This is a genomic window from Winogradskyella epiphytica (genome assembly GCF_003217215.1).
GTDB lineage: Bacteria > Bacteroidota > Bacteroidia > Flavobacteriales > Flavobacteriaceae > Winogradskyella > Winogradskyella epiphytica.
The window spans coordinates 1,095,757-1,153,427 of record NZ_QJTD01000001.1 but is presented as its reverse complement, the minus strand read 5'-3'; the positions used below and the strand labels follow the sequence as shown (position 1 = coordinate 1,153,427).

The following is a 57,671-nucleotide window of genomic DNA, read 5'->3' as shown; positions in this document are numbered from 1 at the left end:
CAACAAGGATAAACCTTATTTTCTCATTCTAGACGAAATGAACTTAAGTCATGTAGAACGTTATTTTGCAGACTTTTTAAGCGTCATGGAATCTAAAAATGAATTTAAATTACATAGTACAAAAACTAATTTAAATAGTAATGACATTGAAGGCTTTGAAAACGCAATTGAAGTACCAAATGCACTTACTTGGCCTAAGAACTTATATGTAATTGGCACTGTAAATATAGACGAAACTACGTATATGTTTAGCCCAAAGGTTTTAGATAGAGCAAATGTGATTGAGTTTAGAGTTAGCGATACAGATTTGAATGATTATTTTGAATCTGTGATTCCGCTAGACATGAAGAAGCTTTTAGATGATGAAACAAAAATAGGTTTAGGAGCTCAATTTGGAAAAGATTTTGTTTTGAAATCTAATGAAGAAATAGACGAAGAGACAAAGAAAACAAGAAATAAAAATCTTGAAAAATTAAATACGGAATTAAAAGAATTTTTTAGTGCACTACAAGATGTAGGAGCTGAATTTGGTTATAGAACAGTTAGTGAAATACAAACATTGTTTGAGCAGATAGAAAGCATTAATCCTAATTTAAAGAAAATAGATCTCTTTTCTAATGTTTACCCAATAAATGACAACTTTAAAATTGACGTAGCAATTATGCAAAAATTACTTCCAAAATTGCATGGTAGCAGAAATAAATTAGTAGGCGTTTTAAAGGTATTAGCCACTTTATGTTATGATCGAGATTTATCAAAAGCATTTAATGATGAACAAAAAAGAGACATATTTACTAATACCGATAAAATAGAAGCAAAAGTAATTTATCCTATTTCTCTTAATAAAATAACACGTATGTACAACAATGTTATAGCCAATGGCTTTACTAGTTATGCAGAAGCATAGTAATCAATGAAAGAAAGTTTTCCTTCCATAAAAGTTGAATTTAAAAAAGGTGTATTCCTAACTATATATACTATTGGAAAGAATGCTCAAATTTTTGAAATTGAACCTCAAGAAGCCGAAGAATTTGGAGAAGCAACAATACAAATACTAGAATCTAAACGCTACGAATATGAGTTTTCAGATAAAGCATATCAATTAGTTCCTTCGAAGGAATTTATACCTTCAAATAGCGAAACTACAAGTAGAGGTATAATTGCTCCAGGTAATTATGTAGGCACATTAGAACTTAATATTATTAATAAAAGTGAAAATGAAACTCTAAAATATCATTTAGAAGTATTAGCTACCAAGTTCGATTCTGAAAATAACTTTGACAAAAGCTATAGAGAGAATTATCGCTCTATGGTTGAAGATATTACAGAGAAATGTACCGAGTTATTAATGCAATCTAACTCACCTGTTAACCAATATTTTGAGCCAGATTTTACAAAAGGCAATAAAATCATTTATCAAAAATTTAGTTTTGTGAAGTCAGTAATTGGCAATGATGAATTTGAAGCCTCAATAATGCGAATTTTTTCTGGTCCTAAAACAAATTGGATTAATAGAAATGAAAATGTGGATATTAGGAGTATTAAAAAATTTACTAATAAAAATGTAAAAGAACTTATAAAAGGAACTAATAGAATGCCTTTACCTAAGCAGCATAGTTTGTATAATGAAGATAAACTTACTAGTGTTCCTATAAAAATAAACAGCTATAAACAAGAACCTTCTCTCGATACTCCAGAAAACAGATTTATAAAACATGCTTTAGAAACCTATTTACAATTTTGTGAAAATTGTAGTAGTGCTTTCGAACCAGATTCTAAAGACCAAAAAGAGGCAGACTATTTAGCAAATACATTAGAAAATTACCTAAATCATTCTTTTTTTAAAGAAGTGTCTAGACCAACAACTTTAAAATTAAACTCGCCAACTTTACAAAGAAAAAGTGGCTATAGGCAGATATTAAAATCTTGGTTAATGTTTGACTTGGCATCTAAACTAACATGGACTGGAGCACAAGACGACGACTATATAGCTGGCAAAAGAGATATTGCTACTTTATATGAGTATTGGTTATTCTTTGTGTTGTATGATTTGTTTAAAAGCAAATTCAATCTATCGCATTTAGAACATGAAGGCAAACCTTATGAGCATTTATTTGAAACAACAAAATCTGGATTAAATTTAATTATAAAATCTGGAAGACACACTGCGTTGAGAGGAAGTAGCATAATTAAAAATAGAGCCTTAAATATTAAATTCTCCTTTAATAGAACTTTCTCAGGAAACAAAGATAGTTTTCCAAAAGCTGGTAGTTGGACTACAGCAATGCGACCAGATTATACTCTAACTATTTGGCCAAAAAAACTGACTGAAACTAAAGCTGAAATTGAAGAACAAATAGTTCATATTCATTTTGATGCCAAGTATAAAGTCAATCATTTTAATGTTAAAACAAATGATACCGACTTAGAATTGTCAAAAGAAGAGGAAGAAGAAGTATTAAATAAAATTAAAAAAGAAGAGCGCGCTGGGAAATATAAAAATGCAGATTTACTTAAAATGCATGCCTACAAAGATGCCATTAGACGAACTGGAGGAGCCTATATATTATATCCAGGAACTAAACAAACAAGATTCAAAGGATTTCATGAGCTCATTCCTGGTCTAGGTGCTTTTGCTATTAATCCGAATAATGAAAAAGAAAACATAGAGGATTTGTCTAATTTTATTGACAAAGTAATTAATCATCTTGTAAATAGAGCTTCTCAAAGAGAGAATATTGCATCAAAAACTTATGAAATCACAAAAGATGGAAAATCTAAACCTTTGAATGAACCACTTCCTGAATATGTAAATAATAAAAAATTAATTCCTGACGAAACCTATGTTTTAGTTGGTTACGCTAAAAGTGAATTAAGAAAAGAACGAATGGAATGGTTCCACAAAGAAGGTAAATATAACTTTAGAATGAATGATGAAGATGGAGCACTTCATTTTACAGAAAAAGAAGCTAAAGCAGAGTTTTTATTAATTAGAGAATCTAAAGATGGTATAGCAACTAATCTATACAAACTTAAAAAAGGAATAAAAGTTTACACTGGAAGCAAACTTGAAGCAGATTTACATCCTGACGCAAAGAAAGATGCCTATTTGGTTGTGGAATTTGAAAGTGATATAATATCTGAGTTTAAAGGGGCAAGGTTTGATTGTAATGATACAAAAGAGTACAAAGAGTTAGAAAAAAAATATAAAAATCCTAGAATAAGAGCAGGAATCCCTTTTACAACAACCTTAACTGAATTAATGAACGTTAAAATTCCATAAACATAATAAAATATCCTATTATATTAAAAACGCTTAACATCGTTTCTTATTAACTCCAGCACCCCCTATTTCATCCATAAAACACACTTAAAACCCCATCCTTTTATTTAACTAAAAAAATAAAAATGCTTGGGTTTATTATTCTACCTTCAAAATAAAAATGTCGATAGAAAAAAAAGTGCAATTAGTAGAAATGTTATTTTACGAATTGGAGCAAGAAGCTAGCAAGTTTAAAAAAGCATCTGGCTTGGCTTGTGTTTCCGGTTGCGGAAAATGTTGTACTTATCCAGATATAGAAGCTTCCCCCTTAGAGTTTTTACCTTGGGCCTTTCATTTATTCTTGCATGGAGAAGCAGAAAAAACACTACGTAAGCTTAAAGAAACTAAAAATCCAAGCTGTTTTATTTATAAGCCATTAACTCTTGCGGGTCAAGGACGTTGTAGCAATTATAAAACCGTGGTTTAATTTGCCGTTTGTTTGGTTTTGGAGCTAGTAAAGACAAGTACGGAGAACTGAGATTAGCCACTTGTAAAATAATTAAAGAAGGACAGGCTGCAAATTATAAATCTACCGTTGCAGCTATTTCTGAAGGAATGTATGTTCCTATATTTACCGATTACTATATGCAATTGAACCAAATAGATTACCAATTGGGCTCTAAGATATTGCCCGTAAATAAAGCACTTAAAATGGCTTTGGAGGAGGTATTGCAGTATTATTCGTATCGTCCAGACACTAATTTGGGGGTAGATTGTGGTTAATTAAAAAGTTACAGTTTGTAGTTTTATGATTTGTTGCCTTTTTGTTATTAGATTGGGACTGTAGTGGAGTGAATAATTTAGCCGATGGATTTTAAAGTAAGACGCATACTTTTGCGAAACACCCCTAAGAGCTGCGCTCGGTAATTTTAAAACAAAATCTTATTATCTTTAAAAAAACACCCCTAAGAGCTGCGCTCGGTAATTTCACAACACCCCTAAAGTCCCCTCGAGGGGACATCTCTAACTATGAGTCATTTAGGTTAGCATTGTAATGGATGATACTTTTCCTTAAGTTCAATTATTAGCAGGATTTTGAGGTTACTGTTGTCCCCTTGAGGGGACCTGAGGGGTTTATTGCTAAAGCTACTATTATGTAAAAAAACAGCCTCAATCATGTTGATTTGAGGCTGTTTTGATATGGTCTTATACTTAACGTTTTTTCTTCTTTCCTGTGTATTTAACCTTATTCTTTCTTCTGTTAAACGGAACAGCATCATCAAAAGTATGCTTTGCATCTCCTTTTGGTTTGTTTTTACGCCATCTTTCGGTTTTCTCTGGAAGTAAGACACTAAGTAAATCTTGACGACCTAATTTGTTTAGAGTCTTTTTTATCCACGCCTTGTTTTCATCTTTATACCAGAAGAAAAAACGATGTTGTTCTTCTTTTTCCTTTTGCGAAATTGGTGTTTTCACCTTTTTCAAAGTGTACGGATGATAGCCACTGTAATAAATTACCGTAGCCACCGTCATTGGTGTTGGCGTAAAACCTTGTACTTGCTCTAACTGAAAGCCCATGTCTTTGGTTTCGGCAGCAAGGTTGGCCATATCTTCCACTTCACAAGCTGGATGGTTGGAAATGAAATACGGAATTAGTTGTAGCTTTAAGTTCTTCTTGATATTAATCTTATCAAAACGCTCTTTAAACTTGTGGAAGTATTGAAACGATGGTTTACGCATCAGTTTTAATACCGGATCACTAGTATGCTCTGGCGCTACTTTTAGTCGGCCAGAAACGTGCTTAGTCATTACTTCCTCAGTATACGCATCTAATTCTTTAGGATCGGCATTCTTATTGAATTCTGGCACTAACATATCGTGACGAATTCCAGAGCCAATAAAGGATTTTTTTACTTTCGGGTGACTATCCACCGCCTGGTATAATTCGGTTAATGGCTTATGAGAAGTATCTAAATTACTACAAATTACTGGCGAAATACAACTAGGCGCCACACATTTGTCGCAGATAGATTGTACTTTCCCTTTCATTTTATACATGTTGGCAGAAGGTCCACCAATATCCGACAAATAGCCTTTAAAATCTGGCATATTTGCCACAAGATCTACTTCTTTTAAAATAGACTCCTGACTACGAGAGGCAATAAATTTTCCTTGGTGTGCCGAAATGGTACAGAAGCTACAACCACCAAAACATCCACGGTGAATGTTGATGGAGAACTTAATCATTTCGAAAGCAGGAATTGGCCCTCGCTTATTATATTTTGGATGTGGTAATCTTGTATATGGTAAATCGAAAGACGCATCAATCTCCTCTTCGGTCATGGTAGGATATGGCGGATTAATCATCAGCGTCTTCTCTCCTACTTTCTGGAAAATTCGTCTTGCTCTTAATTTATTCGATTCCTGCTCTATGACTTTAAAGTTGGAAGCAAATTTCTTTTTATCGACCAAACACACCTCATGCGGAACGATTTCTACATCTTCCCAATTACTGTTTTTAGGAATTTTGTCTTCCTTTCCTAAAAGTACTGCGGTTTGATTAATGGTCGTTAAGCTACTAAACGGAACCCCTCTTTGCATCAATCTTACTACCTCACGAAGTGGCTGTTCTCCCATTCCGTACACCAACATATCTGCTTTAGAAGTTTCTAAAATGGTTGGTTTTAGCTCATCACTCCAATAATCGTAATGGGTTACACGACGTAAAGAAGCTTCAATTCCACCAATTAACACTGGAACATCTGGCCATTTTTCTTTTAAAATATTTGAATATACAGAAGTTGCATAATCTGGACGAAAACCAATATCCCCATTTGGTGTATAGGCATCCTTATCCCTTTTTCTTTTGTTCGCATTATAATTGCTCACCATCGGGTCCATACAACCACCGGTCACCCCAAAAAACATTTTAGGACGCCCTAGTTTCACAAAATCCTGAAGATTATCATGAACATTAGGTTGCGGAACAATGGCCACACGCAAGCCAAAACTTTCTAGCAAACGCCCAATTACTGCCGCCCCAAAAGTTGGGTGGTCAATATAAGCATCGCCACTAAATAGGATGACATCTAGTTCTTCCCATCCGCGTATTTTTACCTCTTTGTTTGTGGTAGGTAACCAATCTGATAATTGTAACTCTCGCATAATAGTGCAAAAATACTTAAAAATTAATGGGTTATGATTTAAAAGCGAAAGGCTCTCTACAAATTAATGGCTTTTAAACTCTCAATTCGGTTTCTTGCTAGGAAGTCGTCTATAGTTTCAAAGTGCTCTATCACACGTTGATCTTTAAACTCGAACACCTTATTTGAAAGCCCTTGAAGGAAATCTCTATCGTGAGACACTAAGATTAAGGTGCCATCAAAATTCTTTAAGGCTTCTTTTAAAACGTCTTTTGATTTTAAATCGAGATGGTTGGTAGGCTCATCTAGAATCAATAGGTTGACTGGCTCTAACAGTAGTTTTACCATGGCTAATCTGGTTTTTTCACCACCTGATAATACCCCTACTTTCTTATCGATATCGTCACCTTTAAACATAAATGCCCCTAAGATGTTTTTGATTTGTGTTCTGATATCGCCTTTCGCTACGTCATCGACTGTTTGAAACACGGTTAAGTCCTCATCTAATAAAGCCGCTTGGTTTTGAGCAAAATATCCCACTTGGACATTATGACCTAAAGCGCAAGTACCTTCTACGTCGATTTCACCTAAGATCGCTTTAATCATAGTGGACTTTCCTTCACCATTTCGACCTACAAAACAAACTTTTTCGCCACGAGCGATGGACATGTTTGCATTTTTAAATACCACATGATCGTCGTAAGACTTCGATACATCTTTTACGGTGACTGGATAATCTCCCGAACGTTGCGTTGCTGGGAATCTTAATTTTAATGCTGAAGTATCGATATCATCTACCTCAATAATTTCTAACTTCTCCAGCATGCGCTCTCTTGAAGTCACCTGATTGGTTTTAGAGTAGGTGCCTTTAAAACGTTCTATAAAAGCTATATTGTCTGCGATAAATTTTTGTTGTTCTTGATACGCTTTAAGTTGATGCGCTCTCCTTTCTTCACGCAATTGTAAATAATGCGTGTAATTGGCTTTATAGTCGTAAATACGTCCCATAGTGACTTCGATAGTACGATTGGTAATATTATCTACGAACGCTCTATCGTGTGAAATTACAAGTACCGCTTTGGCTTTATTCACTAAGAAATCTTCTAACCAAATAACCGATTCAATATCTATATGGTTGGTAGGCTCATCTAATAAAATTAAATCTGGCTTTTGAAGTAAAATTTTAGCCAATTCAATTCGCATTCTATAACCTCCCGAAAACTCATTGGTTTGCCTTGTGAAATCTTCTTGTTTGAAGCCTAATCCTTTTAGTGCTTTTTCAACTTCGGCATCATAATTTACATCTTCTAAGGCATAGTACTTCTCCCCTAAATCTGAGACACGCTCAATAATTTTCATGTACTCGTCCGACTCGTAATCGGTTCGTGTTTCTAGCTGCTTATTTAACTCGTCCATTTCAGCCTTCATCTTAAACACATGAGAGAACGCTTTTGAAGCTTCGTCAAAAACGGTAGTATTATCTTCCGTTAATAAATGCTGAGGAAGGTAAGCAATCACGGTATCTTTAGGTGAACGCACATGGCCACGAGTGGCTTTTTGGACTCCAGCGATAATCTTCATCATGGTCGACTTCCCAGCCCCATTTTTTCCCATGAGTGCTATCTTATCGTTTTCATTAATCGTAAAAGACACCTCACTAAACAGGGTATGTCCACTAAACTCTACAGCTAAATTATCTACTGAAATCATTTTTTGAATTTTAAGACTGCAAAATTACTAAATGGACCGACATAAAAATGCTATGCTTAAAAATTAAAATTAGAAAAGAAAAGCGCTTGTTTATTCAGTTAAATCTTGGTGTATATAAGTCAACCAAACGCTAATCAAATCCCTACCTTGAGGTTTCATCTTAAATTATAAACTCCAGAACTATGATTATTACAAAAGTATTAGGATTGACCGGTGCTTTAACCGGAAGTAAGAAAGCCAAATTGGCCATTTTAGGTATTGAAATGGCGATTTTAGGTTATGCACTTTATAAGCAAAATCAAGAAAAGAAAGCGAAACGTTTAAATTCTTAGATTCTAAAAATAGTAAGTCGGCTACATATTTTTCATCATATTTTGATATTTTGAAGTAATATTGCAGTCTATTTAAGACGATGAGTATTATTTCTAAAGACATATCCAAAGCGATTGAACTTCTAAGTGCTGAAGACATTATTGCTATTCCGACAGAAACTGTTTACGGATTAGCAGGAAATATCTATAGCGAAAAAGCGATCACTTCTATTTTTGAAACTAAGAAGCGCCCGTTTTTTAATCCGCTTATTGTTCATATATCGTCTATAGATGAGCTATCTGATATTGCAGCTTATGTACCTAAAAAAGCACGATTACTCGCTGAAGCGTTTTGGCCAGGACCTATTACCTTAGTTCTTAAAAAGAAGGCTAGTATTCCCGATTTGATTACTGCCGGAAAAGATACGGTTGCGGTGAGAGTTCCAAATCATCCTACCACTTTAGAGTTATTAAGACGATTAGATTTTCCTTTAGCCGCACCAAGTGCTAATCCTTTTAGCAGTATTAGTCCGACGACAGCACAACATGTTGAGAGCTATTTTAAAGATCAGATTAAAATGGTCTTAGATGGTGGTGCCTGTACTAGTGGCATAGAATCTACTATTATAGGATTTGAAAATGACGAGCCTATTATTTATAGATTAGGATCGACCTCCTTAGAAGATATTGAAGCTGTTGTTGGCTCCATTACATTGATGACTAAAAATGATGTGGCTCCACAAGCCCCAGGAATGTTAGATCGTCATTATGCGCCTAAAACTAAAACGATCTTAACTGATAATGTTTCCGAGGAACTTAAAGGTTTTCCTGATAAGCGTGTTGGTGTTTTAGTTTTTACATCTGAAATAGAACACCCTTCCATTAACACACAAATTGTATTATCTCGAACAGGTGATATGAAAGAAGCAGCTTCACATTTATATGATGCGCTTCACCAATTAGATGTGCACGACTTAGATATTATTATTGCCGAACGATTCCCTGATCACGGTTTAGGTAAATCTATTAACGATAGATTGCAACGCGCCACGGCCTCTTAGTTGTTAAGACTAGTTTTCACCTTTTATTATTTCTTAGATTTATTGCATTGGCTTAGTCCCTATAATTCATTATCTTATACGGACAAACGATAGAGCCATGAAAAATATATTAGTCGCAATAGATTTAAAAGGTAATGATCAAGTCTTAATAGATAAAGCTACTTCTTTTGCCGAAAAGTTCAACTCTAAGGTTTGGATAATTCACATTGCGGCACCCGATCCCGATTTTGTAGGCTTCAGTGTTGGTCCACAATATATAAGAGACAGTCGAGCTTCAGAATTAAAACAAGAACATCGCCAGCTTGAACGTTTTTCCGAAGCTTTGGAAAAACAAGGAATTGCTTCTGAAGGTTTATTAGTTCAAGGTGCTACCATAGAAATGATATTAAAGGAAGCCGAAAAGTTGAAAATTGATTTAATTATTTCGGGTTATCAAGATCACGGCTTTTTTTACAAAGCCTTATATGGAAGTGTTTCCAATTCTTTAATTAAGGCCTCAAAAATTCCAGTTTTAATTGTTCCAATAGATTAATTATCTTATTAATACTTAAGGCTTTCCAATTTGATATTTTGTTGACGAAGCCTATAAAGTTGTACTATTTTTCTTCAATAATTGAAATAAAGTACAACATACTTGTTTTCAGCTAAAAAAAAGTTAGTCAAGGTTTGGTTATCCAATAGTTTATCGTAAATTTGCAAACTCTTTTTTCGAAGAGGAATGTTTAATCTATTGTGCTTAGCGGCACAGTTATAAATCAAATTAGTGTGGATACATTAAGCTACAAAACAGTTTCAGCAAACAAAGCTACCGTTAATAAGGAGTGGGTTTTAGTTGACGCTGAAGGACAAACTTTGGGTCGCTTAGCTTCAAGAGTAGCAATACTTTTAAGAGGTAAGCACAAACCTAATTTTACGCCACACGTTGATTGCGGTGATAACGTAATTGTTATTAATGCTGAAAAAATCAACTTAACTGGTAACAAATGGACGGAAAAAAGTTACATCCGTCACACAGGTTATCCAGGTGGACAAAAAAGTCTGACGGCTACTGAATTGTTTGAGAAAGACCCAAGCAGATTAGTAGAGAAGTCAGTAAAAGGAATGTTGCCTAAAAACAAATTAGGTGCAACTTTATTCCGTAATCTAACTGTTGTTTCTGGTACAGAGCACGCTCACGCAGCTCAAAAGCCAAAGACAATGAAATTAAACGAAATTAACTAATGGAAGTAATTCACAAAATTGGCCGTAGAAAGACGGCTGTTGCTCGTGTGTACGTTGCTGAAGGAAGCGGCAAGATCACAGTGAACAAAAAAGACATGGCGGATTATTTTACTACTGCAACATTGCAGTATAAAGTAAACCAACCTTTAGCCTTGACTAACAATGATGGCAACTTTGATATTACTGTTAACGTATATGGAGGTGGTATCACCGGCCAGGCAGAAGCAATACGTTTAGGCCTTTCTCGTGCAATGTGCGAGTTAGACCCAGAAAACAGACTAGTATTAAAGCCAGAAGGTCTATTAACTAGAGATCCACGTATGGTGGAGAGAAAGAAATTCGGTCAGAAGAAAGCCCGTAAGAAATTCCAATTCTCGAAACGTTAATATCCAAACAACACTTAATTCAGAATCTGTTTATTCAGGTTCTGAATTATTTTATTTTATTGAAACGATTCTAAATCACTTTTGGAATCCTTTAAAAAGATCTCGGAATCAATTCGAGACAATGAGTTTAGCATCTAAATGGTTAAGGCGAGCAATTGCAACCACTTAATCATTGCTAATTTAACAGAACGTAAACTATTACAACATGGAAAAAGTAGAAGTAAAAGAATTACTTGAAGCAGGTGTACACTTTGGTCACCTTACACGTAAGTGGAACCCAAACATGGCCCCTTACATTTATATGGAGCGTAACGGTATCCATATTATCAACCTTTACAAAACAGCAGCAAAAATCGAAGAAACTTCTGAAGCATTAGCTAAAATAGCAGCATCAGGAAAGAAGATTTTATTCGTTGCTACAAAAAAACAAGCTAAAGACATCGTTGCTGAAAAAGCTGGTGCTGTAAACCAACCTTATATTACTGAGCGTTGGCCAGGTGGAATGTTAACTAACTTTGTTACTATCAGAAAAGCGGTTAAGAAAATGGCTTCTATTGATAGAATGAAGAAAGATGGTACATTCAACTCTTTATCTAAAAAAGAACGTTTACAAGTAGATCGTTTACGTGCAAAATTAGAAAAGAACTTAGGTTCTATTTCTGATATGACGCGTTTACCAGGTGCTTTATTCGTAGTAGATATTATGCGTGAGCATATTGCAATTAGAGAAGCTCAAAAATTGAATATTCCAATTTTTGCTATGGTTGATACTAACTCTGATCCACGTGAAGTTGATTATGTTATCCCAGCAAATGACGATGCTTCTAAATCTATCGACAAAGTTTTATCTATCGTAACTTCTGCTATTGCTGATGGTTTAAACGAAAGAAAAGCTGAGAAGGCTGATAAAGAAGGTAAATCTCAAAAAGCAGAAGCTAAAGCTAAGCCAGCTAAAAAAGCTGAAAAAGCAGCATCTGAAGAAGAAGAATAAATCACATTTATATCATATTTAAAAGTCATTTAGTTCTTTTCATTATTGAAAATTAATTGAATGACTTTTTTTAAATTCAAAAAACTATGGAAAATACTGTAAAAATTACAGCTGCAGAAGTTAACAAGTTAAGACAAGCTACTGGAGCTGGTATGATGGATTGTAAAAAAGCACTAGTTGAGGCTGGTGGTGATTTTGACAAAGCCATTGAAGTATTACGTAAAAAAGGACAAAAAGTAGCAGAAAAGAGAGCTGACAGAGAATCTTCTGAAGGTGCTGCTATTGCAAAAATTAATGCAGATAACACTTCTGGTGTTGCTATCGTATTAGGTTGTGAAACTGATTTCGTTGGTAAAAACGAAAACTTCGTAGCCCTTGCTAACGATTTAGCTGATATCGCATTAAACCACGATACTAAAGAATCATTCTTAGCTGCTGATTTTGGTGGAATGACTGTTGCTGATAAATTAGTTGAGCAAACTGGTGTTATTGGTGAAAAATTAGACATCACTGCTTTTGAAAAATTAGAAGCACCTTATGTTGGACAATACGTTCACATTAACAAGATTGCTGCTTTAGTAGGATTATCTGCAAAAGTTGATAACGTTGAAACATTAGTTAAAGACGTAGCTATGCAAGTAGCTTCTATGGGAGCAACAACTTTATCTTACAAAGATTTTGATCCTGCATATATCGCTTCTGAAACTGAGGCTCGTATCGCAGTAATTGAAAAAGATAATATTGAGTTAGGTCGTTTAGGAAAAACTCCTAAAAACGTACCAAGCTACATCTCTATGGCACAATTAACTCCTGAAGTTTTAGCTAAAGCTGAAGAGGATGCTAAAGCTGAATTAAAAGCTGAAGGTAAGCCAGAGCAAATTTGGGACAGAATTTTACCAGGTAAAATGGAGCGTTTCATTTCTGATAACACGACTTTAGATCAAGAACAATGTTTATTAGATCAGAAGTTTATCAAAGACGAAAAGAAAACTGTTGCTGAATACGTGAAAACTTACGGTGACGTTGAAGTTGTTGGCTTTAAACGTGCTTCAGTAGGATAACAAATTCTAATACTTAAAAGGAATTCTCAATATATTAAGCCACTTCATTTTAAAAATGAAGTGGTTTTTTTGGTCCATTTTAAGAGGACTTAATGTTTTAATATTTTAATTGGCCAAACTGAATTATCGTCCTTTAATAAGATTTGATATAGACCATTGCTTAAAGATGAGAAGTCTAATTCTATTCGCTCTTTCAAAAAATCAGAAAACTTCATTACTAACTTTCCTAACATATCATATACTGCAATTTCATTAATTTCATTTTTAGAATCTATAGTCAAGGTATGCGATACTGGATTTGGAAAATACTGAATGTTGTTTTCAAGAAAAGGCTCTTGTACCGATAAAGCTGCATCACCAAATGAAAGTATAAAAGCATCGTACAGACCAATATTATCTAAGGTAAGTGCATCCTGACCAGTGTCAATAGTAATAGCTTCGGCATAAAAGCCACCAGTGACTAAAATATTCCCCTGATTTGAAATATGGATACCAGTTCCATTAATTAAGTTTTCTCCACCAATTGAAATAGCTCCTCCAAAACTATCATTTTGGTTATACTTAAGTACAAACATATCGAAAGCTTGTCCGACGCTTGTCATAATATGGCTTCCACCACTAAAGTTGAAATCCAACGCTTCATGATATTCTCCTAAAAAATAGATATCACCCTGTGCATTCTTGGCGCTTCCATATATTTGAGACCAACTAGAATTCGCAATTTGTTGTACAGAAATAAAGTTTCCATAGGTATCTAGTTTCCAAATAAATATATCAGCCAAATTATCATTATGGAGTTCAAAAACTTCATTAGGATCTGGGTTAAAATCTTGAGTAGCGTAAAAATAACCTCCGATATACACATTTTCATTTGTATCAACTTCAATAGCATTTCCTCGTGTGAGATGAAATCCATCGGTTTGTTTTGCCCAAACAAAATTACCTTCTGCTGTTAATTTTACAACAAATATTTTATCAAAAGTTCCGGGATTTGGTAAGATATACGTATCTGGACCTGGATCAAAATCAGCCTCACCTCTTTTGTAATACCCCGTCATATAAATAGCACCACTCTGTCCAACTGTTATAGATTCGGCATAATCTTCACCAGTACCTCCAAATTGTTTTACCCAAATAAAATCGCCATCTGGAGACAGTTTTAGTAAAAAGATATCAGCATTCTCTGTACTAAAAGAAGTAAGTTGGAATTCATTACTCGAATTATCAAAATCTACCGTACGCAAAAACCCACCAACAACTAATAAATTACCGTTAGGTTCTAAAATTAAATCTATGGCTTCATCTCGTCCATGAGATCCAAATTTCTGTCCCCAGATTAAATCGCCATTAGCATCTAGTTTTAAAACAAATGCATCAAAATTACCCGAACTCACTAAGTCTGTAGTGCCCGTTGTCGTTTCTAAAGTCATTGTGCCTCTAAAGAGACCAGCTACATAAATTTCTCCTAAATCATTTAAAATTATTTTTTGTATATAAACAGGATTCGTACAAGCCATTTGTTTCACCCAAATAAAATTGCCTGCTGCATCTAACTTTAATATAAAACCATCTCTGGTACCATAAGAATCTAATTGATTAACGTTTACACTTTGGTCAAAATCTACTAATCCACGAAAATAACCACCAGTATAAATATTACCAGCACTATCTGATGTAACTGTAGAACCATAATCATAGTCTGAGCCGCCATAGGCATGCGCAAAATTTACCGATTGGGCCACGATACCATTTGTTACTATTAAAAATAATAGAGTGAAGAATGTATTCATAATTATATCTTTAAATACTTTACTTAGGCATCGCAAAAAAGTTAAAACGTCATCATATTAATTTTTGGCATTTTTTTCACTTTTACAGATGCTAATAATTACGTAGTTTTGTTAAACTTTCAAAACAGCTATGAAATGAGCCGAAATCATATCTTATTTAAATATTTATGATTCAAGGCAAATTCCATTTGACCATAAAATAGGAATAGAAAATATCTAATGAAATACAAAAGAATATTACTCAAATTATCTGGAGAAGCCTTGATGGGAAACCGTCAGTATGGTATTGATCCTGAGCGTTTAGCTGAATATGCTGAAGACATCAAATCTATTACAGACAAAGGTGTACAAGTCGCTATAGTTATTGGTGGCGGAAACATTTTTAGAGGTGTTGCAGGTGCAAGCAATGGTATGGATCGTGTACAAGGCGATCATATGGGTATGCTTGCTACTGTAATTAATGGATTGGCTTTACAAAGCGCTCTTGAAGATGCTGGTATCCCAACGCGATTACAGTCGGCCATAAAAATAAACGAAGTCGCAGAACCTTTTATAAGACGTAAAGCGATGCGTCATTTAGAAAAAGGTCGTGTTGTTATTTTTGGTGGAGGTACAGGTAATCCGTATTTCACCACAGATTCAGCCGCTGTTTTAAGAGCGATTGAAATTGAAGCTGATGTGATTTTAAAAGGTACTCGTGTAGATGGTATTTATAATGCCGACCCAGAAAAAGATACCACAGCCACTAAATTTGATGATATCACATTTGACGATGTATTAAGAAAAGGGCTTAAAGTCATGGACACAACGGCCTTTACATTAAGTCAGGAAAACAAACTTCCTATCATCGTTTTTGACATGAATAAAAAAGGAAATTTATTAAAAGTAGTTTCAGGTGAGACTATTGGCACAAAAGTTAATCTATAAGTTTTGGCTTAAATTTTGATAACTCTCAATTAAAATTTTAACACAATGAACGAAGACATTCAATTTATTTATGATACGGCCAAGGAGGCTATGGAAGCTGCCGTTAAGCATTTAGAAAAGCAGTTTTTAAATATTAGAGCTGGAAAAGCAAGTCCTGCTATGTTAGGAAGTGTAATGGTAGATTACTACGGTTCTAAAACGCCACTTAGCCAAGTAGCAAACGTGAATACTCCAGATGGTAGAACTATTACTGTACAACCATGGGAAAAGAATATGCTTCAAGAAATTGAACGTGGCATTATGTTAGCGAATTTAGGTTTTAACCCTATGAACAACGGAGATGTTATTATTATTAACGTACCGCCTTTAACTGAGGAGCGTCGTAAAGATTTGGCAAAGCAAGCTAAAGCTGAAGCTGAAGATGCTAAAATTGGTATCAGAAATGCTCGTAAAGATGCCAACCATGATATAAAAGACTCTGATGTTTCTGAAGATTTACAAAAAACTGCAGAAAAAAACATTCAAGATCTTACAGATTCATATGTGAAGAAAATTGATGAAACTTTAGATGCTAAAGAAAAAGAGATTATGACTGTATAATTCTCAATAGTATAAGTACTCCTATCAATCTGTCGTGGTTTCGAGATGGATTGATAGTGTACTTTAATATTTGCTTCTACCTTAATACCATTCCTAATGTTAAAACATCTGTTTGTTGTTTTTCTTCTCATATTCGCAACAAACAGCTATGCGCAAGAACCGATTCAAAAAGAAAAGGATTCCGTAAAAGTTGCTCAAGACTCGATTAAAAAAGCAGCTTTCTTAACCAATATTGGCAATGGCTTTCTTCCATTTAAATATTTTAATGCCGATTTACGTTACCTTATAAAGTTTAACCAATACGAAGGATTTAGAACTGGATTAGGCGGCATTACAAACAACAATTTTTCAGAGCGTTACCGTATTGATGGTTATATCGTTTACGGATTTAAAGACAAAAAATTAAAGTATAAAATTGGCGGCGGATTTAGAATTAAAGAAAAGTCGAATACCTGGGTGAACTTAGCTTATGTAGATGATCTTCAAGAAACAGGAAGTTCTACATTTCTAACCGATAAGCGTTTCTTTACTTTTTTTGAACCGCGTTTATTAAATATCGATTTGTTTCACCGACATATCACGAAGTCGGTGGCTTTAGAGCATAAAATCTCTAATCATCTTTTGTCGGAAACAGAAGTGGCTTATGTAAAAGTAAATCCGACCTACAATTACACTTATATATTAGACGATACGAGCTATAAAACTTTCGATTTAAGTACTGCAAAAATTGCATTACAATGGAGTCCGTTTAGTACTTATGTATTGGAAAATGATAAAATTAGAGAGACGAAAGATGGTTATCCGAAGTTTACGCTTCAGTTGACTCAAGGGTTTAAATCCGTTTTTGGGTCTGATTTCCAGTTCTCAAAATTAGACTTTAGAACGATACAGCAATTCAAGCATTTTAATGGCTCTGTTACTAACTTAACTTTAGTGGCAGGAATTGCAGGAGGAGAAGCCCCTCTCACCCATTTATACCACGCTTACCCTAACAACATCAATAAAGAAACTATACTACAACGGTTTTCAGTAGCCGGTTTAAATAGTTTTGAAACCATGTACTTTAATGAGTTTTTCAGTGATAAGTTTTCCACTTTACAATTGAAACATTTCTTTAAGCCTTTCAACATTACACATCGATTTAAACCACAATTGGTATTAATATCTCGTCATGCCGTTGGTGATATGAACAGTAAAGACAGTCATCAAGGTATTGCTTTTAATACGTTAGATAAACTCTATTCAGAATCCGGTTTTGAGATTAATAAATTACTGTTGGGGTTTGGACTTAGTTTCGCGTACAGGTATGGGAGTTATCACTTGCCTAGTATTGGAGATAACTTTGCTTTTAAGTTTACTTTTAATCTTGCTCTTTAAAATAAAGTTAGGTATTATATAATACTGTTAATTACCTCACAAATCCTTAGGTTTTTTCTACCTTTGCCGCACATTTTCTCTCATCCATAGAGAGCAATTGTTATGATGATTACATCATTTTATTAATAATGAACTCAAATCATGTCTTAAGAGCGTGCTCTAAGGCAGTTACTAAGGTATGTTTAAATTATTGACTACAGGATTTTGGGAAGCTGTTGCGAGACTCATCCTACGTAATAAAATCTTTATACTAATTGCTATTGTTTTAGCTACCGTGTTTTTTAGCATGCAGTGGAAACATATGCAATTCACATTTACGGAAGCGAATCTCTTACCAGATGACCACGAGGTAAATCTTGTCTATAATGATTTCCTAGAGGTTTTCGGTGAAGAAGGTAATCTCATTGTTCTCGGTGTTAAAGACTCGACGCTTTTTACTGTAAAACAACTTAATGCTTGGAATGCACTTGCTGATTCTTTTAAGGGTTATGAGGAAGTGGAGTCGGTATTATCTATAAAAGACCTTCAAAAACTTGTTAAGAATACAGAAAAAGAGCAGTTTGAATTAGAGCCTTTTATCAAGGATTCAGTGTCAAGTATTGAGGAAATAGATCACCTGCAAGAGCAATTATTTAAGCAATACCCTTTTTACGATAATTTCTTATTTAATGCTGAAACAAAAACGATTAGAACGGCTATATATCTTAAGAAAGACATTGTAAATACCGCAGCTCGAAAGGACTTTATTATTGATGAACTCATTGTAAAGATTGAAGATTTTGAGGCCAAAACCGGTTTGGATGTTAGAGCTTCAGGTATGCCCTATATCCGAACCTTGAACGCGCAGAATATTGTAGATGAAATCCCAATCTTTATTGCGGCCGCTCTTTTTGTAACCTCCTTTATTTTCTTTCTGTTTTTTAGATCGTTCCGAGCTACATTTATTTCACTGATTGTTGTTTGTGTTGGTGTGATGTGGACTTTTGGTATATTAGGATTATTAGGTTATGAAATTACCGTACTTACGGCTTTAATTCCACCGTTAATCATTGTTATTGGGATTCCGAACTGTATTTTCCTTATCAATAAATATCAGCACGAAGTTAAATCTCATGGGAACAAAGTAAAATCTTTACAACGTGTGATTACCAAAGTAGGGAATGCTACGCTGATGACCAATGTGACCACCGCTTCAGGTTTTGCTACATTTATCCTAACCGAAAGTACTTTATTAAAGGAATTTGGTATCGTCGCCTCGTTAAGTATTCTGGCTATTTTCATGCTATGTTTACTTATCACTCCTATTATTTACACCTTTTTACCTTATCCGAAAGATCGCCATTTAGAGCATTTGAATAAACGTTGGATTGGTGGTTTTGTGAATTGGATTGAGCGTATGGTGAAATACAGAAAAATCACCATATATATCACGGCACTTATCTTAATCGTCTCAAGTATTATTGGAATTTATCAAATTAAAATTTCTGGAAGTCTTATTGAAGATATGCCTCAAAATACCGGCTTCTTCGAAGACATTCGCTTCTTTGAAGATGAGTTTAATGGTATTATGCCATTAGAGATTATGATTGATACCAAGCGTAAAAAAGGTGTTATGAAGTTAGCCACTTTAAAACGCATGGAAAAACTGGAAGACAAAATTATTGAAACTCCAGAATTCTCTAGACCAATCTCTGTGGTGAGCTTAGTGAAGTATAGTAAACAAGCTTATTATAACGGGAATCCTAAATATTATCAGTTACCAACTAGTCAGGAAAATAGTTTTATCCTTTCTTACGCTAAAAATTCTACATCGAATGTTGATATGCTCTCTAATTTCGTTGATAGTACTGGTCAGTATGCCCGTATCACGACCTTTATGAAGGATATTGGTACCGACAAGATGGAGCGCATTCAGGAAGATCTTCTAAATGAAATTGATAAAGTATTTCCTAAAGAACGCTATAACGTTACCATGACCGGAAAGGCTTTAGTCTTCCAAAAGGGAACTAAGTATTTGGTAAAAAATTTAGTGATTTCTCTAACTTTAGCGATTGTACTTATTGCCTTGTTTATGGCCTATTTGTTCCGTTCGTTCAAGATGATTATTGTGTCCTTAATTCCTAACTTATTACCACTATTAGTCACGGCTGGAATAATGGGGTTTGTTGGCGTGCCAATTAAACCTTCAACCATATTAGTTTTTAGTATTGCCTTCGGTATTTCGGTAGATGATACCATTCACTTTTTAGCAAAATACAGACAAGAACTACAAGCCAATCATTGGAAGATTAGAAAATCCGTTTATGGTGCTCTAAGAGAAACTGGGGTAAGTATGTTCTATACCTCTATAGTCTTGTTCTTTGGATTTTCGGTATTCACAATTTCTAGTTTTGGAGGCACCGTAGCGTTAGGCGCTTTAGTATCTATTACTTTACTCTTTGCCATGCTTTCTAACTTACTGTTATTACCTTCGCTATTATTATCTTTAGAACGAAATATTGCTAATAAGGAAGTATTAAAAAAGCCTTCAATAGATGTTATCCCTGCGGAGGATGAAGATTAATAAAACAAAAGATTAACTATTTAGTATCGCATAAAAATATTTATAAAATGAAGTCAAAAACTGTAGCAGAATTATTATCGCAAGATATAACCGTGAATGATGTAACCCTACAAGATGTTACTATTCAAGGTTGGGTAAGAACTTTTAGAGCGAATCGATTTATCGCTTTAAATGACGGTTCTACCATTAATAATATTCAATGTGTTGTCGATTTTGAAAATTTTGACGACGCTTTACTAAAACGCATCACTACAGGAGCTGCGATTAAGGTTAATGGCGAATTGGTAGAGAGCCAAGGGAAAGGCCAGTCTGTAGAATTGGTAGTGAAAACATTAGAAGTTTTAGGAGATTCAGATCCTGAAACTTATCCCATTCAACCAAAAAAACACTCATTCCAATTTTTAAGAGAGAATGCGCATTTACGTACTAGAACGAACACCTTTGGTGCGGTCATGCGATTACGCTCATCCTTATCCTTTGCTATTCATAAGTATTTTAATGAGAATGGCTTTTTCTATATGCATACTCCTATTATCACAGGAAGTGATGCTGAAGGTGCAGGTGAAATGTTTAGAGTGAGTTCTTTAGACCAAAAGAATCCGCCATTGACTGAAGATGGCAACATTGATTATAAAGAAGATTTCTTCGGAAAAGAAACTAATCTTACGGTTTCTGGTCAGCTTGAAGCTGAAACTTATGCGATGTCTTTAGGGAAGGTTTATACTTTTGGACCTACGTTTAGAGCAGAAAACTCCAACACTTCTCGCCATTTAGCAGAATTCTGGATGATTGAGCCTGAGGTGGCATTTATGGATTTAGCTGGAAACATGGACTTAGCCGAAGACTTTTTAAAGTATGTGTTAAGCTATGTTTTAGAAAACAATAAAGAAGATTTAGAGTTTTTAGATAAGCGTTTACTGGACGAAGAAAAAACTAAGCCACAAGCTGAGCGCAGTGCCATGGGCTTAATTGAAAAAATTAAGTTTGTTGTAGATAATAATTTTAAGCGTGTAAGCTATACGGAAGCTATCGATATATTAAAGAATTCTAAACCTAATAAGAAGAAGAAATTCAATTATATTATTGAAGAATGGGGCGCAGATTTACAGTCTGAGCACGAGCGTTTCTTAGTAGAGAAGCACTTTAAATGTCCAGTAATCTTATTTGATTATCCAGCAAATATCAAAGCATTTTATATGCGTTTGAATGAAGATGGTAAAACGGTAAGAGCTATGGATATCCTTTTCCCTGGTATTGGAGAAATGGTGGGTGGATCTCAGCGTGAAGAACGTTTAGATGTTTTAAAAGAAAAAATGAAAGCTTTAGATATCTCTGAAGAAGAATTATGGTGGTATTTAGACTTACGCAAATACGGAACTGCGGTTCACTCAGGATTTGGATTAGGGTTTGAACGTTTAGTGATGTTCGCTACAGGGATGAGCAATATTAGAGATGTGATTCCTTATCCTAGAACACCTCAGAATGCTGACTTTTAATTACTATATTTAAGCCTGTCGGGTATTATTACCTGATAGGTTTTTTTATTATTTTTATAATTATCTAAAAAATTATGTCTCTAAAGCAGTTTTTACAATTTAAGCTCTCACAAAAGCTTTCTCCGCAGCAGATTCAGCTTATGAAGTTGATTCAGTTGCCTACACAGGCCTTTGAACAACGTTTAAAGCAAGAGTTAGAGGAAAACCCTGCCTTGGATACTGGCAAAGAATCGGATGCGGTAGACGATAGTTATGACGAGTTTGATAATTCGGAAGATGATTATAACGACAATGAAAGCATTGACGCGGAAGACATTAATATTGATGAGTATTTAAGCGACGACGAAATTCCAGAATACCGAACTCAAGCTAATAATTACAGTGCCGATGATGAGGAGAAAACGGTACCTTATGCTGCCGGAACTTCTTTTACTCAGCATCTCATCAATCAATTAAACACATTTAGATTAACAGAACAAGAAGAAGAAATTGCCTATTTCTTAGTGGGCAGTGTTGATGAGAGTGGTTATATCCGTCGTTCTTTATCTGATATTACAGACGACTTAGCATTTACTCAAAATGTATATACCACAGAAGAAGAAGTTGAAAGCGTTCTCAAAATTGTACATCAGTTAGACCCTGCCGGTGTTGGTGCACGAAACTTACAAGAATGTTTAAGCATTCAGTTGCACCGAAAAGAGCAGCATCCCGATGTTGAAATGGCCACAGCTATTATAGATAAAGGTTTTGAGCAATTCACTAAAAAGCACTATAAAAAGTTGATGCAGAAATTCGGCATTGACGAAGAAGCTTTAAAAGATGCTATCGAGGAAATTGAGCGTTTAAATCCTAAACCTGGTGGTTCATATGCTGGAAATAACAAAATCGTAGAACATATAGTTCCCGATTTTGCGATTAGAATTGTGGATGGCGAATTGGAATTGACCCTAAACGGAAGAAATGCGCCTGAACTTCATGTGTCTCGTGAGTATAACAATATGCTTAAGGGCTATAAAGAGAGTAAAGAAAAGTCGAAAGCTCAGAAAGATGCGGTGATGTTTATTAAGCAGAAATTAGACGCCGCAAAATGGTTTATAGAGGCTGTTAGACAACGTCAACAAACGTTATTTGTAACCATGAGTGCTATTATGCATTACCAAAAAGAGTTCTTCTTAACTGGTGATGAGCGTAACTTACGACCGATGATTTTAAAGGATATCGCTGACGAAATTGAAATGGATGTTTCTACAGTATCTCGTGTAGCCAATAGTAAATATGTTGACACCCCTTACGGTACGAAATTAATCAAGGAGTTCTTTTCTGAATCCATGACAAACGATCAAGGTGAAGAGGTATCTACTCGAGAAATTAAAAAGATTCTTGAAACTGTTATAGAAGAAGAGGATAAAAAGAAACCGATGACGGACGAGGCCTTATCTAAAATCCTTAAGGAAAAAGGGTATCCCATTGCGAGACGTACTGTAGCAAAATACAGAGAACAATTAGATATTCCTGTAGCACGCTTAAGAAAGGAATTATAAGAGCTCTATTGGATGAAAGATTTTATTTTAAAAGCTATTTCTTATGTTTTTCATCCTATAATTATGCCCTTGTTGGGCGTCCTTTTTTATTTTTCTAAAACACCACGTTTTATACCGGAACATGTGGTTAAGGCAAAGATAATTTCTATAGTTATTCTAACGATTATCTTACCCATTCTCCTTTACTTTTTATTGAAGACCATCAATAGGGTTCAGACCATAGAATTAAAAAGCACCAAAGAGCGTTTAATTCCATTATTTATAAATGCGGTGATTACTTTATTGATTCTAATTAGAGTTCTTCCTCCTGATGAAATTATAGAATTATATTTCTTCTTTTTAGGAATTTTATGCTCAACGTTTGCCTGTTTTATTTTGGCCATGTTTAAGGTGAAAGCCAGTATTCATATGATTGGAGTTACGGGATTCTTCATGTTTGCCGTTGCTATAGGCTTACACTATCATATTAATATAAACGGAACCATTGCGTTAATGATGATCATTACAGGCGCTGTTGCCACCTCCCGTTTACATTTAAAAGCACATACCAATGAGGAGTTATTACTAGGTCTATTTACGGGCTTTATGCCGCAACTTATATTCTTAAATTATTGGTTATAAAATATAAAACATAAGTCCGATTTTTATGGATTTCATGTCAACCGATTTATTGTCCGATTGGGTTTTAGCATCGAAGATTGGATTTAACCCATAATACACGTGAAAGTTCCAGGTATTATAGCCCGCACTTAAAGTTAATCCATACTGAAAACGATTAAAACTATCGATATTAGACAGTCTCTGATTTCCCGCCTCACTTAGAAACTTAGTCGAATTATAAAACACATAACCCACTTTAAAACCGGTGTAAATGCGCCAGAAATTATAACTCGCGGCAGTAGATGTTCGCCATCTTATTTCCAAAGGCATTTCTAGGACATAAGTTGTAAACTTATTTTTAGATACATTATAATCACCTTCATCTATGATATGAAACTGTATATTTCGATCCGTCTCTTCTAACAACATATTCTTTTGATTGTACGAGTTGGCTGATAATCCTAGGCCCAATCCAATAGCAAAATCACGATCCTTATTTATTGGCATATCTCTAATAAACCCGAAGTGAAAGCCAGAAGAAAAGCCACTTTGAGTAACGTCATTAGGCTTTTCGCTTAAAAGATTATAGGTGACAGCAGCGTAGAATTGATCTTCTCTATAATTCTTATAAAGTTCTGATTTCTCGGTATCATCTTGTTGTGAAAAACCAAAAACCCCAGTGAGTGCCATTAAAAGGAAAACATAACTTTTCATATGGATAAAACTACAAAATCTTTAGATGTTAATTCATAAAAAAAACGTCCTGATTTCTCAGGACGTTTAGTATATAAAATTAAGAATTTTATTTTTACTCTGTTTTTACGTTTGCAATGTACATTACTTTCAATGCATTTGCTTTTCGTAATTCTTGTTTGATATCGGATACTAAACCTGCATTGGTCTTTTTATCAACTTTAAGACCGATGACCACTTTACTTTGTAATTCCTCATTCAATTCTGAAATCGCTTGTAATACTGATGGTTTAACATCTTCTACAGCTATAAAAGCATCATTGAATTGAATTCTTGGCTCAGTTCCAAATTGTTTATACTGACTACTTGGTTTACCTGCGAAGATAAAAACGGTTCTATCCTTTTTAAGTTTCTCCACTTGATCTGCGCTTGGCAAAATGTTTTCAATCATTAATGAACTGTCACGCATTACCGTTGCAACCATGAAAAAGAAAAGCAACATAAAAACAATATCCGGAAGTGATGCCGTTGAAATCGCTGGCAATTCACCTTTATCTTTCTTTCTAAATTTAGACATAATTGTTACTTTTAATTTTTATCAGGTTCTGCTTCAGACAATTTCATTGGGAATAATTTCTTAACGGTTTCAATACGTTCGTTAAGAACCTCATCCTTACTAAACTGATTTTTCTCTTTTTCCTCAAGCATTGTAGCATAAACGAATTCTGCATCTGGATAATACTTTTTGTATAATCTTGACGCTTCACGTTCTCTTAAATAATTATAGGCTGCAACCAACTCGTTTTGTACTTCAATGTACTTTTCATAAGTGGTTTCCCTATCGTGTTTCATTGAGATAATTGCCTTATCAGGGTGATCGGATGAATCATCTAATCGTTTTCCTTGACAATAATCACAAGTTTCACCAGCTTGGTTTTCGCCACCTCCATTATCTAAGAACTCAATTGCTGCTTGTCTTAAATCCTTAAGTTCCATTTGCTCGTCTTCAACTAACAATTGGTTGTTACGGTTTATTAGCACAGTAAATAGGTTCTTTTGTCTAATAATCGGTGGTTCAACTTCTGTATCATCAATAGGTGGCAAACTTCTTAATAGTCCTTTATCCTTTTCAATAGTTGTTGTTACCAAGAAGAAGATAAGTAATAAGAAGGCAATGTCAGCCATTGATCCTGCATTTACTTCGGGTGCTGCTCTCTTTGCCATATTATATTATTTACTAATTACTTTTTTAACTCCTGAGAATACCATGGTTATAGCTGCAACAGCCAATAGTATATAGAAGGCAATCAATCCAGCTCCTACTAAATGTGACTCCCCTTCGGTAGCCATAACATCACCATTTTTGTAAGCCATTGCATCTCCTCCAGAAATTACATAAGCAATAACAAGAACTGCTACAAAAGCACCAACTCCGATTAAAGTATTTTTTAGGGTAGCTGTATTTGTAAAAAGGTTTTTAATAACAAAAACTAATACAAATGCAATAACCAATCCTAATATAATATAGGCAGTGTAAGCCATAGGCTCAAACAGACCTGCTTTTTCGCCAGTTTCCATCGCTTCATCTCCAGCACTTAGAATTCTCACAAGAGAAATGATGCCAAATAAGCTTAGAAGAGCGGCTAATATTTTGAATATTTTGTGCATAATTAATTTTTATTTTTTGTGTCTTACTAATAAATCCATCAAAGTGATTGATGCATCTTCCATATCATTTACAATGCTATCAATTTTAGCAATGATATAGTTGTAAAAAATTTGAAGTATAATCGCTACGATAAGACCAAATACTGTTGTTAAAAGTGCTACTTTAATACCACCTGCTACTAAAGAAGGTTGCATATCACCAGCTGCTTCAATTTTATCAAAGGCTTGAATCATACCAATTACCGTACCCATGAACCCAAGCATTGGTGCTAAAGCGATGAATAAAGAAATCCAAGAAACATTCTTTTCTAATTGTCCCATTTGAACACCTCCATAAGCCACTACAGCTTTTTCAGCAGCATCAATGTCTTCGTCTGCTCTGTCTAAACCTTGATAGAATATAGAAGCCACAGGTCCTTTTGTATTTCTACAAACTTCCTTAGCCGCTTCGATACCACCAGAATTTAGTGCATCCTCTACATTTTGAGTTAATTTTTTAGTGTTTGTAGTCGAAAGGTTTAAAAAGATAATTCTCTCAATAGCAATCGCTAACCCAAGAATTAAACATAGTAGTACAATACCCATAAAGCCTGGACCACCTTCGATAAAACGCTTTTTTAATTCTTGGTGAAAGCTCAAGTCTTCAGAAGCAGCGTCTACGTCTTGAGTTACACTTGTTACTGTTGCTGTTGTAGTAGCTAACGTCGTTGCATTAGCATTAACAGTTCCGATAGCCATTAAACATGTTATGGCAAGGATAGAAAATAGTCTTTTCATTGTTCTTAATCTTAATTTTATTAGTTAAAGTGTTAAAGATAAAAAAATTTATGTAAATCAAGCGTAAAATATCAGCAGAGAGGAAGGGATTCGAACCCTCGATACCCTTTTGGAGTATACACACTTTCCAGGCGTGCGCCTTCGACCACTCGGCCACCTCTCTATTAATTTTAACCCAAAATTACAGTAGGGCAAATAACGAAAAAATCTTCAAACACTAAAATTTATAATGTTATTTTCTGTTATTTTTAGGACATTTCCCCTCTAAGGGAGGTTTCAAAGTAAAACTGAAAATCTTTTGCTTGAACCTTTTCACCCAAAAGATACATCATTTTTGCGACTGCAGCTTCTGTAGTGATGTCTTTTCCAGATATTACCCCCATATTTTTTAATTCTGAACTTGTTTCATACTTCCCCATATTTACGCTTCCGCCTGCGCATTGGGTGACATTTACAATATGAAGACCTCTCTTAATAGCGTCTTCAATTAATTTTAAAAACCAAGGTTCAGTTGATGCGTTTCCAGACCCATAAGTTTCTAGTATAAGCCCTTTAATGAGTTTAGATGTAAAAATGGCTTCACAGATAGGTTTCGATATTCCTGGAAATAACTTTAATAAACCAACACTAGTGTCCATTGCCGTACGAACTACCAAGGACGTCTCTGGCTTTGGCTTCCATAAATTTTCGGTATGCACGTTTAAATGTACACCAGACTCGGCTAGGTAAGGATAGTTTAGTGACTCAAAAGCTTCAAAATGTTCGGCGTTTAACTTGGTCGTTCTATTTCCTCTGTAAAGTTTATATTCAAAATACAACCCTACTTCTCTAATTACTGGCAGTCCTTCTATATGCAGCGCTGCCATTTGTATGGAGGTTATTAAGTTCTCTTTAGCGTCTGTTCTTAAATCGCCAATAGGTAATTGCGACCCTGATAAGATCACAGGCTTTGCTAAGTTTTCTAGCATAAAACTTAAAGCCGAAGCCGTATAACTCATGGTATCACTACCATGTAACACCACAAATCCATCGAAATCTAAATAATGTTCCTCAATTATTTTAACGATATCGGCCCAGTACTTTGGGTTCATATCCGAAGAATCGATAGGCTCTACAAAAGACACCGTTTCGATATTACAATCTAAAAGTCGTAATTCTGGAATCTTATCCAGCAAACTATCAAAATCAAAGGCTTTAAGCGCACCTGTATCGGCGTCTTTAATCATACCGATGGTTCCGCCTGTATAGATTAATAAGATGTTAGGTTGTTTTGTCATTTATATTCCGAATATAGCTTTTGAATTTTCAGTGGTAATGGAAGCAATTTCTTCCTGACTTAGGCCATAAAGTTCCGATAATTTTTCCAATACCCTAGTAATATAAGCACTTTCATTTCGCTTCCCTCTATATGGTGTTGGTGATAAATAAGGCGAATCGGTTTCTAAAACGATGTGTTTCAAATCTATCTGATTTAAAAACTGGTCTATTTTACCATTCTTAAAGGTTACTACACCACCTATTCCCAATTTCATATTATAAGAAATAGCTTGTTTCGCTTGCTCTAAAGTTCCTGTGAAACAATGAAAAATGCCGTATAAGTCATCGGATTTCTCTTCCTCCAATACTTGAAAAATTTCATCGAAAGCCTCTCTACAATGGATTACAATAGGTAACTTATATTGTTTGGCTAAATTAATTTGATGTCTGAAGGCTTCAATTTGAATGCCTAAAGTCGATTTATCCCAATAAAGGTCAATCCCAATTTCACCTACCGCAATAAACTTTCTCGCCGCTAAAAATTCTTCAACATGAGCTAATTCTTCTTTATAATTTTCTTTTACAGAAGTGGGGTGCAATCCCATCATTAGAAATACATGTTTGGGAAAATCTTTTTCAAGCTGAAGCATAGATGAAGTGTATGTTGAATCTATAGCTGGAATAAAGAATCGTGTTACCTTAGCATCAATGGCACGTTGGATCATTTCCGCACGATCTTCAGCAAAAGCATCACTATATAAATGGGTGTGTGTATCTGTAATTATCATTTTGCAAAAGTAAAAAAGTCATTTTGGTTATAATGACATTCCTTGGAGTATTTGTTTATGAAGTACACTCAAGGTTTATTGGTTTATAATCCTGTACAAAAACAAGACCTTACTAGTTTGAAATCAGTATTACTTCTTTCAATGTACTTCGTATAATAGTGTAAGACCCTACTTTACTCAAGCTTTTTTAATAAGTCTTGGGCGCGCTTATAATCCTCCGCCTCCTTAGGTATGGTTTTTAAAGTTTCTATACAGGCCAATTTATTTTCTTGTTTTAAATAACTTAAGGCTAAAATCCATTTCGCTTTGTGCTTGTATGCCGAATTTCCTTGTGATAGTTTTTTGAGTAAATCATCAGCCTCTTCAAATTGATTGGTTTCAACTAAGGCGATACCTTTATAAAGTTGAATTTCTAAATTTGAAAAATCTTCTTCTAAAATACTGTTGAAAGCTACAAGAGCTTCTTCATAATTTTTGGCATTAAAACTCTGTTCCGCCTGATTAAAAATAGCGTTATCTGAACTTCTAACAGTTAAACTAATAGGTTCAAAATTGTTATAGTCCTTATAAGTAGGTGTATTGAATTGGTTAAAAACGAAAATACCTAATAATAAAATGACTGAAGCTGCAATAGCGTATTTATAAAAGTTCGATTTCCCTGATTCGTCCGTTGTCGTACCAATTGGATCGTCTATCTTGTTAAAATACTGGTTAGAAATTACATCTAAATTGGCTTTAAAATCTGCAGACTCTTGTTCGTTTGTGATATTGTGTTCTAAATGAGACGATAAGTCTCGGTACATCTTAAAGGCTTTTTGGAACTGCTCATCTGTATTTAACCGTTCATTGAAAGCGTTTAATTCGTCTGCCGACAAATCTCCTGAGAGATAAGCTTCAAACATTATGTAATCTTGGTCTTCCATTGGTCTAATAATTAAGTTGGTTAAATTTTGGTGATGCTTTTACTAATTTGGTCAGCTGTCCAATACAAAGTGATTTCTTCTTACGCGCATAGGCATAACTAATATCCAGACTTTTTGCCACCTCTTCCATCGATTTAATTTTGAACGTGGCTTTGAGTAATTCTTTACAAGCTTCACCTAATTGTTGAAACATCTCGTTAAATAAGGCTTCTTTGTTTTCAAATACTGTTGATTCAAAAGATAAAACCTGTGCATCTTCTTCCTTAGATAAGATTTCCTCGTTAATTGTTACCTCCTTTGTATTAGCTTTCTTTAATTGGTTGAGCCATTTTCGTTTGCAGAGCAAGAAAAAATAAGCATCAAAGGGACAAGTGAGTTGTAGTTGTTTTTGTTTGGCCTGGTTATATATGGTAATTATTGTTTCCTGAATAACATCTTGAGCGTCATAAACATCTCCACTATTCTGTTTTATATAGTTAATCACCTTAGGCGCAAACTTATCATAGATGGTTTGAATAATAAAGGTATTGTTTTCAGCTAGTCCATCTATATACTTCTGATCCTCGTGTAAAATTTTATCGCTCATGAACCCTTTATTTTCAACGAATTTAAAAAATCTTTATAGAATGAGGGTAACAAATTCTAAGGTGTTTTGATATAAGGGTGTAACAGTGAAAACAAACTGAATCAATAATGCTTAAAATCAATATTATGAAAACAACAAAATTCTTTAAAAACAGAACAATGACTACATCGTTATTAAGTAAAACTTCGCGAAATGTTATTGGTGTTATTGCCATGACCGCTATATTATTTACGAATTGCGAATCGAATGATGATGCCACTCATGAAGGTTTCGTTGAAACACCTCCTACAGCTCAGGAATTTGAAAACATAAGAGCAATTGCCCTAGATAACCATACCCAAATATTTAATTTTAATGCTGATGATGGCTATATTACATTAACATCAGAAAAAGGTGTGGACATCCAAATCAATGCTAATTGCCTTAGCCATAATGGGAATCCTGTATCTGGAGATGTCACCTTAGAATATGTCGAAATTTTCGAAAAAGGGAACATGCTAACCACCAATAAGCCAACTATGGGACGCTTACCTGATGGAGGCAAAGCTTTACTAATTACTGGTGGAGAATTCTATTTAGAAGCCCGTCAAAATGGAAACATATTAGAAACCACCTGTGGCTATCAATTAGTCGTGCCTTCTGATTTAACTAATGGTCCTGACCAAGGCATGACGCTTTGGAATGGCGTTATTGATGATAATGGAAACCTTACTTGGGATGAAATAGTGGACGATGCTGCTGGTGGTGGACTTTTTATGGAAGATACAAGCTATTATGTTTTGGCAGAAGGTTTTGGTTGGACAAACATCGATAGATTTTATAGCGATCCAAGACCTAAAACACAATTACAAGTGCAACCTCCAATTGGTTATAACGATGAAAATAGTGATGTTTATTTATCTTATGATGGTGAACGACCAGCCTTAGCTCAGTTAGACACTTTTGACGATAGCCTGAATGTGTTTAGTGAACACTATGGACAAATCCCGATTGGCTTAGAGTGTCACCTCATATTTGTCACAGAATCTAATGGTCAATGGAGATACGCCATTAAACCTGTAACGATAGTCGCGAACGATATCATTACATTCGATATAGAGGAAACTATAGTAGGTACTGAAGAATCCTTAATTGATTTATTAAATGAATTGCCTTAAATCTAAATATCCTGCTTAGTTGAGAAAAGTCAGAAATTAAGTTTTCTGACTTTTTATTATTTCTATTTATCGACATCAAGTAAGAATTATACTATGCTTAGAATTAAATTCTTAAATTTAATCACGCAAAACTATCGGAAATGAAACCTACAATCTCAATTATATTAGCCTTAAGCTTTTCAATTATTAGTATTGCTCAACAAAAGATCCCCCCTGACAGCACAGATCGGACTGCAAATATTAACTATAAACAAGTAGGGCAACAAGTAGAATTTAAAGCCGATGCCCCTGAGTTAAATCAAATTGCTGGAGCGCCCAAAGCCTTTTACACTAATTTTTGGGAATTTGGAGATGGTACATTTAGCAAGGAAAAAGAACCTAAAAAGACCTATAACAAAAACGGATCATATACGGTAAGATTATGGGCCACTAATAATTACGATACAGGCAAACCTCCTCAAACACGTCCTAAAAAAATTACTATCAATAACGCTAAAGACGACTATAATGAGCAAGCCTCCATGGATGATGTTATGAACCTTCAACGCAATAGAGAGCCCATGCCTGAAGAAGACATTGTTGTGGTATTTAGCTATAAAAACACCAAAGATTATACAACCAACGGAAAGTTGTATTTATTTTATAATGAGGAGAAATATAACGCAGACAATTTCGAAAGTATCGAAACCCGACCGTATCATAATGAAAAAGACATATCTAGTGAAGCTATAGTATATTCTTCAAGATTTGATTCTGATGTTTATTATGCTTCCGCTGAAGACGATTTGCTATCATTTGCAACCCAACCTCAAGACAGCACAGTACGTAGAAACCTTCCTTTAACTTTAGACGAGGCAAAATTAAAATTTCGAAATTCCAGTCAGTTAAGCTTTGATCAAATGCAACCTAATGAGGAGCGTCATGTCTTTTACACCTTAAAAACTTCTAAAGAAATGTTGAAAGACACCTCGGCGATAATTAAAGTTAGAGGTGTTTATGTGCCTGATAGTAATTACGACAATCACCATGTAAAAGATATGGAAATGGAGATTGTTACTTCTCACGACCCAAACAAAATGTCGACAAACGCAACTTTTCTTAATTATAGGTTAGTTCGACATAAACGTCCAAAGTTTAAGATTAAATTTCAGAATAATGGCGAAGGTCCTGCGAGAACTATTCGATTAGAAACGGATATTCCTGATATGTTTGATAAATCTTCTATTGAGGTTTTAGACCTGTACCCGAAGGTAAAAATCTGTCCGAAATACGATGTCGCATACAGTTGTTTGGACACTACATATACCTCTAAACAAGCGATATTCACCTTTAAGAATATATACTTACCAGGAAGTGAACAAAAGAATGTGAAAGTTTACGACTCTACTAAAGGCTTTGTTAAGTATCAAATTAAGTTTGCCGATGATTTTCATAAGAAGAAAACCAAATCCCGTACTGCCATTATCTTTGATAAAAACGAACCTATCATTACTAATTATTCGACTACTCGATTTCTACCGGGAATATCTATTGGAGTAAAAGCTGGCTATAATTCGTTTGCTGATCTAAATAATTCCGAAAGTTACTTTTTAGGTGCTACCATTTCACCTTATAAATCTTATCGTTGGTATTGGCAAGTGGAACTTTTAAATAGTTTTCACAACTTTGATGGTGAGACATCAATTAAAGAAGAGTTTGTTCAACATGCTGCAGGATTTGAGTATTTTCAACGCAGCACTACCACTAGCCGTTACTCTAATATCGATTGGGAAGTTCCTGCATTAATACGTTATAATGTAAACAATTATATAGGTTTAGGTGCTGGTGTTTTAGGAACCATTTCTGTAAATGAAAAACAAAAGCAATCTGTTTATATAGAGCAGTTTGAAGGCCAAGGCTCTGATGCCCCCGTCTTTAACACGATTACAAGTGATGACGAATTATCCAAATCATTTACCAATTTCAGAACAGGATTTTTAGTAGAGACCACAGTGGGTTTTGCTCGAATTGGGCCAAGTCTCGGCGTACGATACGTGTTTAATTTCAAGGAGCATTATGACTATTTGCAACTTTACGCCATTTGGAAATTCTAAAACCTATCTCACCACATATGAAAAAAGGATTTCTTTTACTGTTTGTTTTTGTCTTTAGCACTAGCCTATCTCAAAACCTTGAAGAGTCTATATATGTCGCTACGGAATCCTTTCAACAACACCAAAACCTTGAAGGTTTAGAGACTTTGAATGTAAAAATTTCTCAATTTGAATCTCAACTAAACACGAAAGACGACTATTATGCTTTTATTAATTTACTCGTTAACAAAGCTTATTACCTCTCTAAAATTAATCGGCAAACCGAAGCAATAAAAACCTACGAAAAAGCATATCAACTTTATATAAATCATGAGATTACTTCCTATGATATTGTGGAGTATGGACTTATTCCTCTTGGTATTCTTTACCACAAGACCAACTCTTATATAAAAGCTGAACAGATGATTAGGTATTATATTCAGCTTGCCGAAAAATACAATAACCATGCACAGCAAATTTCTGGTTATATCAATCTTGCAAAGCTTTATCAATCGCTATACAAGCATAAACAAGTCATTGAAATCGCTAATAAGGGTCTTCAGATTAACGGCTTAAAGAAATATCAAGAGCGAAGACTGAATTCTATAAAAAGAAAAAGCGAACGTCTTATAGAAATTAATCAGAATCACTTCTTATTAGAAAATGATCTCGTTGGACCACGATTTGACATAGGGAAAATTGAGCAGCATGAGATAAACTATGAAGTGGCTTTAAAAAAAGGTGATTACGATAAAGCCTATTCGTATTTAAACCGTTTGAAAAACTTAAAAATCAATCCACTAACCTCTGCAAGAAATAGGGCGAAATTTAGTTTTCAAGAAGCACAATTACACTTTCTAAGAAATGAGAATGATAAAGCCATCGTGAAGTTAAAAAACAGCTTAGCTTCCTTATTACCCAATTTTGAAACTACTAAAATCCCTACCACAGAAGATTTATATCCTGAAAACACCTTTATAGATATTTTTGATTTGTGGGCAGAAATAGAAAGCAATCCTGAAAAGGCATTGCATTATTATGATTTAAGTTTTTATGTAACACAAAAGTTTGCGCAAGAGAATACAGATCAAGAGAGCTATATTTTAAGTGCTAGTATTAATAAAGATCGAAGCGAAAAATGTATTTCATTACTTTATGATTTGTATCAGGTAAAAGGCAAGAGTGCCTATGCAAAGCGCGCTTTTGCCTATGCCGAATTGAATAAAGCCATAGCTTTAAAATGGCACAGTTCTAAGAAGCAGCTTTTAGAAGAACATCCTAATGACAGCCTACTTATTGAAGAACAACATTTGTTGAAGCAGCAACAACATTATACTAACAAACTTCTTAACCGACCTATAAATAGAGCTCAGTTAATAGAACGTGATAGTTTACAGTTGCAGCTTATTAGGACAGGTTTAGTGTTGAAACAATTACAGGACTCTATTCAAAAAAAATATAATTTAGCCAATCTGAACACTCTAAATACTGAGCGTTTAAGAGCTAAATTAGAAAAAGACCAGGCTTGTTTAGTGGAATATTTTAGTGGTAAAAATGGTTTATATCAATTTGTGTTTTCACCACTACATATCGATTTTCAACATATTGAATTATCGAATTCAATGCAAACGAAGATTTCGAAATTCATCAATTATTTCGAAAAAGCATCAACTATAAATAATAATATCACGGCGTTTACGGAGGATGCGTTTCACTTATATGAAGCATTAAAGCTCCAATCTATTTCGCCCTATAAAAATACCATTATTGTTGCTGATGGGCTGCTCAACTTTATTCCATTCGAAAGTTTATTAACACAATCGACCTCCACTTCAAACTATTCTGAAATGCCATTTATGGTTCAATCACATCGTATTGTTTACCATACTAGCGCTTTGTTTTATACACAATCAAAGCCTTATCGTTTTAAGGATTCAGCTTTAGGTGTATTTCCGGTATTTGACAATACCAATTTAAAACTGAAGTACTCCTTAGATGAAGCGGATCGTATAGACGATGAGATCCAGACCGAGTTTTTGATGTATGAGGCCGCGACCAAACAAGGTGTTTTAGAGCGCGCCAAAGACTATAGTATTTTGCACCTATCTACTCATGCCAATAGTGGTGACTTTAAGATAGCGGCGAATATCGATTTTATAGATTCAAAATTATATCTGCAAGACTTATATCAACTCGATTTAAAAAATGATTTAGTCGTTTTAAGCGCCTGTGAAACTGGCGTTGGTATGCTTCAAAAAGGAGAAGGCTCTATGAGTTTGGCTCGTGGTTTTAAATACGCCGGTGTACCTAATATGGTAGTGTCATTATGGAAAATCAATGATTTGTCCACATCACAACTTATGTCAAGTTTCTATAGAGAACTTCGAAAAACCGAGTCGGCATTTGTCGCCAATCAAAATTCTAAGTTAGCCTATTTAAAACATCCTGATATTTCTAATATTAAAAAATCGCCCTATTATTGGAGTGCATTTGTTTATTTTGGCGACCTAACACCTGCCAAATCTTCACCTTCAATCCCTATTTTAATTTATTGTATTATTGGCTTGATTGTTGGCTTATTAATTTGGATACTAATTACAAAAAGAAAAACATGGAAACCCTAAAAGACTTCCTTACCCATAAAGGCTATTCTAAAGTGAAACTCAAATTCACAAAAACCAATCACTTTGAAATCAAAGCAAGCATTAACGGCGTAAAAGGTCGATTTATTTTAGATACAGGCGCATCGAATAGCTGTGTAGGATTTGAGGCTATTGAGCACTTTAATCTCAAAGTTAAAGACTCAGAAATTAAAGCGGTAGGCGCTGGAGCTTCAGATATGTTGACTCAAATTTCGAAGTCTAACCATGTAAAAATTGGGAAATGGAAAAAACAACGTGTGCCCTTAATTTTATTTAATTTATCACATGTTAATAATGGACTTATCAATCACAACGCCGAACCTGTAGATGGCATTCTTGGTGCCGACCTATTAAGGAAAGGAAAAGCCATCATAGATTATGAGAAAAAATATTTATATTTAAAATTATAATAACATACTTAATGTTTAAGATTCTTCTTACCCCTTTACCTTAATTAGCTACGAAATAGTCTATATGAATCCCACCATTATTATTGCAGACGATCACCCTCTTGTACTTAAAGGCTTACATGACTTTTTAACAGAGAAAAAATTCAACGTTATAGCTAGTGCAAAAAACGGTAAAGAAGCTTTAACTTTAATTAAAGCACACACACCAGCCATTGCTATTCTAGATATTAAAATGCCTTTTTTTTCAGGTCTTGAAATTGCGGCAAAATGTAAGGAAGAAGGTATACCTACGAAAATTGTGTTGATCACTTTTGAAAAGGATGAAAAGATTTATAATGAAGCCAAGTCATTGGGTGTCTATGGGTATGTATTAAAAGAATTTGCTTTAGTAGAAATTGAAAATTGTATTTCAGCATTAAATAACGGCAAGAGTTATTTTAGCCCTGAGCTTGTATCGTTTATTAAGGTGAACAAAACACCTGAGAAATTGACAACTTTAACTGCTTCCGAAACGAAGATTCTAAAACTTATAGGAGAAAATAAAACGGCTACAGAAATCGCGGACGAGTTATTTATTTCAGTACGAACTGTAGAAAAGCACAAAAGTAATATTAGAGCTAAACTCTCAATAGACTCAAAACCAACCAGTTTATACCTATTTGCCAAAGAAAGTTTAGAATTTCTTTAATATACGTAGTTCTACGTATAGCAACATATTAATATTTTTCTGACCTTTACACTGTTATTAATTAAGGGTTAATAACGAGCTATTAGTTAGTTCTTAGGGGATTACTAAGCCTTAGACTTTTCGTCTAAGGCTTTTTTTATATCCTAAGCTCTCAAAAATACGTAGTACTACGTATTGAAATGCCCCTTGATAATTCGCAACTTTACATCAGCTATTAATCAACTCCAAGTTAAAAACTATAAAGCTCCAAAATGAAATTCAAATTGGAGCTTTTAAAAAAATTATTTTATGGAAGTAATGAAAGAGAATACCTCAAAAACAGATAAAACGTTTATGATTTTAATAATCATAAGTTCAATAATCGTAATATCAGCCAATATTGCTGTTAATTACTTAAGTTAATTTTAGTTAGTTTCTTCAACATTTAGTTAGAGGTAGAAAAGCGCAATTTCATTGAATTTGCGCTCTTTTATTTATCGCTGTAAAATCGCTTAAACAGTCGTACTATTAAGAGGTTTCAACACTTCTTACACGCTCAACCTTATCCTTTTTAGATAGTGACAAACGAACAATACTGTTTTCATTAGCTAATAAATCATGTGGGATATCTCCTTCCAAAGCAATCAGTCCTCCAGTTTTAAGTTGGTGCTTGATGCCATTAACCCCAAAAACTATTTCTCCTTTAAACACCTCAACTACGATAGGATAAGGTGTTTTATGCTCTTTCATTATTTGACCTTTTTTGAAGGCAATTCTAATTTCTTTAGAATTTTCTGTTTCTAAAAGAACGTTTATAGCTGGTTTTGATTCATTGTAAACCAGGTCTTCAGCAAGTGATGCAAGTTTCATAATCTAAATTTTAGTAACTATTTGATTCTAATTTATACATGAACATTTCGGCCATTCTGGCTGATCTCCATTTTGCTTCTTCAGCAACCTCTCCTTCGAAGTGTTTATCTATAGTCGTATAGAAATGATATATCCAACGATCGAAATGTTCAGGAGAAATTGGCAATTTTCGATGCGGCATAAAAGGCGCCCCTTTATAAGACATTTCTTGTAAGAGCACTGTAGACCAAAACTTGTACATCGTCTCTAAATGCGTAGGCCAATTATCCTGGATGACACGATTAAAAATCGGGCCTAAAAGCTCATCTTCTCGCACGGCCGAGTAGAATGTATCTACCATAAACTCTACGTCCTTCCTATTTGTTATATCTTTCATTATTAAACTATTGTTCTAAATATATAAGACAAATTTAATCCAATTTTAGTAATAGGACAAATTTATCCTATATTAGTTTTGTTTTAGATTTTATTTAATATGGCATTAACAACTCCCCTTATAATCCACTTATTTCGACTTAATTCTAGTTCATAAAAAAAGCGCAATCTTATAGAGATTGCGCTTTTAAATATGACGATTTAAAACTTATAGTTCTAAAGCTTTCTTGATATCATTATCCATCAATAATTCTTCTGGGCTTTCTAGAGCTTCTTTAACTGACACTAAGAAACCAACAGATTCTTTACCATCAATGATTCTGTGATCATAAGATAAAGCCACATACATCATTGGGTGAATTTCAACTTTTCCATCTACAGCGATTGGACGCTGAATAATATTGTGCATTCCTAAGATACCACTTTGAGGAGGGTTGATAATTGGTGTAGACAACATACTTCCGAATACACCACCATTAGAAATCGTGAATGTACCACCAGTCATTTCATCTACTGTGATTTTACCATCTCTTGCTCTTAACGCTAATCTCTTTACTTCAGATTCAACACCTCTAAAGGTTAGGTTTTCAGCATTTCTAATTACAGGTACCATTAATCCTTTTGGCCCTGATACAGCAATACTCACATCTACGAAATCGTAAGATATCATTTCCTTACCATCAATCATAGAATTCACAGCTGGATACATTTTTAACGCTCTAACAACCGCTAAAGTAAAGAAACTCATGAATCCAAGACCTACACCATGTTTTGCCTTAAATTCTTCTTTGTATTGATTACGTAGATTAAATATAGGCGTCATGTTTACCTCATTGAATGTGGTTAGCATTGCTGTGGTATTTTTAGCCTCTACTAAACGCTCTGCTACTTTACGACGTAACATTGACATTTTACTACGAGATGTTCCTCTGTTTCCACCGGTTGGCGTTCCCATTGAAGGTACTGCTTTTACAGCATCTTCTTTAGTGATTCTACCGTCTTTACCTGTTCCCGAAATTGAATTGGCGTCGATTCCTTTTTCAGCTAAAACTTTCTTAGCTGCTGGACTAGCCGTACCAGTAGCATAAGTTTTAGACTCAGCTGCAGCAGGCTTTGATGCTTCCTGTTTAGGCGCTTCTTCTTTCTTTTCAACTTTTGCAGGTGCTTCGCCACCCTCAGGTTTTGCAGCACTTGTGTCAATTAAACATACAACAGCTCCAACGGCAACAGCATCACCTTCTTCAGCTTTAAGTGTAATAGTTCCACTAGCTTCAGCTGGCAACTCTAAAGTTGCTTTATCACTGTCTACTTCTGCAATGGCTTGATCCTTTTCTACATAATCTCCGTCTTGCACTAACCACTCTGCAATTTCCACCTCAGTAATTGATTCGCCTGGTGAAGGCACTTTCATTTCTAAAATCATGCTTGTTCGTTTTATTAAGCTCTAATTTGAGTTGTATTAATTAACTTTCTTTATCTCTGGTTGTTTTTGCTTTTGTCAAAAACGTAATCTATAACTTCTTTATGTCTAATCTTAGAACGCACAGAGCTTCCTGCTGCTGGTGCACCATAAGGTCTTCTAGATGCGACTCTAAATTGTTTTACTTCATCGATATGCATTAACATATGACTATAAGCGCCCATGTTTCTTGGTTCTTCTTGAGCCCATACGATGTCGTCTGCATTCTTATACTTCTTAAGAATCGCTCTAATTTGTTCGATTGGTAATGGGAATAATTGTTCTATTCTTACCAAGGCCACATCATCTCTTCCTAACTTTTCTTGTTCCTCTAATAAATCGTAATAGAATTTACCGGTCATGAAAACTAAGGTTTTCACCTTATCTACGTTTGCATTGGCATCATCGATTAACATTTGGAAACTACCATTTGCAAATTCCTCCACAGTAGACACTACTTTTGGATGACGTAACAAACTCTTCGGTGTAAATACGATAAGAGGTTTTCTGTAATCTGCTTTTATTTGTCTACGTAATAAATGGAACATGTTAGCTGGAGTCGTACAGTCGGCCACAAACATATTATCTTTAGCACAAAGCTGTAAATAACGCTCCATTCGAGCCGATGAATGCTCAGCTCCTTGACCTTCATAGCCATGTGGTAAAAGCATGACCAATCCGTTTTGGATTTTCCATTTATCTTCTGCTGCAGAGATATATTGATCTAACATAATTTGGGCGCCATTACTAAAGTCACCAAATTGCGCTTCCCATATAGTTAATGTCTTTGGACTAGCCATTGCATAACCATAATCAAAACCAACAACACCATACTCAGAAAGTAAGGAGTTATATATAAAGAAACGACCTTGCTTATCGCTTAACTTATTAAGTAAGATAATTTCTTCTTCGCTATCTTCTACTTTGACAACAGCATGACGGTGAGAGAACGTACCACGTTCCACATCCTGACCAGAAATACGAACATCTCCCCCTTCTAATAGAATAGATCCATACGCTAAATGTTCTGCCATCGCCCAATCTAATCGATTTTCATCGAACATAGTTTGTCTAGACTCAATTAACCTTTGAATTTTTCTAATAAACTTCTTATCGCTAGGAAGTGTAGAAATATTTTTAGTAATTTCTTTTAAGGTTTCTGCAGGATAGGTCGTATCCACAGGCTGCATCATTTTATCTTCTTCAGCCGTTGAAAGATTACCCCATTCATTTTGCATAAATGGTGTAATTTCTGTTTTTGTTTCCTTACGAGAATCTTCCAGTTTTTCTTCTAACTGATCCTTGTATTCTTTTTCAATCTTAGCTACAAAACCGTCATCAATTACACCTTCTGCTAACAAACGTTCAGCATAGATATTTCTTGGATTTTTATGTTTTGAAATCGCTTTATATAATAATGGTTGCGTGAATTTTGGTTCATCACCTTCATTATGTCCATATTTTCTATACCCAAGCATATCAATAAAGACATCACGATTAAATTTCATTCTAAAATGTAAAGCAAATAAGGTAGCGTGTACCACGGCTTCAACATCGTCTGCATTCACATGTAATACAGGTGACAATGTTACTTTTGCTATATCTGTACAATAAGTACTAGAACGTGCATCTAAATAGTTAGTTGTAAAACCGATTTGGTTATTCACTACGATATGAATAGTTCCGCCGGTTTTATACCCGTCTAGTTGCGCCATTTGCACCACTTCATATACTAAACCTTGACCTGCAATCGCCGCATCTCCATGTACCACAATTGGCAGTACTTGTGATGGGTTATCACGATATTTATCGTCTTGTTTTGCTCTAGTAATCCCTTCTACTACCGCACCTACTGTTTCTAAATGCGAAGGGTTTGGAGCAATATTTAAGTTTATTTTTTTACCACTATCCGTCACACGATCGCTCGTCCAACCTAGGTGATATTTTACGTCGCCATCAAAGACTTCTTGCTCATAATCTTTTCCATCAAACTCACTAAAGATGTCTTTCGCCGATTTTCCGAAAATGTTGGTCAATGTACTTAAACGACCACGATGTGCCATTCCCATTACAAATTCCTTGACATCATAGCCAGACGCATGTTCAATCAATGCATCTAAGGCTGGAATTAAAGCCTCACCTCCTTCAAGAGAGAATCTCTTTTGCCCAACATATTTCGTATGTAAGAACGTTTCGAAAGAGACGGCTTGGTTTAATTTTCTTAAGATGTTTTTCTTTTCATCTACTGAAAATTTCGGATGATTATCATTGACGTTAAGCTTATTTTGAATCCACTGAATTTCTTCAGGTTTTCTAATATACATGTATTCTACACCAATAGACGAACAATAAATAGTTTCTAGATGGTCTATAATACTTTGTAGTGTTGCCGAAGATCCTAATCCTAAAACTTCACCTGCTGAGAATGTAGTTTGCAAATCGCTCTGAGACAATCCGAAGTTTTCAATTTCAAGAGTTGGCGCGTATTTGCGTCTTGCTCTAACAGGGTTTGTTTTTGTAAACAAATGCCCTCTGTTTCTATACCCATCAATGAGTTTTAGAACTTGAAATTCTTTTTGAAGTTGCTCTGGTATTACTGCAGAAACACCTTCTGAAATTTCTTCATCTTGACCGTAGCTTTCAGATCCAAAATCATACCCTTGAAAAAAGGCGCGCCAGCTTGGCTCTACAGAATCGGGATTTTTTAGGTATTGGTCGTATAAATCAGCAAAATATGCTGTATGTGCCGCGTTGAGAAAGGAATATTTATCCATTTTACTTTATGAGACGTTGTCGTTTCAACAAAATTTAGTCAAAAATACAACTTTTAACAAATATAGGTACAGTTTTATTATATTTATAACAAATACAATTTAACACAAAAGTTCAATATGCATAAAAAAGTTAGTACTACCAAAAAAATCCTATTGGCGTCCATACTGTTTTGCTTATTCAGTATATATGGTTTCTCACAAGAAAGACCAACTAAAACCTATAATTTTTGGAATAATGTGCAGTTTGGCGGTGGCATTGGACTCAGTTTTGGTGATGGTTACTTTAGCGGATCATTAGCACCTGTTGCACTATATAGATTCAACCCTTATTTTGCCTCTGGTGTTGGACTTAATTTTTCTTACAGTTCACAGAAAGATGTAGTTAAATCTACTGTTTTAGGTGGAAGTATTTTAGGCATGTTTAACCCTATTAGAGAACTACAGCTTTCTACTGAATTTGAGCAATTACACGTAAGTCGAAAATTTGATCACCGATTCGATACGAATCTGAGTACCGATTATTGGTATCCCGCTTTGTTTTTAGGTGCTGGATATACAAGTAGAAACGTCACTTTTGGAATAAGATACGACGTCCTATACGATAAGAATAAAAGTATTTATACAGAAGCTTGGATGCCTTTTGTAAGGTTTATGTTTTAAATATAGTCAGCAGTCTACAAAAAGCTTGGTATGTCTTCAAATTTATTGATAATAATTTGTGGAAGTAATATATTAACAAGTTTGACAACCACTTATAAGAAGACTAATTTGAACTTCTAGAACAACAAATATCCTAAAAAGATTTGCCACGTGTCGCTAGAACAACTTGAAAAACCATCTCAATAATTTAAAAAATAAATTTCATATTTTACTAATTAAATCCAATCGGAAAATAAAGGGTTGGTGGTTATTTTATCCGTGAGTAATAACGGTGATTTTATAAGATAAGAATTGACTATTCTCGTCGTAAAATTGGGTTTGGAATTACAATTTTAAATTCAGTTTAATAGTTTTATATCATTAAGTCTTTAATTATAAAAGTGTTAAGGATAAATCTAGCCAATTTTATTGCTCTCCATTAAACTATTACTTGAAAAGCGGCTTCTTTAAAATATGCTAGTATAGTCTGCAAATTAAATAGATTTCTTGTGTTAAGGTCAAATAGCTAAAATGAATCCTACTCTACTAAAAGTGCCACTCTGTGCAACGTCCTAGTTTCTCCAAGAATCATTAGTACAACAATCTCTAATTACACAGGCGTTCGGCAATTATTTTTTTTAACCTTATTCCTTATATCTCAATACAATACACTTAATATTTAAATAAGATAAAAACGTCTGAAATATGGTAATTATCATGTTTTACCTCCTCCTTCATTTCTAAATTTGTATAAACATAAATTTTACATCGATGAGAAAACCAATAAAATTAGTAGCAATAATTGCTATAGCTTCTGTTTTTAGCTGTGGTGGTAATGAGAAAAAGGAAGAATCAACTTACGGTAAGAAAACCCCTGTAATCACAGAAAACAAAGGGCCTGCTTCTGAACGTGTGGACCTCACTAGTAAAGGCGTTGGGCCAGTCACATCATTAACATTAGATGCAGAAATTGATCAGGATATGGCAGCTCACGGAATGGATGTTTATAATAAGATGTGTTTAGCTTGTCATAAAATAGATAAAAAATTTATTGGACCAGCGCCAACAGGTATCTTAGAAAGAAGAACTCCAGAATGGGTGATGAACATGATTTTAAATCCTGAGCAAATGGTAAAGGAAGATCCACTAGCAAAAGACCTATTAATGGAATTTAATGGCGCACCAATGGCAAATCAAAACTTATCAGAGGAGGATGCTAGAGCTGTATTAGAATATTTTAGAACCTTATAATTACAACGTATGACACTAACCAAACACCTATTTCTTGTAGTTGCAATCGCAGCGCTTTTTAGCTCTTGTAATGAGGCAAAAACAGATGCATCTACAAGCACCTCCGATAAGAACACCGAAGTGAAATCTACAGAAAGAACTGGACAAGCATTTATTGAAGATGACGGATCAACACCTAACGTTTTACAACTAGCAATAGGCTCTAAAGACCACACCACTTTAGTTGCGGCTGTACAGGCTGCTCAATTAGAGAACGCCTTGGTCAATGCAGGACCGTTAATGGTATTTGCACCAACCAATGAGGCGTTTGCAACTTTACCAGAAGGTACTGTTGAAAATTTATTGAAACCAGAAAACAAAGATGTATTGGCTAATATCCTAAAGTATCATGTAACGCCTGGCAACTACTCCAAAGAGTTTTTAAAGAAGTTTAAAAAACTAGGACAAGCCAACAACGGTTACGTTCAGGTAGAAATTGTAGATGGGGAACCGATGATTGGAGGCGCTAAAATATTAGCGAGTATCACTGCTGGAAACGGTATTGTTCATGTCATTGATAAAGTTTTATTACCTCCTACTGATTAACTTAAATACTAATTAATACCACATTAATATGAAAAATATATTTAAATCAACCCTTGCGCTTGTAGCGCTTTTTGCCGCATTCACAAGCTGTAATAACTCTGGAAAATCTGGTGGAAAATCTGGTGCCTTAGCAAGCAATATTGCTGAAAAAGTATATGTAGCACCAGGGGAGCACGATTCGCACTACGCATTTCTCTCCGGAGGTTATAGTGGAAACTTAACGGTGTATGGATTACCGTCTGGACGAATGTTTAAAGAAATCCCTGTATTCTCGCAATTCCCTACCAATGGGTATGGCTATTCGGAGGAGTCTAAACCAATGTTAGAAACCTCTTATGGTTTTATTCCTTGGGACGATTCGCATCATCCAGACATTTCACAAACTAATGGTGAATTAGACGGTCGATGGATTTTTATAAATGGAAACAACACACCTCGTATTGCAAGAATTGGATTGAGATCTTTTGAAACGGAAGAAATTATTGAAATTCCAAACAGTGCAGGAAACCATAGTTCTTCTTTTATTACTGAAAATACAGAATATGTAGTAGCAGGAACACGTTTTTCAGTTCCAGTACCACAAAGGGATATGGCCATAAAAGACTATAAAGGTAACTTTAAAGGCGCATTGACTTTTATCTCGGTAGATCCAGAACACGGACATATGGACATTAAATTTCAAGTTTTAATGCCAGGTTTTAACTACGATCTTTCACATCCTGGGCGTGGAAAATCCCACGGATGGTTCTTTTTTACAACCTATAATACAGAGGAAGCAAACTCTCTTTTAGAGGTTAATGCATCTCAGAACGATAAAGATTTTATTGCAACAATTAATTGGAAAAAAATTGAAGAATATGTGAATAATGGTGGTGGTACCATGATGCCAGCTAAATATACACATAACTTACTGGATGAAGCTACACACACAACAACTTCAACCATGAAAAAAGAAGTACGCGTGATTAATCCTTCTGAAGTTCCTGGAGCTGTGTACTTATTACCAACTCCAAAATCACCCCACGGTTGCGATGTAGACCCTTCTGGAGAGTACATTGTAGGTAATGGCAAATTATCAGCAAACTTAACCGTACACTCTTTTACAAAAATGCTAGACGCAATAGAAAATGAAAAGTTTGCTGGTGACGCTTATGGCATTCCAATCTTAAATTTCGAAGATGTCTTAGCGGGATCGGTAGTACAACCTGGTTTAGGGCCTTTACATACCGAATTTGATGGTGAAGGAAATGCCTATACCACATTCTTTATATCATCTGAAGTTGTAAAATGGAAGTTAGGGACTTGGGAAGTCATTGACAGAAAGCCAACTTATTATTCTGTAGGACATTTAACTATTCCCGGAGGAAACTCTAGAAAACCATTCGGCAAATACATGTTCGCCATGAACAAAATTACTAAAGATCGCTATTTACCAGTTGGCCCAGAAATGGAGCATTCAGCACAATTATATGATATTTCTGGAGATAAAATGGAGCTGCTTTTAGACTTCCCTACACACGGCGAGCCCCATTATGCGGCAGCTATTCCTGCGGAAATTATTAAAGAAAATTCACTTAAGTTTTATAAGCTAGCAGATAACAAGCATCCGCGCAAAGCCACAAACGAATCTGAAACCAAAGTGGTGAGAGATGGTAAAAATGTTCATGTCTATATGACCATGATCCGTAGTCATTTTACACCAGATAATATTGAAGGTGTAAAAGTAGGAGATAAAGTTTTCTTCCATATCACTAACTTGGAGCAAGATTTTGACGTCCCTCACGGTTTTGCCATGATCGGTGCTAACAATGCCGATTTGTTAATCGCACCAGGACAGACACGAACTTTAGCCTGGGAAGCTAAACAGGTTGGTGTATGGCCTTTCTATTGTACAGATTTCTGTTCTGCTTTACATCAAGAAATGCAAGGCTATATTCGTGTGTCTCCAGCAGACTCAGATATTGAACTGTCTTGGTCGTTCGGCGAAGATTAAGATTAGGTTGCTAACGACAATACTTTAGGGAAATTTTGTTTTAGTGTTTATTTTCCTATATAAGGCGAGAGTTGATTTGTCGGTCTCGCCTTACTTTTTAACGCACTATTAACTAAATGGTTAACTAGATTATACATATTATTATGAAAACGGCTAGTATTATAATGATAATAGGGTCCCTATTATTATTAGGACTCTTTAAATTTCCCTTATGGAATATTATGCTTGGCGCACCACAATATCCTGATCCACTAGGAATGAATATTTACATTCAAGGTATTGAAGGCGTTGAAGAATTCGACTTACAAAATATAGATGGTCTCAACCATTATATTGGTATGAAAACCATTCCAAAACCTGAAGATATGTGGGAGTTTTCAGTTTTCCCTAAAGTAATTATTGGTATGGTAATTCTAGGTGTTATTATTGGATCGCTTGGTTTTTTTGATAGATTAAGCTACAAATATTTCCTAGGATGGTTTTTACTCATGTCAATTCTTGGCGTTCTAGGCATGTACGATTTCAATAACTGGCTCACAGAATATGGTAGCGACCTAGATCCTAATGCCATTTTAAAACTAAACAATCCTGATGGAACACCAATGACCTATAAACCACCGCTAATTGGCCATCAAAAACTTCTTAATTTCGATGTAGATTCATGGCCACACATAGGCGGATACCTCATGTTCACTGGAATGGTGTTAACCCTTATTGCTTTTTGGTTGGGAAGAAAATTTACCTTAAAAAAAACAACACAATAAAGCCGACAGATACAAAACACTACATACATGAAAACACTAAAACACTGTTCAATCATTACACTATTACTGATATTTTTCGATTGTAATGTAGGGCCAAAGCCCATAAATTACGGAAGTGATGCTTGTCACTTTTGCCAAATGACCATAGTAGATAAAGTTCATGCAGCAGAAGTGGTAACCAATAAAGGTAAAGTCTATAAGTTTGATGCGACGGAATGTATGATCAATTTTATGGACGATTTTGACAGCTCCGAAATCAAACTTTATTTATCTAACAATTACACAGAACCCGAGGTTTTAATCGATGCCACGAAAGCAACGTTTTTAATCAGCGAAAATATTCCCAGTCCAATGGGTGCATTTCTTTCTGCGTTTAAGCGTAAATATGAAGCTGAAAGATTTCAAAAAGAAAAAGGCGGTGTTCTTTATACCTGGGAATCGCTTTTAATTAAACTTAAGCAATAGTCTTATGAAACAAGTAATCACCGTACTATTGTTTGTTTTTGTGACTAATGCTAATCTTGCACAATCTATTGAAGTTTGTAAAACTTGTCCTATCTCTACATTAAAAGATGGTATTGCTCAAGCCAAGGACTTCGATACTATTATTGTTAAGAAAGGACTCTATAAAGAATACAATATAAGTGTTAATAAACCTGTAAAAATCATAGGGATAGATTACCCTGTTATTGACGGCGAATTAAAGGGTGAAATTATCACTGTAATTTCCGATAATGTTACAATTGATGGTTTAAACATAATAAATGTAGGTAACAGCTATATCGAAGATTATGCGGCGCTTCGCATTAAAAACAGTAAACATTTTCTAATTCAAAATTTGATTTTAGAAAAGTTGTTTTTTGGAATTTATATTGAAAAATCTAGAGATGGTAAAATATTTCACAATAAAATAATAGGTGAGGCAATAGAAGAGTACAATTCTGGCAATGGAATTCAACTTTGGTATAGTAAAAATATTCATATCGAACATAACTTTGTACAGCGCGTACGTGATGGAATTTATTTAGAATTCTCAGACGATTGCTTAATTAAAAATAATGTTAGTGCATTAAATGTACGTTATGGCTTGCATTTTATGTTCTCTAATGACGACACCTACGAAGACAATATTTTTGAGAATAATGGTGCCGGCGTTGCCGTCATGTTTTCAAGACGCATTAAAATGTATAGAAACATTTTTAAGGAGAATTGGGGAACCGCATCCTATGGTTTATTACTGAAAGAAATTAACGATGGCCAAATAGAAGGCAATACGTTTTCAAACAATACCATTGGTATTAATGTAGAAGGCTCTAACCGCATTAATTATAAAAATAATACTTTCGAAAACAACGGTTGGGCCATTAAAGTAAAAGGTGCTTGTTATGCCAACATATTTACTGAAAATAATTTCCTTTACAATTCTTTCGATATTGCTTACAACAGTAAGGTTAACGACAATGAATTTGATAAAAATTATTGGAGTAGTTACACCGGTTACGATCTAGACAAGAATGGCATTGGTGATATTCCTTATAGACCTGTAAAACTGTTCTCCTATATCGTTAACCGCACGCCCGAAACCATCATTTTATTGCGAAGTATGTTCATAGATATTATAGATTTTTCCGAAAAAGTATCGCCTGTTTTTACACCAGATGATTTACTGGATAATAATCCCAAAATGCAGAGACTAACATGGTAATTATTGAAAATTTACACAAAAAATTTGGCAAGAACCAAGTGCTGAAAGGTGTTGATCTAACGATAAGCGAAGGTGGAATTTTCGCTGTGTTGGGACCAAATGGCTCTGGTAAAACTACTTTGATTAAAGCTGTTTTGGGCATGGTAATCCCCAACAAAGGTCAGATAACTGTTTTGGCCGAGAATATAAAAAAGAACTCTACATACAGGCATAAAATTGATTATTTACCACAAATCGCCAACTTTCCCAGTAATTTAAAGGTGAAAGAATTAATAAAAATGATTAAGGATTTACGCAAACCTACACATGACGATCAACGCTTAATAAAACTCTTTAGATTAGAACCGTTTTTAAATAAAAAATTAGGGCAGCTCTCAGGTGGCACCAAACAAAAAGTAAATCTTGTACTAACCTTTATGTTTAATAGCCCTATCGTTATTTTAGATGAACCAACGTCTGGACTAGATCCTATTTCAATGCTCCGACTTAAAGATTTAATCAAAGCTGAGAAAGCCAAAGGTAAAACCATTTTAATCACTTCTCATATCATGAGCTTTGTTGAAGAGATTTCAGATGAAATTGTATTTATTCTAGAAGGAAAAATTTACTTCAAAGGCAGCATTCAAAAATTAAAAACCAAGACCAATCAACCCGATTTCGAACATGCGATTGCGTCAATATTATCCGATAACCATGCTTAAAATATTAAAATATAGTTTTTACGATTTAATGCGCAGTCGTTGGAGTTACGTCTATTTCGCATTCTATTTATTGTTGGGTACTGTATTATTGTTTTTAAATAACGACCTGTCTAAAGCCGTTATAACCTTAATGAATGTGATTATTGTACTTGTACCATTAATTGGTACTATATTCGGCGTGATGTACTATTATAATTCTAAAGAATTTACAGAATTGTTATTAGCACAACCTTTAAAGCGCTCATCCATTTTCTTAGGTCAGTATTTAGGTGTTGTCTTATCCTTAACTATGAGTTTAATTTTAGGCTTAGGTATTCCTTTTGTGTTTTACGGCTTGTTTGAAAGCAGTGCGATTTGGGATTTCTCTCTATTATTAATTACGGGTGCCTTTTTAACTTTAATATTCACAGCACTCGCCTTTAATATTGCTCTATCTAACGAGAATAAAATTAAAGGCTTCGGTTATGCTATTTTACTGTGGTTGTTTCTTGCCGTTATTTATGACGGTTTGTTTTTAATGACTTTAATTATGTTTGAAGATTACCCTTTAGATAAAGTTTCATTATTTGGTACTATGTTAAACCCAATAGATCTATCAAGAACTTTAATTTTATTGAAACTAGATATTTCAGCACTTTTAGGTTATACAGGAGCCGTTTTTAAACAATTTTTTGGAACTAGCTTTGGACTTATTGTGTCCTTTGTAATGCTCACCGTTTGGGTTGTAATGCCCGTTTTACGTATTGTATTCAAATCAAAGAATAAAGACTTTTAAATTATGAATCGCCTATTATTAAATTCCATTTTTATCGTAACATTAGTATTAAATTGCTTTTCTTGTAAAAACGAAGCATCTAAACTTGAAACAGAATCCGCAATTCAAATTGAAGGTTTAACGCTAAACAACAACGAAAAATGGATTGCCAATGAAGAAACTCATATTGGGATGAAAAAGATTGATTCCATTTTAAAAAGCAATCCGTCAACAGATGGAAAAATATTGGGTGACGCACTTTCTAAAGAAACAAGTTATATCATTAAAAGCTGCGATATGGAAGGCGAAGCACACGATCAACTTCATGTGGTTCTTGTACCTGTTTTAGCGGAAATTACAGATTTAAAAGACATAAAAAAACCTTTAGAAGTGAAGAAAAAAAGAACCACATTAAAGCAATTAACAGCTACTTATTTTGAGTATTTTAAAATTTAAGTTTAGCTGACAAATGTCATTTAATTTAAGATTAAATATTCGGAATTTAGCCTTATGATTATAAAGGTTATCTTTAAAGCCACGGCCCTGTTTTTGACGTTCGTTTTATTAGCAAACAACATTAACAATGTGGTAATTGTAACCGATTTTGTGATTAACCAAGATTTTATAGCCAAAACACTTTGTATTCAAAAAGACGATCAAAAAGGCTGTAACGGTAAGTGTCAACTAACAAAAGAATTGGTTCAGAATAATTCGGATTCCAATTCAGAAACACCACTTCCTTCAACCGATAGAACACGTTTAGATGTTTTTGTTGTTTATGCAAAAGCAAATTATACTATTGAAGCTGATTTTCAAGTTTCAACCATACAAAACACTATCGATTATAGATTAAACACACCAACTTCTGGATTTTATGCTATCGATACACCTCCTCCAAATTTGAGTTAGTTTTTATTAGTGCACTCACTAGAGTCAACTTCCTTTTTTGAAACCTTATTGGGCTTCAAACAGGATAATTACATTTAAAAACAACTCAAATATTATAAAAATGAAATTTAAATATATAGTACCAATCGCATTTATTGCGTTATTCTCTTCATGCTCATCAGACGATGACAACATTACACCAACAGTAAACGAAGTTGAAGGTTTAGAACTTATACAAATCATAGTAAATGGGGAACAAACTATAGAACTTTACAACGAAAAAGGTCTCTTTGAAACAGGTTATAACATGATTAGCCTTAGACTAAAAGACAACATTACAGACACTTATATTGAAGACGCTACTTTGTCTTGGATGCCAGTCATGCAAATGCCTACGATGCAACATTCTTGCCCTAAATCTAACATTACAAAAGTTTTAGGAAAAGATACCGTGTACGAGGGTTTTATCATTTATCAAATGACAAATGAAGATGGCTCTGGATGGTCGCTAACACTAAACTACACTATTGATGGTGTTGATTATTCAGTTTCAGAAACGATTAGTGTTATGCAATATGATAATCAAAACACAGCTAGTTTTATGGGTTCTGATGATACCAGATATATCTTAGCATTAATTGAGCCTACAGATCCAAGCATTGCTGTAAATAACATGAAAGTTGGCCTGTTTAAAATGGAAAACATGATGACGTTTCCTGTGGTAGCAGATTACATAATTACATTAGATCCTCGTATGCCAGGAATGGGAAATCACAGTTCACCAAACAACACAGATTTAACGTTTAATAATGCAGACAATTTCTATTATGGCGATTTATCCTTAACCATGACAGGTTATTGGAAACTCAACTTAAAACTTTTGGATGCAAACAATGAGGTTTTAAAAGGCGAAGATGTTACGGACGAAAACGAATCTAGCAGCTTATACTTAGAACTAGAATTTTAATTTTTTCCTTACTGTCACATTGAGCGCAGTCGAAATGCTTTAGAAATCACAGCTTCAACGTTTCTCGACTACGCTCAAACAGGCAGTATAATTTCCATAAACTCATTTAAACACTAAAATCTTTAGCTATGAGAACGCTAATAACAGTTATTTTAAGTTGGTTTATATCTTCGTTTGCATTTTCCCAAGAAGAGACTAAAGAAACCATAAAAGATACTACAAAATTAAAAGAAGTCCTTGTAATTTCACGTCATAAGTTAAGTAATTATAGGCAAGAAAAGACACTTTCTAGCATAGACGATTACTTAGAAAAAGCTATTAATGTGACTATGATTAAACGCGGCAATTATGCATGGGAACCTACGATGCATAATATGGCAAGCGAGCGCATGGTAGTTACCATCGATGGCATGCAAATATTTGGTGCATGTACTGATAAAATGGATCCTATAACCAGTTATGTAGATGTTTCAAACCTAGAAAAAGTAGCCATTGGTTCTGGTCAAGAAGGCACAGAAAATGGTCATGTCATTGGTGGCGGAATTGACCTGAAGTTACCAACTTCAAAATTTAACGGCTCTGGTTTTAAATCTGGAATAGATTTAGGTTACGAAACCAACGGTAATTATAAAACTACAGGTTTAGATTTAGAATATACAGGAAATAAATTCTTTATCAGTACAGATGGTATTTATAGAAAATCGGATAATTACGATGCTGGCAACAATCAAGAAATTTTATATTCTCAGTTCGAAAAACATAACATTTCACTACAATCTGGATACAAATTTTCTGAAACACAAAGTATAGATGCCAACATTATTTATGATAGAGCTACAGATGTTGGTTATCCTGCATTACCAATGGATGTGTCTTTAGCAGAAGCTTTAATTACATCATTAACACATTACTACAATCCTGAAGATAAAGCATTAAAATCCTTAGAAACTAAATTGTATTTTAATACCATAACGCATATTATGGACGACACCAAACGACCTATCGTTCCTATAAGAATGGATATGCCAGGCTGGAGTGATACTTTTGGATTTTACAGTAAAGCAGAACTGATGAAAAACAAACATCACTTCACTTTTAATCTTAATGTATTTCACAACAAATCGTTAGCAGAAATGACCATGTTTTCTAACAATCCTAACGAGTCAGATATGTTTATGTACACATGGCCAGATATTAGAACCTTATATTCTGGTATGTTTATAAAAGATGAATTTCATTTTAATGATAATGAATCACTCGTTTCTTCTGTAAGATTAGGATATCATAACAACAAAATCGCAAAGGAAGTTGGAGCGCAGAGTCTTCAGATATTTCATCCCAGTGTGGATGATGAAAAAAATAGATTTCTCATCAGTTTAGCTTCAGCATATCAACTCAAAAAAGAGAATTATAATCTGTCTTTTGGTTTAGGTTATGGCGAACGCGCACCTTCAGTGAGCGAAGGTTATGGCTTTTATTTATTCAACAGTTTTGATAATTACGATTATATAGGCAACCCAAATTTAGAGGACGAAAAAGCCTTAGAGGCTAACTTTAGTTTCAAACAGAATTTCAATGATTTTGAAATTGGCATACAATCCTCATACTTCTATATTATGGATTATATTATTGGAGATATTGTACCAAATGTAAGTTCGATGACCATTGGTGCTCAAGGCGTACGTGTTTATAATGCTTTGGAACATGCTTCAATATTTGATATGTATCTAAATAGTAGTTATAAAATTTCAGAAGGATTTGCCATAAACGCAACTGTTGGTTACAATTATGGAAAAGGGAATGATGGTGAAAATTTACCACTTGTAAAACCATTCTCTTATTTTGCCGAATTTAATTATTACACATCAAAGTTTAATGCCGCTTTACAATTAGATGGTAATGGCAACCAAAGTAATTTTAGTAGTCAATATGGCGAAAATGAAACGGCTGCATATGCGATTTTAAATCTTAATTTTGGAAATGCATTTTACGGAAAACTCGGAAAAACCATATTAAAATATGGTATAGAAAACATTTTAGACGCTAACTATTCAACCTACGCCGATTGGAATAATTTTCCGAGACAAGGACGAAATTTTTATATAAATCTATCTTTGGTTTTCAATTAAATTTAAAGGAAATTGCTATATCATACATCAGTCTCAGAATCTTATTACATGAAGATTCTGGGATTTCTCTTACATTTTCAAAAAAGTCTTTTGTGTTGTAATATCAGTAGCTAATTGTTCTAAAGTCGTGTTTTCTAACATATCCCTTAGTTCCTCCCTCACCACTTTAAATTTATCATGAACAGGACAAGGGTGATCTTCATTACATCTTTCCAATCCTAAACCACAACCTTTATAGACTTGATCACCATCTATGGCATTCACAATTTCCGAAAGCTTAGTAGTTGCGATTTTAGACTTATCGATTTCAAAACCACCATAAGCCCCTCTTACCGATTTAATCACATCATGCCTTACGAGGTCCTGAAGAATTTTCGCCGTAAATGCCTGAGGAGAATTAATCTCTTCCGCAATTTCTTTTGGAGTTACACGCCTGCCCTCTGCCGAATTTACCGCTATATAAATGGTTGCTTTGATTCCGTATTGACAAGCTTTTGAAAACATAGTTCTGTATTATTTATTAGTCTACGAAAGTACTAAACTTTGATTTATTAATTTGACTTTATCAAAATCAAGGACTTAGGAAAATTTTGCCTTATACCACACCTTTTGCCAAATGCGTTGAAGAATAATAAACGTAACCTCTTCTGACAGTTTCATGGTATCCTCCCCATCTAAACTTCTAATTTTAGCTTCAGAAACATCAACAATATAAAGCAAATTGAGATAATTGGTAAATTTCTCTTGAATGAGATGAAACACCGTTTCTTGCAGTACTAATTTTAAACTTGTTGGCAAGGTCTCCTCATCCAACTCTAAATCGATATTTGCATATAACAAATCCTTATTTAGTTGAACGATTAGCTTCTTATAAAGGTTTAGGCCCTCAGCTTCTGTTATTAATTCGTCAAAATTTGCCGGTAAATTCATAGCGTTTTACACACGTCTATTCATCAATTGCACACCAAAATCTTTAAGATCCTGTTTTTTATCTTCTGGGATATGTAGCCCTTTTAGAACTTCAAACGCTTTAGACGTGTAATTTTTTACAGCTTGAGATGTGGCTTCCGCAGCGCCAGATTCGGTAAATAATTGTTTTACATTTTCAACCTTATCGTCTTTTGAGATGCTCTCATTCGACATCAATTGCATCAAGTTCTTTTTCTGCTCTTCCGAACCTAATTCCAATGTCTTAAGATGTAAATAGGTTTTTTTGTTTTCGATAATATCTCCTCCAACCTGTTTACCAAAGGTTTCAGGATTTCCAAAGGCATCAAGATAATCGTCTTGAAGTTGAAAAGCTATTCCCAAAAGTCGTCCAAATTCATAAATCGCTTTCTGATCCTCCTCTGATGCTTTTGCAACAATCGCCCCCATTTGCATGGCAGCGCCCACCAAAACAGCCGTTTTAAATTCAATCATTTTTAAGTATTCTGAAATACTTACATCGTTTCGCGTTTCAAAATCAATATCGTATTGCTGCCCTTCACAAACTTCTAAAGCCGTTTTACTAAATAGTTTTGCTAAGGATTGAAAAGTTTCGGAATCATAATTCTCAAAGAGTTGATAAGCCATAATTAGCATCGCGTCTCCAGAAAGAATCCCGGTATTCAAATTCCATTTTTCATGAACGGTTTTCTGTCCTCTACGTAAAGGCGCATCATCCATTATGTCGTCATGCACTAAGGAGAAGTTATGAAACACCTCGATAGATAATGCCGCATCCATAGCCTTTTGAGCCGTTTCTCCAAAGACCTCAGCAGTCATTAAAGTTAAAATAGGACGTAAACGCTTACCTCCTAATTCCAAAATATAATTAATCGGAGCATATAAATTTTTAGGCTCTTTAGTCACGATAAAACCCTCTAAATACTTTAGAAATGGCTTTTGATACTGTTCAATATGTTGCATGAGGCAAAAATAATGTTTTCATCATATTATAGGTCATTATTCATCACGATAAATAATTACTAAAACTTTGGAAACTTTTTTGGTTTTAAAAGTTTCCGGTTGTACTTTTGCAATCTTAAAACGAAAAGGTTCCAACGCCCGGAACACCGACAAAATGAAAGAAAAAATAATACAAAAGTCTGCTGATTTGTTTTTGAACTTAGGTTTTAAAAGCGTGACTATGGAT

The 57,671-nt window shown here is 34.6% G+C and carries 56 protein-coding genes and 1 tRNA gene (2 of these 57 only partly in view); 37 read left to right on the top strand and 20 right to left on the bottom strand.

What is annotated here, in order from left to right; all coding sequences use genetic code 11:
* The 4 genes from DFQ11_RS05045 to DFQ11_RS15420 all read left to right on the top strand — a co-directional run.
* Positions 1–907, top strand: the end of a protein-coding gene (locus tag DFQ11_RS05045; RefSeq protein ID WP_110474735.1) for an McrB family protein. Its footprint begins 1,217 nt before the window's first position; only the last 907 of its 2,124 coding nucleotides appear in the window; its start codon lies off the left edge, out of view; the stop codon is at positions 905–907.
* A gap of 6 nt (positions 908–913) precedes the next feature.
* Positions 914–3,283 carry a DUF2357 domain-containing protein gene (locus DFQ11_RS05040; protein ID WP_110474734.1) on the top strand — a complete coding sequence of 790 codons (2,370 nt, stop codon included), beginning with the start codon at positions 914–916 and terminating at the stop codon, positions 3,281–3,283.
* 160 nt (positions 3,284–3,443) lie between these two features.
* The gene (locus tag DFQ11_RS15425; protein ID WP_308425332.1) at positions 3,444–3,749 is read left to right on the top strand and encodes a hypothetical protein; all 306 of its coding nucleotides are present in this window, start codon (positions 3,444–3,446) and stop codon (positions 3,747–3,749) included.
* 8 nt (positions 3,750–3,757) lie between these two features.
* Complete coding sequence (locus DFQ11_RS15420) at positions 3,758–4,045, top strand: hypothetical protein (RefSeq protein ID WP_308425331.1); 288 nt, start codon at positions 3,758–3,760, stop codon at positions 4,043–4,045.
* A gap of 429 nt (positions 4,046–4,474) precedes the next feature.
* On the opposite strand, the gene DFQ11_RS05030 is transcribed toward DFQ11_RS15420, so the two are convergent.
* Complete coding sequence (locus DFQ11_RS05030; RefSeq protein ID WP_110474733.1) at positions 4,475–6,427, bottom strand: YgiQ family radical SAM protein; 1,953 nt, start codon at positions 6,425–6,427, stop codon at positions 4,475–4,477.
* A 56-nt stretch (positions 6,428–6,483) separates the two neighbouring features.
* Positions 6,484–8,115, bottom strand: a complete 1,632-nt coding sequence (locus DFQ11_RS05025; RefSeq protein ID WP_110474732.1) for an ABC-F family ATP-binding cassette domain-containing protein — start codon at positions 8,113–8,115, stop codon at positions 6,484–6,486.
* Between the two features lie 182 nt (positions 8,116–8,297).
* On the opposite strand from DFQ11_RS05025, the gene DFQ11_RS15150 reads away from it, so the two are divergent.
* The 7 genes from DFQ11_RS15150 to tsf all read left to right on the top strand — a co-directional run bounded on the left by DFQ11_RS15150 (position 8,298) and on the right by tsf (position 13,146).
* Positions 8,298–8,447 carry a hypothetical protein gene (locus DFQ11_RS15150; RefSeq protein WP_158524982.1) on the top strand — a complete coding sequence of 50 codons (150 nt, stop codon included), beginning with the start codon at positions 8,298–8,300 and terminating at the stop codon, positions 8,445–8,447.
* Positions 8,448–8,527: 80 nt separating this feature from the next.
* Positions 8,528–9,487, top strand: a complete 960-nt coding sequence (locus DFQ11_RS05020) for an L-threonylcarbamoyladenylate synthase (protein ID WP_110474731.1) — start codon at positions 8,528–8,530, stop codon at positions 9,485–9,487.
* Positions 9,488–9,584: 97 nt separating this feature from the next.
* Positions 9,585–10,019, top strand: a complete 435-nt coding sequence (locus tag DFQ11_RS05015; RefSeq protein WP_110474730.1) for a universal stress protein — start codon at positions 9,585–9,587, stop codon at positions 10,017–10,019.
* A gap of 233 nt (positions 10,020–10,252) precedes the next feature.
* On the top strand, positions 10,253–10,708 hold the full coding sequence (gene rplM / locus DFQ11_RS05010) for a 50S ribosomal protein L13 (RefSeq protein ID WP_110474831.1): 456 nt from the start codon (positions 10,253–10,255) through the stop codon (positions 10,706–10,708).
* Positions 10,708–11,094: a 30S ribosomal protein S9 gene (gene rpsI / locus DFQ11_RS05005; protein ID WP_110474729.1), complete on the top strand. Its 387-nt coding sequence runs from the start codon at positions 10,708–10,710 to the stop codon at positions 11,092–11,094. The genes rplM and rpsI overlap by 1 nt, the downstream gene beginning before the upstream one ends.
* Before the next feature lie 205 nt (positions 11,095–11,299).
* On the top strand, positions 11,300–12,085 hold the full coding sequence (gene rpsB, locus DFQ11_RS05000; protein ID WP_110474728.1) for a 30S ribosomal protein S2: 786 nt from the start codon (positions 11,300–11,302) through the stop codon (positions 12,083–12,085).
* 86 nt (positions 12,086–12,171) lie between these two features.
* Positions 12,172–13,146 (top strand): translation elongation factor Ts, encoded by a 975-nt coding sequence (gene tsf / locus DFQ11_RS04995; RefSeq protein ID WP_110474727.1) that lies wholly within the window; start codon positions 12,172–12,174, stop codon positions 13,144–13,146.
* 89 nt (positions 13,147–13,235) lie between these two features.
* Here the strand turns inward: tsf and DFQ11_RS04990 are convergent, their stop codons facing one another.
* The gene (locus tag DFQ11_RS04990) at positions 13,236–14,936 is read right to left on the bottom strand and encodes a T9SS type A sorting domain-containing protein (protein WP_110474726.1); all 1,701 of its coding nucleotides are present in this window, start codon (positions 14,934–14,936) and stop codon (positions 13,236–13,238) included.
* A gap of 219 nt (positions 14,937–15,155) precedes the next feature.
* Here DFQ11_RS04990 and pyrH point away from each other — a divergent pair, with 219 nt between their 5' ends.
* From pyrH to DFQ11_RS04955, 7 genes are all read left to right on the top strand, one after another.
* A complete protein-coding gene (gene pyrH, locus DFQ11_RS04985; RefSeq protein ID WP_110474725.1) occupies positions 15,156–15,863 on the top strand; it encodes a UMP kinase in 708 nt (235 codons plus the stop codon).
* A gap of 45 nt (positions 15,864–15,908) precedes the next feature.
* The gene (gene frr / locus DFQ11_RS04980) at positions 15,909–16,463 is read left to right on the top strand and encodes a ribosome recycling factor (RefSeq protein ID WP_110474724.1); all 555 of its coding nucleotides are present in this window, start codon (positions 15,909–15,911) and stop codon (positions 16,461–16,463) included.
* Between the two features lie 96 nt (positions 16,464–16,559).
* Positions 16,560–17,840: a DUF5686 family protein gene (locus DFQ11_RS04975; RefSeq protein ID WP_110474723.1), complete on the top strand. Its 1,281-nt coding sequence runs from the start codon at positions 16,560–16,562 to the stop codon at positions 17,838–17,840.
* Between the two features lie 178 nt (positions 17,841–18,018).
* A complete protein-coding gene (locus DFQ11_RS04970) occupies positions 18,019–20,403 on the top strand; it encodes an efflux RND transporter permease subunit (protein WP_110474722.1) in 2,385 nt (794 codons plus the stop codon).
* Between the two features lie 47 nt (positions 20,404–20,450).
* Positions 20,451–21,899 carry an asparagine--tRNA ligase gene (gene asnS, locus DFQ11_RS04965; RefSeq protein WP_110474721.1) on the top strand — a complete coding sequence of 483 codons (1,449 nt, stop codon included), beginning with the start codon at positions 20,451–20,453 and terminating at the stop codon, positions 21,897–21,899.
* Between the two features lie 74 nt (positions 21,900–21,973).
* Positions 21,974–23,440 (top strand): RNA polymerase factor sigma-54, encoded by a 1,467-nt coding sequence (gene rpoN, locus DFQ11_RS04960; protein WP_110474720.1) that lies wholly within the window; start codon positions 21,974–21,976, stop codon positions 23,438–23,440.
* 12 nt (positions 23,441–23,452) lie between these two features.
* On the top strand, positions 23,453–24,061 hold the full coding sequence (locus tag DFQ11_RS04955) for a hypothetical protein (RefSeq protein ID WP_110474719.1): 609 nt from the start codon (positions 23,453–23,455) through the stop codon (positions 24,059–24,061).
* Here DFQ11_RS04955 and DFQ11_RS04950 read toward each other — a convergent pair.
* The 10 genes from DFQ11_RS04950 to DFQ11_RS04905 form a co-directional block, all read right to left on the bottom strand.
* On the bottom strand, positions 24,056–24,754 hold the full coding sequence (locus DFQ11_RS04950; protein ID WP_110474718.1) for a porin family protein: 699 nt from the start codon (positions 24,752–24,754) through the stop codon (positions 24,056–24,058). The two genes, DFQ11_RS04955 and DFQ11_RS04950, sit on opposite strands and share 6 nt — an antisense overlap.
* Positions 24,755–24,848: 94 nt before the next feature.
* Positions 24,849–25,310 (bottom strand): ExbD/TolR family protein, encoded by a 462-nt coding sequence (locus DFQ11_RS04945; protein WP_110474717.1) that lies wholly within the window; start codon positions 25,308–25,310, stop codon positions 24,849–24,851.
* An 11-nt stretch (positions 25,311–25,321) separates the two neighbouring features.
* On the bottom strand, positions 25,322–25,957 hold the full coding sequence (locus DFQ11_RS04940) for an ExbD/TolR family protein (RefSeq protein ID WP_110474716.1): 636 nt from the start codon (positions 25,955–25,957) through the stop codon (positions 25,322–25,324).
* Between the two features lie 6 nt (positions 25,958–25,963).
* Positions 25,964–26,401: a hypothetical protein gene (locus tag DFQ11_RS04935; RefSeq protein ID WP_110474715.1), complete on the bottom strand. Its 438-nt coding sequence runs from the start codon at positions 26,399–26,401 to the stop codon at positions 25,964–25,966.
* A 9-nt stretch (positions 26,402–26,410) separates the two neighbouring features.
* Positions 26,411–27,178, bottom strand: coding sequence for a MotA/TolQ/ExbB proton channel family protein (locus tag DFQ11_RS04930; protein ID WP_110474714.1), 768 nt, complete (start codon positions 27,176–27,178; stop codon positions 26,411–26,413).
* Between the two features lie 75 nt (positions 27,179–27,253).
* Positions 27,254–27,341: transfer RNA gene (locus DFQ11_RS04925), tRNA-Ser, on the bottom strand.
* Positions 27,342–27,426: 85 nt separating this feature from the next.
* Entirely contained in the window at positions 27,427–28,455 is a 1,029-nt protein-coding gene (locus tag DFQ11_RS04920) for an asparaginase (RefSeq protein WP_110474713.1), read from the bottom strand.
* Positions 28,456–29,223, bottom strand: a complete 768-nt coding sequence (locus DFQ11_RS04915; RefSeq protein WP_110474712.1) for a TatD family hydrolase — start codon at positions 29,221–29,223, stop codon at positions 28,456–28,458. It lies immediately after the preceding gene.
* 173 nt (positions 29,224–29,396) lie between these two features.
* Positions 29,397–30,146 (bottom strand): tetratricopeptide repeat protein, encoded by a 750-nt coding sequence (locus DFQ11_RS04910; protein WP_110474711.1) that lies wholly within the window; start codon positions 30,144–30,146, stop codon positions 29,397–29,399.
* A gap of 4 nt (positions 30,147–30,150) precedes the next feature.
* On the bottom strand, positions 30,151–30,732 hold the full coding sequence (locus DFQ11_RS04905) for an RNA polymerase sigma factor (protein WP_110474710.1): 582 nt from the start codon (positions 30,730–30,732) through the stop codon (positions 30,151–30,153).
* Positions 30,733–30,857: 125 nt separating this feature from the next.
* Here DFQ11_RS04905 and DFQ11_RS04900 point away from each other — a divergent pair, with 125 nt between their 5' ends.
* From DFQ11_RS04900 to DFQ11_RS04880, 5 genes are all read left to right on the top strand, one after another.
* The gene (locus tag DFQ11_RS04900; protein WP_229791240.1) at positions 30,858–31,889 is read left to right on the top strand and encodes a hypothetical protein; all 1,032 of its coding nucleotides are present in this window, start codon (positions 30,858–30,860) and stop codon (positions 31,887–31,889) included.
* A gap of 140 nt (positions 31,890–32,029) precedes the next feature.
* On the top strand, positions 32,030–33,982 hold the full coding sequence (locus tag DFQ11_RS04895) for a PKD domain-containing protein (RefSeq protein ID WP_110474708.1): 1,953 nt from the start codon (positions 32,030–32,032) through the stop codon (positions 33,980–33,982).
* 17 nt (positions 33,983–33,999) lie between these two features.
* Entirely contained in the window at positions 34,000–36,585 is a 2,586-nt protein-coding gene (locus DFQ11_RS04890; RefSeq protein ID WP_146221500.1) for a CHAT domain-containing protein, read from the top strand.
* Positions 36,573–37,013 (top strand): retropepsin-like aspartic protease, encoded by a 441-nt coding sequence (locus DFQ11_RS04885; RefSeq protein WP_110474706.1) that lies wholly within the window; start codon positions 36,573–36,575, stop codon positions 37,011–37,013. Before DFQ11_RS04890 ends, DFQ11_RS04885 begins: the two co-directional genes overlap by 13 nt.
* Before the next feature lie 64 nt (positions 37,014–37,077).
* Entirely contained in the window at positions 37,078–37,701 is a 624-nt protein-coding gene (locus tag DFQ11_RS04880; RefSeq protein WP_110474705.1) for a response regulator transcription factor, read from the top strand.
* Positions 37,702–38,208: 507 nt separating this feature from the next.
* Here DFQ11_RS04880 and DFQ11_RS04875 read toward each other — a convergent pair.
* The 4 genes from DFQ11_RS04875 to DFQ11_RS04860 form a co-directional block, all read right to left on the bottom strand.
* Entirely contained in the window at positions 38,209–38,550 is a 342-nt protein-coding gene (locus DFQ11_RS04875) for a cupin domain-containing protein (protein WP_110474704.1), read from the bottom strand.
* Between the two features lie 10 nt (positions 38,551–38,560).
* A complete protein-coding gene (locus tag DFQ11_RS04870) occupies positions 38,561–38,926 on the bottom strand; it encodes a group III truncated hemoglobin (protein WP_110474703.1) in 366 nt (121 codons plus the stop codon).
* 207 nt (positions 38,927–39,133) lie between these two features.
* Positions 39,134–40,348: a 2-oxoglutarate dehydrogenase complex dihydrolipoyllysine-residue succinyltransferase gene (gene odhB / locus DFQ11_RS04865; RefSeq protein ID WP_110474702.1), complete on the bottom strand. Its 1,215-nt coding sequence runs from the start codon at positions 40,346–40,348 to the stop codon at positions 39,134–39,136.
* A 50-nt stretch (positions 40,349–40,398) separates the two neighbouring features.
* Positions 40,399–43,158 (bottom strand): 2-oxoglutarate dehydrogenase E1 component, encoded by a 2,760-nt coding sequence (locus tag DFQ11_RS04860; RefSeq protein WP_110474701.1) that lies wholly within the window; start codon positions 43,156–43,158, stop codon positions 40,399–40,401.
* Positions 43,159–43,275: 117 nt separating this feature from the next.
* Here DFQ11_RS04860 and DFQ11_RS04855 point away from each other — a divergent pair, with 117 nt between their 5' ends.
* From DFQ11_RS04855 to DFQ11_RS04795, 13 genes are all read left to right on the top strand, one after another.
* Positions 43,276–43,818 (top strand): alpha-ketoglutarate decarboxylase, encoded by a 543-nt coding sequence (locus tag DFQ11_RS04855; protein ID WP_110474700.1) that lies wholly within the window; start codon positions 43,276–43,278, stop codon positions 43,816–43,818.
* Between the two features lie 750 nt (positions 43,819–44,568).
* Entirely contained in the window at positions 44,569–45,048 is a 480-nt protein-coding gene (locus DFQ11_RS04850) for a c-type cytochrome (RefSeq protein WP_110474699.1), read from the top strand.
* 9 nt (positions 45,049–45,057) lie between these two features.
* Complete coding sequence (locus DFQ11_RS04845) at positions 45,058–45,633, top strand: fasciclin domain-containing protein (protein ID WP_110474698.1); 576 nt, start codon at positions 45,058–45,060, stop codon at positions 45,631–45,633.
* Between the two features lie 28 nt (positions 45,634–45,661).
* Positions 45,662–47,626 (top strand): Sec-dependent nitrous-oxide reductase, encoded by a 1,965-nt coding sequence (nosZ, locus tag DFQ11_RS04840; protein ID WP_110474697.1) that lies wholly within the window; start codon positions 45,662–45,664, stop codon positions 47,624–47,626.
* A gap of 143 nt (positions 47,627–47,769) precedes the next feature.
* Positions 47,770–48,390, top strand: a complete 621-nt coding sequence (locus DFQ11_RS04835; RefSeq protein ID WP_110474696.1) for a hypothetical protein — start codon at positions 47,770–47,772, stop codon at positions 48,388–48,390.
* Between the two features lie 27 nt (positions 48,391–48,417).
* The gene (locus tag DFQ11_RS04830) at positions 48,418–48,855 is read left to right on the top strand and encodes a nitrous oxide reductase accessory protein NosL (protein ID WP_110474695.1); all 438 of its coding nucleotides are present in this window, start codon (positions 48,418–48,420) and stop codon (positions 48,853–48,855) included.
* A 4-nt stretch (positions 48,856–48,859) separates the two neighbouring features.
* On the top strand, positions 48,860–50,095 hold the full coding sequence (locus DFQ11_RS04825; protein WP_110474694.1) for a nitrous oxide reductase family maturation protein NosD: 1,236 nt from the start codon (positions 48,860–48,862) through the stop codon (positions 50,093–50,095).
* Positions 50,089–50,796 carry an ABC transporter ATP-binding protein gene (locus tag DFQ11_RS04820; protein WP_110474693.1) on the top strand — a complete coding sequence of 236 codons (708 nt, stop codon included), beginning with the start codon at positions 50,089–50,091 and terminating at the stop codon, positions 50,794–50,796. The genes DFQ11_RS04825 and DFQ11_RS04820 overlap by 7 nt, the downstream gene beginning before the upstream one ends.
* On the top strand, positions 50,789–51,571 hold the full coding sequence (locus DFQ11_RS04815; RefSeq protein ID WP_110474692.1) for an ABC transporter permease: 783 nt from the start codon (positions 50,789–50,791) through the stop codon (positions 51,569–51,571). Before DFQ11_RS04820 ends, DFQ11_RS04815 begins: the two co-directional genes overlap by 8 nt.
* 3 nt (positions 51,572–51,574) lie before the next feature.
* Positions 51,575–52,006, top strand: a complete 432-nt coding sequence (locus tag DFQ11_RS04810; RefSeq protein WP_110474691.1) for a hypothetical protein — start codon at positions 51,575–51,577, stop codon at positions 52,004–52,006.
* A 54-nt stretch (positions 52,007–52,060) separates the two neighbouring features.
* Positions 52,061–52,459, top strand: a complete 399-nt coding sequence (locus DFQ11_RS04805; RefSeq protein WP_110474690.1) for a hypothetical protein — start codon at positions 52,061–52,063, stop codon at positions 52,457–52,459.
* Between the two features lie 100 nt (positions 52,460–52,559).
* Entirely contained in the window at positions 52,560–53,405 is an 846-nt protein-coding gene (locus DFQ11_RS04800) for a hypothetical protein (RefSeq protein ID WP_110474689.1), read from the top strand.
* Between the two features lie 128 nt (positions 53,406–53,533).
* Positions 53,534–55,534, top strand: a complete 2,001-nt coding sequence (locus tag DFQ11_RS04795; protein ID WP_110474688.1) for a TonB-dependent receptor plug domain-containing protein — start codon at positions 53,534–53,536, stop codon at positions 55,532–55,534.
* A 69-nt stretch (positions 55,535–55,603) separates the two neighbouring features.
* Here the strand turns inward: DFQ11_RS04795 and DFQ11_RS04790 are convergent, their stop codons facing one another.
* The 3 genes from DFQ11_RS04790 to DFQ11_RS04780 form a co-directional block, all read right to left on the bottom strand.
* On the bottom strand, positions 55,604–56,038 hold the full coding sequence (locus DFQ11_RS04790) for an RrF2 family transcriptional regulator (protein ID WP_110474687.1): 435 nt from the start codon (positions 56,036–56,038) through the stop codon (positions 55,604–55,606).
* Between the two features lie 75 nt (positions 56,039–56,113).
* Positions 56,114–56,464 (bottom strand): hypothetical protein, encoded by a 351-nt coding sequence (locus DFQ11_RS04785; protein WP_110474686.1) that lies wholly within the window; start codon positions 56,462–56,464, stop codon positions 56,114–56,116.
* A gap of 6 nt (positions 56,465–56,470) precedes the next feature.
* The gene (locus tag DFQ11_RS04780) at positions 56,471–57,445 is read right to left on the bottom strand and encodes a polyprenyl synthetase family protein (RefSeq protein WP_110474685.1); all 975 of its coding nucleotides are present in this window, start codon (positions 57,443–57,445) and stop codon (positions 56,471–56,473) included.
* Positions 57,446–57,599: 154 nt separating this feature from the next.
* Between DFQ11_RS04780 and DFQ11_RS04775 the strand changes: the two genes are divergently transcribed.
* Positions 57,600–57,671: the 5' end (the start) of a TetR/AcrR family transcriptional regulator gene (locus tag DFQ11_RS04775; RefSeq protein ID WP_110474830.1), read on the top strand. Its footprint extends 525 nt past the window's final position; only the first 72 of its 597 coding nucleotides appear in the window; the start codon lies at positions 57,600–57,602; its stop codon lies beyond the right edge, outside the window.

Excerpts from the sequence above, each read along its gene's own strand:
- DFQ11_RS05040 (WP_110474734.1), top strand. The coding sequence starts at position 914 with ATGAAAGAAAGTTTTCCTTCCATAAAAGTTGAATTTAAAAAAGGTGTA.
- DFQ11_RS15425 (WP_308425332.1), top strand. The coding sequence starts at position 3,444 with ATGTCGATAGAAAAAAAAGTGCAATTAGTAGAAATGTTATTTTACGAA.
- DFQ11_RS05030 (WP_110474733.1), bottom strand. The coding sequence starts at position 6,427 with ATGCGAGAGTTACAATTATCAGATTGGTTACCTACCACAAACAAAGAG.
- DFQ11_RS05025 (WP_110474732.1), bottom strand. The coding sequence starts at position 8,115 with ATGATTTCAGTAGATAATTTAGCTGTAGAGTTTAGTGGACATACCCTG.
- DFQ11_RS15150 (WP_158524982.1), top strand. The coding sequence starts at position 8,298 with ATGATTATTACAAAAGTATTAGGATTGACCGGTGCTTTAACCGGAAGT.
- DFQ11_RS05020 (WP_110474731.1), top strand. The coding sequence starts at position 8,528 with ATGAGTATTATTTCTAAAGACATATCCAAAGCGATTGAACTTCTAAGT.
- DFQ11_RS05015 (WP_110474730.1), top strand. The coding sequence starts at position 9,585 with ATGAAAAATATATTAGTCGCAATAGATTTAAAAGGTAATGATCAAGTC.
- rpsI (WP_110474729.1), top strand. The coding sequence starts at position 10,708 with ATGGAAGTAATTCACAAAATTGGCCGTAGAAAGACGGCTGTTGCTCGT.
- rpsB (WP_110474728.1), top strand. The coding sequence starts at position 11,300 with ATGGAAAAAGTAGAAGTAAAAGAATTACTTGAAGCAGGTGTACACTTT.
- tsf (WP_110474727.1), top strand. The coding sequence starts at position 12,172 with ATGGAAAATACTGTAAAAATTACAGCTGCAGAAGTTAACAAGTTAAGA.
- DFQ11_RS04990 (WP_110474726.1), bottom strand. The coding sequence starts at position 14,936 with ATGAATACATTCTTCACTCTATTATTTTTAATAGTAACAAATGGTATC.
- pyrH (WP_110474725.1), top strand. The coding sequence starts at position 15,156 with ATGAAATACAAAAGAATATTACTCAAATTATCTGGAGAAGCCTTGATG.
- frr (WP_110474724.1), top strand. The coding sequence starts at position 15,909 with ATGAACGAAGACATTCAATTTATTTATGATACGGCCAAGGAGGCTATG.
- DFQ11_RS04975 (WP_110474723.1), top strand. The coding sequence starts at position 16,560 with ATGTTAAAACATCTGTTTGTTGTTTTTCTTCTCATATTCGCAACAAAC.
- DFQ11_RS04970 (WP_110474722.1), top strand. The coding sequence starts at position 18,019 with ATGTTTAAATTATTGACTACAGGATTTTGGGAAGCTGTTGCGAGACTC.
- asnS (WP_110474721.1), top strand. The coding sequence starts at position 20,451 with ATGAAGTCAAAAACTGTAGCAGAATTATTATCGCAAGATATAACCGTG.
- rpoN (WP_110474720.1), top strand. The coding sequence starts at position 21,974 with ATGTCTCTAAAGCAGTTTTTACAATTTAAGCTCTCACAAAAGCTTTCT.
- DFQ11_RS04955 (WP_110474719.1), top strand. The coding sequence starts at position 23,453 with ATGAAAGATTTTATTTTAAAAGCTATTTCTTATGTTTTTCATCCTATA.
- DFQ11_RS04950 (WP_110474718.1), bottom strand. The coding sequence starts at position 24,754 with ATGAAAAGTTATGTTTTCCTTTTAATGGCACTCACTGGGGTTTTTGGT.
- DFQ11_RS04945 (WP_110474717.1), bottom strand. The coding sequence starts at position 25,310 with ATGTCTAAATTTAGAAAGAAAGATAAAGGTGAATTGCCAGCGATTTCA.
- DFQ11_RS04940 (WP_110474716.1), bottom strand. The coding sequence starts at position 25,957 with ATGGCAAAGAGAGCAGCACCCGAAGTAAATGCAGGATCAATGGCTGAC.
- DFQ11_RS04935 (WP_110474715.1), bottom strand. The coding sequence starts at position 26,401 with ATGCACAAAATATTCAAAATATTAGCCGCTCTTCTAAGCTTATTTGGC.
- DFQ11_RS04930 (WP_110474714.1), bottom strand. The coding sequence starts at position 27,178 with ATGAAAAGACTATTTTCTATCCTTGCCATAACATGTTTAATGGCTATC.
- DFQ11_RS04920 (WP_110474713.1), bottom strand. The coding sequence starts at position 28,455 with ATGACAAAACAACCTAACATCTTATTAATCTATACAGGCGGAACCATC.
- DFQ11_RS04915 (WP_110474712.1), bottom strand. The coding sequence starts at position 29,223 with ATGATAATTACAGATACACACACCCATTTATATAGTGATGCTTTTGCT.
- DFQ11_RS04910 (WP_110474711.1), bottom strand. The coding sequence starts at position 30,146 with ATGGAAGACCAAGATTACATAATGTTTGAAGCTTATCTCTCAGGAGAT.
- DFQ11_RS04905 (WP_110474710.1), bottom strand. The coding sequence starts at position 30,732 with ATGAGCGATAAAATTTTACACGAGGATCAGAAGTATATAGATGGACTA.
- DFQ11_RS04900 (WP_229791240.1), top strand. The coding sequence starts at position 30,858 with ATGAAAACAACAAAATTCTTTAAAAACAGAACAATGACTACATCGTTA.
- DFQ11_RS04895 (WP_110474708.1), top strand. The coding sequence starts at position 32,030 with ATGAAACCTACAATCTCAATTATATTAGCCTTAAGCTTTTCAATTATT.
- DFQ11_RS04890 (WP_146221500.1), top strand. The coding sequence starts at position 34,000 with ATGAAAAAAGGATTTCTTTTACTGTTTGTTTTTGTCTTTAGCACTAGC.
- DFQ11_RS04885 (WP_110474706.1), top strand. The coding sequence starts at position 36,573 with ATGGAAACCCTAAAAGACTTCCTTACCCATAAAGGCTATTCTAAAGTG.
- DFQ11_RS04880 (WP_110474705.1), top strand. The coding sequence starts at position 37,078 with ATGAATCCCACCATTATTATTGCAGACGATCACCCTCTTGTACTTAAA.
- DFQ11_RS04875 (WP_110474704.1), bottom strand. The coding sequence starts at position 38,550 with ATGAAACTTGCATCACTTGCTGAAGACCTGGTTTACAATGAATCAAAA.
- DFQ11_RS04870 (WP_110474703.1), bottom strand. The coding sequence starts at position 38,926 with ATGAAAGATATAACAAATAGGAAGGACGTAGAGTTTATGGTAGATACA.
- odhB (WP_110474702.1), bottom strand. The coding sequence starts at position 40,348 with ATGATTTTAGAAATGAAAGTGCCTTCACCAGGCGAATCAATTACTGAG.
- DFQ11_RS04860 (WP_110474701.1), bottom strand. The coding sequence starts at position 43,158 with ATGGATAAATATTCCTTTCTCAACGCGGCACATACAGCATATTTTGCT.
- DFQ11_RS04855 (WP_110474700.1), top strand. The coding sequence starts at position 43,276 with ATGCATAAAAAAGTTAGTACTACCAAAAAAATCCTATTGGCGTCCATA.
- DFQ11_RS04850 (WP_110474699.1), top strand. The coding sequence starts at position 44,569 with ATGAGAAAACCAATAAAATTAGTAGCAATAATTGCTATAGCTTCTGTT.
- DFQ11_RS04845 (WP_110474698.1), top strand. The coding sequence starts at position 45,058 with ATGACACTAACCAAACACCTATTTCTTGTAGTTGCAATCGCAGCGCTT.
- nosZ (WP_110474697.1), top strand. The coding sequence starts at position 45,662 with ATGAAAAATATATTTAAATCAACCCTTGCGCTTGTAGCGCTTTTTGCC.
- DFQ11_RS04835 (WP_110474696.1), top strand. The coding sequence starts at position 47,770 with ATGAAAACGGCTAGTATTATAATGATAATAGGGTCCCTATTATTATTA.
- DFQ11_RS04830 (WP_110474695.1), top strand. The coding sequence starts at position 48,418 with ATGAAAACACTAAAACACTGTTCAATCATTACACTATTACTGATATTT.
- DFQ11_RS04825 (WP_110474694.1), top strand. The coding sequence starts at position 48,860 with ATGAAACAAGTAATCACCGTACTATTGTTTGTTTTTGTGACTAATGCT.
- DFQ11_RS04820 (WP_110474693.1), top strand. The coding sequence starts at position 50,089 with ATGGTAATTATTGAAAATTTACACAAAAAATTTGGCAAGAACCAAGTG.
- DFQ11_RS04815 (WP_110474692.1), top strand. The coding sequence starts at position 50,789 with ATGCTTAAAATATTAAAATATAGTTTTTACGATTTAATGCGCAGTCGT.
- DFQ11_RS04810 (WP_110474691.1), top strand. The coding sequence starts at position 51,575 with ATGAATCGCCTATTATTAAATTCCATTTTTATCGTAACATTAGTATTA.
- DFQ11_RS04805 (WP_110474690.1), top strand. The coding sequence starts at position 52,061 with ATGATTATAAAGGTTATCTTTAAAGCCACGGCCCTGTTTTTGACGTTC.
- DFQ11_RS04800 (WP_110474689.1), top strand. The coding sequence starts at position 52,560 with ATGAAATTTAAATATATAGTACCAATCGCATTTATTGCGTTATTCTCT.
- DFQ11_RS04795 (WP_110474688.1), top strand. The coding sequence starts at position 53,534 with ATGAGAACGCTAATAACAGTTATTTTAAGTTGGTTTATATCTTCGTTT.
- DFQ11_RS04790 (WP_110474687.1), bottom strand. The coding sequence starts at position 56,038 with ATGTTTTCAAAAGCTTGTCAATACGGAATCAAAGCAACCATTTATATA.
- DFQ11_RS04785 (WP_110474686.1), bottom strand. The coding sequence starts at position 56,464 with ATGAATTTACCGGCAAATTTTGACGAATTAATAACAGAAGCTGAGGGC.
- DFQ11_RS04780 (WP_110474685.1), bottom strand. The coding sequence starts at position 57,445 with ATGCAACATATTGAACAGTATCAAAAGCCATTTCTAAAGTATTTAGAG.